This window comes from Lactivibrio alcoholicus, assembly GCF_055390895.1.
The window spans coordinates 3,161,036-3,216,908 of the sequence record NZ_AP042471.1 but is presented as its reverse complement, the minus strand read 5'-3'; the positions used below and the strand labels follow the sequence as shown (position 1 = coordinate 3,216,908).

Sequence of the window (55,873 nt, the reverse complement as noted above, 5' to 3'; positions counted from 1 at the left end):
TATGAATATTCGCATCGACAAGTTCATAATACAGAAAATCGTAAAGGCGCATCAGATTCTCGGCGACCTCTCCCCCGACATCGATATTCAAGGCAAACATGAGTTCCCGGATGACATCCTGGGCTTTCTGGATATGCCGGTTCGTTTCCTCTATGTTCTGTTGCGCGACCGCTGCCTCTGCAAGACGGCACGAACGGATGCCGATATCGTAGGTTATGAGGAGAAGCTGTTCCTTGGAGGCAGTTGCGATCTGATTGACCTGGTATGTGAATTGGGCATTCCTTGCTCGCTTTTCATCCATTGCAACGGCTCACACTCCTCTCTATCGAGTATCGGACGCCCCGGGCCGAATATTAAACCGCATGGTCGCTTCAGCAAAGCTTTTCTATTTCCACCTTTCGCATAATATCCGCGACGGCAGCGCGTCCGAAAATTCCCTTCTCAAAATGCGTCGTCGTCTCCCACGCGCATGCCATCGCGAATCTGATCGTGTCGAGAGACGACATCTTTTCTTCGCGGGCGGCGATCATTCCGGCAATCAGCGCATCGCTCGAGGCGAAGAGCGAAACCGCCGTCCTCCGGTCCGACATTGAGAGAAAAATTCCGTCCGGACAGGAAAACACATTCCCGAAGACATGGTACGACGCGATCACCCACTGGATTCCTCTCTCACGCAATCTGGAGACGACGTCGATGATGTTGTCAAGAGAATTGAGAGGAACGCCATGCATCCGCGACATGAACCGGTGGTCTATCTTCGCGATTGTCGGCTCCGCGTCGAGCGCTTCGAGAAGCGGCTCTCCCGCAGAATCGATGATGGTCGGGATACCAAGGCTCTGCGCCTTCCGTATCAGTTCGGCATAGATTCCCGTCTCCACTCCGGGAGGAAGAGAACCTCCGATGACAACCACTCTCGCTCTCTGGAGCATTCTCGTGTACATCCGCATAAACCGGACCTGAGCATCTTCGGAAACGTCGGGGCCGGGCTCGGACAATCCAGTGCCTACATTACCGTTCTCGTCGATAATATAGACGTTCGTCCGGGTTTCTCCGGGAACGTGAACGAAACTTGTCGTAATTTGTTCGCGTCGCAGGAAATCGAGAATATATGCGCCATTGAACCCCGCGAGGTACCCCATCGCAGTCGATTCATACCCAATCTGGTGAAGCATGATCGAAACGTTGATTCCCTTTCCTCCGGGTGTTCTGTCGGCCTGTTGTGACCGGAACCAGCCTCCGGGTCTGAAGTCCGAGACGACGAATTCTTCGTCCACGGCAGGATTGAGAGTAACGGTGACAATCATGGACGTCCCCCCATAATGATCGGACGCCGGAGGTCGTCCCGGCGTCCGATCATTGGAAAATATAGTGTTATTTCAGGAAAGAAAGAACCGTATCGAGCGAAGCGGGTATCTCCGTCCGAACGATGCCCCCCCTGCTCAGTTCGACGACCGCGGGCATTCCCTTCAGTTGCAGTTTCTCGACCATTTTCCCGTTGCGATACCCGTCGACCAGGGCAAGCTTCTTCCCCTGTTTTTCCGCTTCTTTTGCGGCTTTTTCACTCATCCGGACCTGGCCTTCGTCGATGCTCGAATAAAAAAGCGCAACGACATGTTCGGGTTCCATGAGAAGCGACCGGAGATGAACCTGTTCGTTGATGTACGAGACCGCCGACATAGCCGCGACGGCACCGTCACCGGCGGCCGTAACGACCTGGCGCAACCCTTTCTCGCGAACGTCTCCGGCGGCATAAATCCCTTCAACCGACGTTTCCATGTCCTCGTTCGTGATGATCCATCCGCCCTTTGCGGCCTTGACGAGTCCGCGGACCGATTCGTCATACGGAGCCTGGCCCACGAACATAAAGACACCGGCTACGGGGAGATTCGAAACCTCTCCCGTCTTCACGTTCTTCAATACGAGGTTTTCGACCATACCCTCCCCTTCGATCTTCTCGACGACCGTATTCCATATCGGTTCGATCTTCGGGTTCGAGAGAGCGTGCTCGATCGCCGCACGGTCCGCCCGAAACTCGTCACGACGGTGAATGATATAGACTTTCTTCGCGAACTTGGTCAGGTACGTTCCCTCTTCGACGGCCGTATTACCGCCGCCGATGACTGCGATGACTTCGTCCTCGAAAAAGGCTCCGTCGCACACCGCGCAATAGCTGACCCCCTGGCCGATATGCTCCGCTTCCCCTTCGCAGCCGAGGCGGCGGAAATACGCGCCGGTGCAGACGATGATCGCTTCCGCCTCGATCTCTTCCTTTTCAGTCACAACGATCTTCCTGCCGTCGCGGATTTCGACCTTGCGGACTTCCGCATCCCGGAATTCGGTGTCAAACTTTTCCGCATGCTCGCGGAACATGTTCCCGAGCTCCTGGCCGCTTGCGTGCTTGACGCCAGGCCAGTTTTCGATCTCGTCGGTAATGTTGATCTGTCCGCCGGGAGTTCCCTTTTCGAGCAGCAGGACATCCAGACCGGCGCGGCGGCCGTAAATCGCAGCCGTCAGTCCGGCAGGCCCGGCTCCGATGATGACAAGTTCCCTCTTTTCCATTGCTGACATCTCCTCTCGCGTACGCCACTATTCGGAAAGCGTTCACAGGACTATGTGGAAATTATACACGACCCCAAAGAACTATGCGACAAATATTATTAAAATCTCGTTTTATATCTACCAGGACCAATCCCGGCGTCGACTCCTTCGCCAAAATATTCGCCTGTTCGTCATCTCCGATTTCCATCAGGACATGCCCGCCCGAGCGGACCAGCGACGGAGCGGCTTTCAGGATACGGCGCACCACGTCGAGACCATCGACTCCTCCGTCAAGAGCGCTCCGCGGCTCCCGGAGAACATCTGTTTCGAGATCCTCGATCCTGCCTGTAGGAATATATGGAGGATTGCTCACGAGAAGATCGACGGGATAGACCGATGAAGGGAGCGTTTCGAAAGAGGATCCGTGCCAGAGAAGACACCGGTCCAGGACTCCGTATGATCGGAAATTCTCCCATGCCCGGCTGAGGGCGGAGGCACTCACTTCGATCGCCGCAGCTCCGGAAACCTCACTCTTCTCCGTCAGGAGACTGAGTGCGATACATCCGCTACCGGTTCCCCAGTCGACGAAAGTATGCCAGCCCGGCAAAGCCAATGCCTCGTCGACGAGGAGTTCGGTTTCCGGTCGTGGTATCAGGCATCCGCGATCGACGGAAAGGACGCAATTCCTGAACGGAGCCTCGCCGGTGATGTACGCGACCGGTTCGTGCCGCAATCTCCGCTCCAGAACACCTCCGAAAGAAGAGCACTGTTCCGCTGTCAGACGCTTTTCGGGGTGCGCGAGCAGAAAATTTCTGTCGGTTCTGAGAACCCATGAAAGCAGAATATCCGCATCGGAGCGGTTGTCCGGAAAACCACCGTTCAAAAGAAGCGACGATCCCTCTTTCCTCGCCTCAAGGATCGTCGCGAAGATTTCGTTATCCAACCGTTTCAAGGATGTGAAGGCGTTCTGTCTGGTCGGCGATCGTCAGGGCTTCGATCAGTTCGTAGATGTCTCCGTCCATTATCTGGTCGAGTTTGTACAGGGTCACTCCAATTCTGTGGTCGGTCAGGCGGTTCTGCGGAAAGTTGTACGTCCGGATACGTTCCGAGCGATCGCCGGTTCCGATCTGTCCCCTCCGCTCGGAGGCAACCGCATCGTTCTTCTTCTGCATTTCGAGATCGTAGAGTTTCGCGCGGAGATACCGCAGGGCCTTCGCGCGATTCTTGATCTGGGAACGCTCGTCCTGGCACGTAACGACGATTCCCGTCGGTATGTGCGTCATTCTCACGGCCGAATCCGTCCGGTTGACGTACTGTCCTCCTGCACCGCTCGCCCTGTACGTATCGACCTTCAGATCCTCCTGCCGGATCTCGACATCGACATCCTCGACTTCCGGAAGGACGGCGACAGTCGCGGTCGACGTGTGGATACGCCCGCTCGCCTCGGTCACGGGCACCCGCTGAACGCGATGGACACCGCTTTCGTACTTGAGCTTGCTGTATGCGCCACGTCCGTCGATGCGTACGATGACTTCCTTCATTCCTCCGATTCCAGTTTCGCTGCTGTCGATCATCTCGTACGTCCAGCCCTGGCGTTCCGAAAACCGCGCGTACATCCGAAAGAGATTCGCGGCGAACAGAGCAGCTTCCTCGCCGCCGGCGCCGGCGCGAATTTCCATCATGACGCTTTTTTCGTCGTTCGGATCCGAAGGAAGCAGCAGAATCTGGATCTCCTGCAAAAATGCCGTCGCCAGAGATTCCTTCGCGGCGAGTTCCTCTGCAGCGAGCTGCCGCATATCCTCGTCTTCGGAATGAAGGAGTTCCCGTGCCTGCTCTATCTCCTGCCTGGCCTTCCTGTACTCCTGGAATTTTATGACGATAGGTTCAAGCTGCGCATGTCGCTTCCCCGTTTCCTGCAATTCCTTGAGCTGGGAAACTATCGCGGGATCGGACATACGACGTTCGAGCTCGTAATAATCCTTCTCGATCTGTTCGAGCTTCAGATCCAGGTTCATCGGGACACCTCTCCGCCCTGCTCGTCCGTCGTCGCGGAGAACGACGTATCCAGCGCGACTTCAAGGGAACGAATCGCCACTTCGATCTGTTCGGTCGACGGATCCCGCGTCGTCAGATATTGCAGAAGCAACGCCGGTGCTATGAGAAAAGTCCCGGCCCTGCCACAGCGAGAGGCCGCCTTTATGATTTCGTACGACACGCCGATGACGACTGGAAGCAGAACCACACGAGATCCGATTCTCCAGAGAAGCCCTCCGTGGCCCGCGAAAGAAAAGACAATGATGCTGACGAAGATGGCGACAAGAAGAAACGACGTTCCGCATCGGGGATGAATCCGCGAGAACGACAGGACGGATTCAGACGTCATTGGGGCGTCGTTTTCGTACGCGTTGATCGTCTTGTGCTCTGCACCGTGATATCGGAACACTTCGCGGATATCCTTCCAGAGACCGATTGCCGCGATATACGCCACAAATACGACTCCGCGGACGCATCCTTCGACGATGTCCTTCATCATCGAACCAAGTCCCCAGAAACGGGCGCTCAAGTCCGCAACCCATAGCGGCAACGCGATAAAAAGGCCGACGACGGCAATGACCGCAATACCAACGGAAACGATTGTCTCGAACGGAGTGATCGATTCGTCATCGTCGAGCGCAAGCTGCGCAGACCGGTTCAGGGCTTTCATTCCGGTCCCGAGCATTTCGATCATCATCATGAACCCCCGGATTACCGGAAGCTTCCACGGGAAACGTCGAGTTCTCGTCCCGCTGGACCAGAACTCGCTCCACATCGACCGGTCCGGGCGCCGTACGCAGAGTCCCCATCGTTCGGGGCCCCGCATCAGGACTCCTTCGATGACCGCCTGTCCGCCGACCGGGATTCTTTCTGTCAGTAATGCGGTTAAAAAAAACACGAATCGAAGAATTCCTCTTCGGATCACGAACTTTCTGCCCCTTTCAGCACATCGTCGACGGAATCGAACGGAGAACCGCACGGATTCTTCTCGGGACATTCTCCATGAACACATCCCGGACCGACAATCCCGAACATGACGGGAGCGACTTTCCGCACTTCGACCGCCATCCCCCGTGCGACTTCGCGGATTTCCCACTGCGCCCTCCGGCAGAGCCTCAGGGCAAAGAAATGATGAAGCTCCCGTGCGTTCATGGTGATGACGATGCTCGTCTCCCATCCGTGCGGAAGAACGTACCTGGCATCCTCTTTCGGGATTCCCGCGTCGACGAGCGCCGAATAAGCCTCGTGACACGCTTTGACGGCATCGTCGAAGATCTTCCGAGCCGAAACGTCCTTCATCACCGAGGGCGGGACAATACAGGCCGCATCACACATTCGCACGTATCGCTGACTTCTCTGGGAATAGCTCGCGATCCTATGCCGGACGATCTGGTGCGTGGTAACGCGACTGATTCCGTCGACCGCGAACGTGAAGGAGGCGTGCTCGAGGGGGGAATGATGCCCGCTGCGGAGGAGGCCGGAGACAAACGAACGGACTTGATCCGGCGACAGACCGTCTTTCAGGACCGCCACCGGGTCGTTGCTGTAGCAGAGCCTGGCCGCAGCCGCAACGACGCTGTCCGCATCGGGAGTATATGCCAGCAAGGAAACACGACAGGTCATTTCAGGTCCCTTGTCACGAAAAAAGGGGAGCAAGGCTCCCCTATTCTTCGTCCTTGCGTTCCTTCTGTCCGTAATTGATTCCTTCGTACTTTTTCTGGAATTTCTCGAGGCGTCCCGCTTCGAGAACGACTTTCGATCCCTTTCTTCCAGTAAAGAAAGGATGACAGGCGGAACATACGCCGACCCGTATTTCCTTTTTGGTGGAACGGGTTTCAAAACTGTTGCCGCAGGCACAAAAAACCTTGCAGGCTACATAATCGGGATGGATATCCTTTTTCATACCTTTACACCTCCGCAGCGTTATAAAACATAATCGGACAAATTGGGAATCTACCACATTCCGTCATGGAAAACAATCCGTCAGATGTGCATAACTCCCAGCCCGCATCTTTCATGATGAGCCACAGCATGATACGCCGTATCGCCCATAACCGCAACCGCAATCCACCGCGAATTGCGGACAATCGCTATTTTAGCCCCCACACTCGCTTCGAGCATGCCGACGGCTAGAAAGCCGTCGAGAGCCTCGACGGCAGCATGCATGAGCGCATGCATTTCTCCGCGCTTCTTCTCGACGACGCCCGCATTCAGGGAGGCTCCGACCAGGGCTCTCGTTATCTTCTGGGGAAGATCTCCCGCGAGTCCGCCAACTTCGGTCGCGACCGATTTCCAGTTGCACTGCGCAAGATCCCGCCGAAAGCGGTTTTCGGATTCTTCCGTCGTCGTGGCCGCCAGCAGAAGAGCGGCGCGCCCAACCTGATTCTCATCGTCGAGGCGGACACGAACCGTCAGTTCAAGAACAGGCGAAGGCTTCCCCTCGTTTCGAAGTCTCTCCCGCTGCCCTTCCTCGCCGACGTTTTCTGTCTCGCCGGCATCGGTCATTTCGTCGCCCCCCTGTCGTTCTTCAACCGCCTGGGACGTAAAAATCCGTTTCCAGATCACGACGCGCCCACTCTCCCCTCTTGTGATATTATAACGCATTATCAATAAAAAGATGTTTATAAACCGAAAATGCAATATCGTTTGTGGAGACTCAGCAGTATCCTTTCAGCTTGAAGCACTCATCCTGAAGTCCTATACTCTTTTTCGTCATTCGGGACAATCCCGGCAGTTTTTTTCCGGAATCCCGGCAGAAAAAGTCAGACGACATGTGGGCAAGGAGGAATTTTCCATGAAGAAATACGCACCGGTACTCGCGATGCTTCTTTTTTTCGCCTTCTTCGCGAAGACATCGGAGGCCAAGACGTTCCTTTCGATCGCGACAGGCGGCACCGGTGGAACGTATTATCCTCTGGGTCGCGGAATTGCCGAGATTCTGAACCGCTACCTCGAAGATATTCAGGTTACAGTCGAAACGGGGAATGCCTCTGTCGCGAACATCAATCTGATCGGAGCGCACCAGGTCGAGATGGCGTTCGCACAAAACGATATCGCCTACTGGGGGGCGAAGGGGATGAAACCTTTCAGAGAAGCGCACGGCAATATCCGGGTTGTCGCTTCCCTCTATCCCGAGCATGTCCATTGCTTCACGCGCAAGAACAGCGGCGTGAGAGACATAGCGGATATCCGTGGAAAGCGAGTCTCGGTCGGCGCTCCCGGATCGGGCGTCCAGGGAGACGTGTCGGCGATTCTCGATATCGCGGGATTGAAGTTCGCCGATCTGAAAGCTGAATTTCTCGATTTCAACACAACGACACAGCGATTCAAGGATGCCCAGATTGATGTCGGATTCGTCGTCGCGGGCTATCCGACATCTTCGGTCCTTGATCTTGCCCAGATGACGGAAATCGACATGGTTTCCTTTAATGACGCATTCATGACCGCACTTACCGAAAAATACCCTTTTTTCGTAAAGAGCGTCATCCCGGCGGGAACGTACCGCGGAATGCTTCGGGATGTCGCCACTCCTGCGGTACTGGCCCTTCTCGTCTGTGACGCGAAACTGCCCGACTCGGTCGTCTACAGCGTCACAAAAACTCTCTGGACCCACGCAGACGAACTGTACAAAGTTCACGAAAAAGCGAAGCTGCTCTCTTTGAAGAACGCGCTCAGAGGAATCTCCGTCCCGGTTCATCCCGGAGCTGCCAGATTCTACATTGAGTCCGGGATGAAGCCTCCTGAGCTGATGAAAGATTAATGCGCGAAAGCGTGAACGGGAAAACCATTCACGCTTTCGCTGCGTATTCCCGATAGGTTCTCTCCCATACTCCGGGGTCGGCAACCGTCGCTATACCGCTGATCCAGTCCGGTTTGCCCCCACCGCGAACTCCGAGAGGTTGTGCGTTTCTGACGAAGTCCTGCAGATTGACGCGGGCGAGCGTCCCTCGCGCCAGAATGAAACCCGCCCGCCCGCCTTCGCCTTCCGGCAGCAGAGCGAGATAGATCCCTTCGGGATTTTCGCGGATTGCCCTCCGCACCGCCTGGGACACGACTTCACGGGGAATGCCGGGCGTCGCGATAAAATGAAATTTTGTGCTTCCTTCTTCCGCACGGTTCCATTCCAACCGGACGAGCGGGGTCATATGTCCGATCGTCTTCTGGAGTTCACGTTTTTCCTCCTGGGCGTGAAGGAATACGTTCTCGATTTCCTCGACCGAACATCCGACGCTCCGGAGAAGGGATCGCATGTGCCGGAGATAAGATTTCGAGCGTTCTCTTCCTTCGACGGTAAAGCGGAAGACCCACTCGGGCGCGCTTCCGTTGAACCCGGTGATAAAGATCTCTCCGATATCTCCGGTTTGTGCGACATGGCTCCCGGAGCACGCGATCGTATCGAAGTCGCCCATTCGGACAACACGTACGGTCCGTTCGCCGACCCGTTCCCAGTTGATCTTCAGATTGGGGAGACAACGCGCCGTTTCCGGCGTATGTTCTTCGACGCGAACCTGAAGATTCTGCGCAACGATGGCGTTCGCTTCCTCTTCTGCTCCGAAAAACACGTCCCAATCGAGGAGTCCGTCATATCGTATGTAGACGGAAGTCTCCTCCGTGCCGACATTCACCTTGTAGATGCCCAGTCCGGGATGCTTCTTCTCGAGAACACGGGAAAGCACGTGTTCTCCGCTGTGCATTCTCGAGAGAAGCCTGTGACGTTTCTCATCGATCTCGTACTTCAGCGATGTCCCTTCGATCTTGCCTCTCAGGTCCCCATCGACGACGAGCCAGATGCCGCTTTCGTCCTTGAGCGTGTCGATAACGGAGATCGTTTGGCCGTCGACGACAAGACTCCCGGTATCTCCGGGTTGGCCGCCTCCCGCCGGATGGAACAAACACGGATCGATGCGAAGGCGTGTAACGCCATTCTTATTGTCTTTTTTTTCGGCTATGCATTGCGCATCGCGAAGCATTCGCAGCACACTCCTTCCATCGTCAGAAAGCTTCGGCTCATGCATCTCTCTTCTCAAAAAAGAAAAGGTCGAGGACACCTTAGGCGTCTTCGACCTCAAAAAAACGAATGGCGCGCCTGTGGAGATTCGAACTCCAGACCCTTGGCTCCGGAGGCCAATACTCTATCCGCTGAGCTACAGGCGCATTCCGACGACTGTGATACATTACACGCCTTTGCTGTCGGTGTCAAGAATCGCAGGCGTTCCAGGAGAAGAAAAAACGTGTTCGGCATACGGGACACACCTTACGAAAAAGAGCCACGCTCGCTCTTCCCGCCGCACTCTTCCCTTTCGATGCGTCCGGCCTCCTCTTCCGAGACCTTCGCCTTCTGGAGCCATCCTTTTTTCCTGAGCCCGAGCATCGCGTCTTCCGCTTCGGCGACCCCATGGAGGGACGCCCTGAAATAGAGCCTATACGCTTTCGCGTAGTTCTGACGAACCGCGCGCCCGTTTTCATACATCCACCCGAGGTTGTACTGCGCGTTTGCCTGCCCTCGATCCACGGCCTTCCTGTACCACTCGAGCGCCAGTCTGTCGTCCTGAGGCACACCTCGCCCGTTGACATACATCCACCCGAGCACGAACTGGGCATCGGCATGCCCCTGATCCGCGGCTTTCCGGTACCATTCGACGGCCAACGCGTCGTTTCGTCCGGTATCGTCGGCATGCGCATACATCCAGCCGAGACGGAACTGCGCTTCCGCGTTTCCCCGCTCCGCCGCGTCGAGATATGATTCCGAAGATGAAGCGGCTTCATCTCTCGCACCGATGTTCCCGTCAACGCCAGCAACGGAAAGAGCCATGAGATGAGGAGCATCCGGCGGCTGGAGAACGTTTTCCGACGGACGATTCGCGTCGGCACTGCCATGCGGCGTCTCGCTATAAGGAAGGAGTTCCGGTTCATGAATATCGCGATCGATACCATCAGCCGGTTCCGTTTCCGGAACAACGGATTCGGTTCGTTCCCCGTCCGACGCTCCGGAAACCTCCAGCACGCGGTGACATTCGCCATCGGCCGCTTCTTTCAGATCCTGTTGGGTCGGAATTTTCCCCGCAAAAAGTTCTTCGAGCCTGCGTTGCGCATCGGAATCATCCGGGGCGACGAAAGAGGAGACGAACGACGAGCATTGCTCGGCCATACTCTTGCCTTTATTCTTTTCCATCACTGCGGAACGCCCGAAATCGCCGTTGAATTCGAGCCATTTCTGCACGAACCCTCCGCCGACGACGAACACCGCGTCGTTCCATGCGTCCGTTCCCTCGAGAAACGCGGCTCCGAGTTCTTCGGGCGTTCCGTATTCCTTTCCGCGGAAAAAGAACGGTTTCCCGGGAAACGACACGAGATCCTCCTTGAAATACATCTCTCCGAAACTCGGGGAAAGAAGAAGTCGTGAAACATTCTTCCCGCCCGGCCCGCGTTGCGATGGCTCCATCAGAATCGCCACCTAATTCCTGAAGAAAACGATGGTGACTCCATAGCCTCCTTCCGAGGCGTCGCCAAGTCGATACTCCTGAACGTATTTCAGTCGCGAGCAGAGTGCGTGGACTTCTCTGCGGAGAATACCTTCCCCTCGCCCATGGATGACCGTTACGGACGAATACCCGTACCGCATCGCCTGATCGAGATATCGTTCGACGAGCGGAAGCGCCTCCTGGACATTCATTCCGCGAACCATGACCGAACTCGAGACGTGTTCCGGCCGTTCGAGATGGACATCGCCGCGGGTATCCCGGGTTTTCGGTCCTTTTTTCGAAGGGACGAGAGAATCCAGCGGCACTTCGACGGTCATGGCACCAGCCTCGACAAACGCCTTTTTCCCGTCGATTCGCAGCAGGACTCCGACGATTCCGTTCCCGAGAATCTCGACTGCGGCTCCCGGAGCAAGCGGTTTTTCTTCGGGTTCCGCCTTCCTGCGGGAAAGAACGCGTTTTCTGTCACGGTCCTCGATGCTCCTGATCAGACGTCCGGTCTCTTCCTTCTGTTCGTGGAGCTTTCTGTGAGCCGCCGATTTCGCCGCTCCTTCGAGTTCCCGGATCATCGTCCGCGACGCCGACTCGGCGGATTCGATAATTCCCGCCGCATCCCTGTCGGCCTTTTCGAGAATCCTGTTTTTCTCGAACTCTATCGAAGCCATGCGATCGTTGTAGGTTTTCTTCAAATCGTCGAGACGCCTCTTCTCGCTCAGGAATTCCCTTTTTTCGCGGTCGAGAAGGACGCGACGCTCCTGCAACTCGGAAATAAGCTCTTCGACCGGTATCTCACGCTCGCGGAGCACGTGTCGCGCCCTTTCGATGACGTCGGAAGGAAGGCCGAGACGCTCCGCGATCAGAATCGCGTTGCTCTTCCCGGGAATTCCCATCAGAAGACGAAACGTCGGCGAAAGCGTCTCCGAATCGAATTCCATGCTCGCGGACTCCACGCCGGACGTCGTCAGCGCGTATTGCTTGATCGGATTATGATGCGTCGAGGCGAGAACGAGAGATCGCTTTTTCCGGAGCGCATCGAGGATTGCGACGCCGAGAGCCGCTCCTTCCTGCGGATCGGTTCCCGCTCCAAGTTCGTCGAGAAGCACCAGCGACGCGCCGTCCGCGTCGCGAAGAATGCGAACCACATGCGCGAGATGCGCGCTGAACGTCGACAGATTCTGTTCGATGCTCTGTTCGTCCCCGATATCCGCGAAAATCGACGATACGACGCCCACGACCGAATTTTCCGCCGCGGCGATCGGCATTCCGCACCAGGCGAGAAAAATGTTGACGCCCGCGTTCTTGAGGACGACTGTCTTCCCGCCCGTATTCGGACCGGTGATGACGAGAATGCGGAACCCCTCGCCGCAGATGATCGTCGAGGAGACGGCCCGTTCGCCGAGCAAGGGGTGTCGGGCCTCGTAAAGGCTGAAACGAGGGCGTTCATCGAGAATCGGAAGAATCCATCCTCCCCGGTCCATCCGGTTCGCCGCGGCATGAAGGATATCCACAGTTCCGAGGACTTCCTGGGAGTCGAGGAGCGCACGCTCTCGCGAAAGAATGTACCCTGTCAGCTTTCGAAGGATCCGCTGCTCTTCCTCCGTTTCGTCGCGCTGACGCATGACGAGGCGGTTGTTGAGCGCGTTCAGGGATCGCGGTTCCATGTACACCGAGTTTCCGGAGCTCGAACGGTCGAGGATTGTTCCGGGAAAGCGGCTGATGCAATCCTGACGCACAAGGACGACGAATCTCCCGAGGCGTACGGAAAGAACCCTGTCCTGCAACATCGAAGCGGTCTTCGGATCCGATATGAGATCCTGCCCTGCCCGGCGGATGCTCCTGCTGATCGAGTCAAGCTCCTCCCGGATCGAACGTAGCTCCGGGGAGGCGTGATCGTAGAGGGTTCCGTATTCGTCGAAAACGCCCAGCGCCTCGTACTCGGGCGAAAAATCCCGCAGACGCTTCGACAGGATTCCGAAGGATTCGCGCGTCGCGACCTCCGCCTGAAGTGCGTCCCGAAGCTGGTTCGCGAGGAGAATAAGAGTCCGGATACGGATGAGCTCCTCTCCTGTGAGAAACGACGTATGTTTCGCCGATTCGAGAAGCTCGTCGATGCGCTGGACTCCGTTCTTCCACGGCAGATCGCCTTTCGAGTCCCTGTACGACCTGTAGTCCCGAAGCAAATCCTGACGTCCCTTCAGTTCGGCGAACGTCTCGGCCGTTTTCAGCCGCGACAGGACAAAGGATCCGAGGGGGCTTCGCGTCTCTTTTTCGAAAATCCTGAGAATTTCATCGCATTGCAAGGTACGGCGTATCTCGTCAGAGAGATGCATTGTCGTCGCTCAGAACTCCTTTGTCCCGGCGCGGGAGCGAAGGTATCGGCAATTCGATGTTCCGGTCCCTGAGAATTCTTTCGATATGAGGCCACGCATCGAGACCGATGCGAACCGCAATGCTCGATCTCGCCCATTCAGCGGTCGTCAGAAGATCCGGCGCAAAGGATGCGGTGAGGACAAGAACGCCCGCAAGCAGCAGGAGAGCTTTCGCCGCTCCGACAATCAAACCGAGCATCCGATCGAAGAACGTCAGGGACGAAAAACGGAGAATCGCCCTGACGAGCCTGCAGACGCACGAAGCGACGGTAACGCCCGAGAGGAAGAGAACGGCCACGACGAGAATCTGAAGAACCGCCGGAGATACCGTCGGAAAATACGCCGCGAGAAAGCCGGCGCCGGTCGAGTAATATTTCCACGCAAGCGCGACTCCCCCGATCATTCCCAGAAGGGAGAATATCTCTCCCGTAAGCCCCCTGGTGACGCCTCTCGCGGCGAAAAAAAGGATGACGCACGCCGCAACTGCATCGGGAAGAAGAGACGGACTCATGCGACCGTGCCCGGTTCCTGATCGCGAAGGATCGCCTCGAGACGTTCGAGGGTGTGATCGACAAAATATGCAAGCTGCAGACAGGAAAGAACGAGGAGAAGCTCCTGATCAGGAGCACCCGGAATTTCTTCGGCCGCGCCCGCAATGATCGCGCGGACGCGATCCAGGCTCTCCTGATCAAGAGATGTCTGCAACGTGTACGATTTTTTCCCGATCTTGATACTTACATCCCGCATGGGATGTCACGCCTACGGCTTCTTCGTCTCGGCGGCGTTCGATTGCTGCGGCAGGAGTGCGCCAAGCTTTTCGCAAACCGCCTTGACCTGGGATTCAAGTTGCGTCCGCTCTTTCTGGAAAGCCATCTTCTCCCGCTCGAGAGCTTCGGAAATCCTCTCGCGTTCCTTGCTTTCACGGATACGTTCAAGGTCCTTTTCCGAAAGTTTCGTCCGGAGGTCGTTCAGTTCCGTACGAAGACGATCGCGTTCCTGCTGGAGCGAGCGGATGTATTCGGTAAGTCTGTCGGTGACGCTTTCGATCTGAGAGAAAGAAACCATTTCCCGTCATCTCCTTTTCGGATACTGGCCACGCTTATCGCAGAATATATCCTTTTTTCTCAAGATCCGCACGGACCCTGTCATTCACACAGTCGACTTCCCCTTCGGTCAGAGTCTTCGCCGCATCTCTGTAGGAAAGAGAGAACGCAAGGCTGCGAACGCCTTCGGGAATACCCTTTCCATGATAGACGTCGAAAAGCCTGAGATCCCGGAGCAACGCCCCCGCGCTTTCGCGGATCCCTTCGGTGACAGCCGCGACTGACTCCGTGCATGGAACGAGAACCGAGACGTCCCGGTACACCGAAGGGTATGCCGGTATCTCCGAATAGGAAATTCTGCGTTTTTCGACAAGAGGCGCACACTCGAACTCGAACGCGTACACCGGAGCTCCGAAATCCAGCTCCCGCTCTATGGCGGGCTTGAGACGCGCGAGATAGCCGATCCTCTCACCGTCCAGGATGATATCGGCCGTTTGTCCCGCGTGGCCGAAGGGTTCGCTCCCCTGACGGAACTCAGCTTCGCGTCCGCGGCTCGACAGAAGCGCCGCGACATCCCCCTTGACCGTGAAGAAATCTTCGTTTTCCCCCGACCCGTACGGGCTCCTGAAATCCCTTCCAGGGAAAACGAGTCCGGCGAAGCGCTCCCGTTCCTCCATGGCCGCACCCTCACCGAGAAAGACGCGCCCCTGTTCGAAGATCCGGACCGGGTCCCTCCAGCCGGACGAGATACTCTTCGAAAGAGCGTTCATAAGCCCCGGAAGAAGCGTCGTCCGCATGGCGGACTGGTCGGAGCTGATCGGGTTCGCGAGCTTCATCGGATTTCCGCGCGCATCCCCGGGAACGAATCGAAGCCTCGCCAAAGACTCCGGGGAGACGAACGCATAGGTCACGACCTCGACATACCCCCTGCCGATCGCGAACGAACGAAGGTCGAACCGCATCTTCGTGATGGCTCCGGTATCCCCGCGCTCGTGAAACGTCTGCGGCAGACGGGACGGCATATCGTTGTACCCGCGGATTCTGGCGACTTCCTCGACCAGGTCTTCCTGAATGGAGATGTCCGCCCTGTACGAGGGAATGTCATAGGTGTCGTTTTCTCCGCCCGACTCAAAGCGACGGATTCCGAGGCGGCCAAGAATCCTTGCGGTCTCCTCAAGATCGTTCCAGTGAAGAATCGTCCACATCTTTTCCTTCGTCAGCCGGACTTTTCGCGGGATACGTTTCCCCGAATCGGCTCTGACGATAACGGGGCACGCGTTCCCTGCATTCCACGATTCAACCAGCGACAACGTGAAGGAAATCGCCGGATCGGCCAACTCCGGATCGACGCCTCTGGCGTATCGATACGCGGCTTCACTCCTGATGCCAAGTCGACGCGATGTCGTGCTCACCCGCTGGGAGACGAAGCTCGCACACTCAAGCGCGACATTCTTCGTCCTGTCGCTGATCTCCGTGTCCCCGCCACCCATGACGCCGGCAACGCCGATGGCGACGCCGCCACTCGTGATCAGAAGATCCGATGGGGTCAACGTCCGCATCCTGCCGTCGAGCGTCATGATCCGCTCCGAATCCCGCGCCGCGCGAACCGTGATTTCACGGTCACGCAGCGTGTCGAGATCGAACGCGTGCTGCGGCTGGCCGAGAAGAAGCATGCAATAGTTCGTCGCGTCCACGATGTTCGAAATCGGACGCATTCCGAGGAGCGTGAGCGCAACGCGAATGTCGATCGGCGACGGTGCGATCCTGACATCCCGTATCAGGCCGAGCGAGTATCCGGGACATCCGTCATCCTCAATGGAAACGCCCTTGAAGGGGATGGGCCACTCCCCGCTTTTTTCCCTTTGCTCGATCCTCGGTGCCGTGAAGATTGCGTCATCGAAAAGGGCGTAAATCTCCCGCGCGACGCCGATATGGCTCAGAAGGTCTCCTCTGTTCGGCGTTATGGAAAGATCCAGAATCGCATCGTCGAGCCCGAGGTAGGATACAGCGTCTCCACCAACCGGAGCATCTCCGGGAAGCCGAAGGATTCCGAATTCGAGACCAACCTCGGGAATGCCGAGCTCTTCTGCGGAAAGCATCATTCCGCGGCTTTCCACACCGTCGAAATCCCGCACCCCCATGACAGTGCCATCGAATATCGACGCACCCGGGGCGGCATAGGCGATGACGTCACCGCGCGAGAGATTTGTCGCCGCGGTGACACATTGCGCTTCCGTTCCTCCGAGGTCGAGCGTCGCCACGAAAAGCGAGGATTTCGTCGGATGAACTTCGATCTCACGGATTCTTGCGACCCTGATGTTCGAGAGCTTTTCTCCAGGTCTGGAGACCGACTCTACTTCACTTCCGGTTTCTGTCAGGCGTTCGCACACGCTCGCGACATCCGAGCTGCATCGGACGAGTGTTTTCAGGATATTCCAGGATACTAGCATGTACGATTCCTCCCGGAAAGGAGATACGGCACATTTCCTTCGAAGAGAACCCTGAGGTCCGTAAGTCCGTATTTCAGCATCGCCATCCGATCGAGCCCCATACCCCACGCGAATCCCGTGTATCGTTCCGGGTCGACGCCGCCCGCCCTCAATACGTCGGGATGAGTCATGCCGAGCCCGGCCACTTCGAGCCATCCCGTTCCCTTGCAGATCCGGCAGGACGGGTTCCGTCCGGAACATTCGATACACTCGATATCGAGCTCCATCGAAGGTTCCGTGAATGGGAAATAACTGCCGCGGTAACGGGCGGCGAGCGGGCGGTCAAAGAAGGCATTCATCAGGGCACCAAGGCATCCCTTGAGATCCGCGATGGAAACGTCGGTATCGACCATCAGCCCCTCGAGCTGATGGAACATCGGCGAATGCGTGGGGTCGCTGTCTCTGCGGTACACCTTTCCAGGGACGACGATCCTGATCGGTGCGCCGTGCGCACGCATCGCGCGCACCTCGACGGGAGACGTGTGCGTCCGGAGGACTCTTCCGTCGGGGAAATAGAACGAATCCTGCATGTCTCTCGCCGGATGGGACGGGGGGATATTCAGGGCTTCGAAATTGTAGAAATCTTCCTCGACCTCCGGACCGAGAGCGACGGAGAAGCCGAGACCGGACATGATTTCGACGATCTGGCGCTCCGTTTCGACCACAGGATGGAATCTGCCGCAGTCGCGTCCTCTCGACGGAAACGTGACATCGACGCGATCTTCTCTCTCAACCCGGTCGAGCTCCCTTTCTTCAAGAACGTGCCGATGCGCCTGCAGACGCTCCTCGAGCTCGTCGCGAAGGACATTGACAAGCTGTCCCGCCTGCGGCCGGCTCTCCGACGGCAGAGTTCCGAGACTTTTCAGGAGCGCCGTAACCGCCCCTTTTTTTCCGAGAAAGCGGACTCTCAGGGAATCAAGATCTTCGAGTCCGGCAACCGAATCGATTTCTCCGGAAAAAGACGAACGAATACCCCGAATATGAATTTCCAGGTCCGTCATATACTTCTATCCCCCTCCCTGGCACTTTCGTGCTGAATACGAACGTAACTATTAGGCGTGCCCCTGACAGGGAAACGCCGCATACGAGGGTTAGAATACCAACTCTCACCCGGAACATCAATAAAACGACCGGAATCTTTCCTGTCGGCAAGACGGAAAAACAGTTCCGGAGCGACCTCCGTGCCATAAGAGAAGGGTTCCTATCAGGATACCCGACAGGAACCCGCAAAAAAACGTTCTCTCGATCTCGGGAGACGTCGTATTTTCCGTAACTTACTGCCCCGAAGACGCGCGCACTTTCGCGGCGAGATTTTCGAACGCTGCCATATCGTTGATGGCAAGTTCGGACAGCATCTTCCGGTTGATTTCGATACCGGCCTTCTTGAGCCCGTTCATGAAAAAGCTGTAGGACATCCCGTTCATACGCGCAGCCGCATTGATTCTCGTGATCCAGAGACGGCGAAAATCCCGCTTCTTCCGTTTGCGGTCGTTGTAGGCTCGGGAGAGAGATTTGAGGTATTGCTGACGGGCCATACGGTACGTGTGTTTCTTCAGCCCGAAATATCCCTTGGTTATCGCAAACAACTTTTTCCGCTTTTTATCGCTTACACTGCCGCCCTTGACGCGGGGCATGGCATGTCACCTCTCTGTCGTACTGGATTATTTCAACTTCTAAGCATATGGTAGAAGCTTCTTCATCGCGCCTTCGAGGCTATGCGAAACATATCCCGTCATACGAAGCTGCCGCCGCCTTCTGGTGCTCTTCGACGTCAAAAGGTGCCCGCGTCCGTTCTTGCGATAGGCCACTTTGCCGGTTCCCGTCATCGAAAACCGCTTTTTCGTGCCCGAGTGGGTTTTCATTTTGGGCATTTCCGTCTCCTCCTTCCTGCTATTGTACGCACAAGAGAAAGCCCGCCGCTAACGCGGCAGGCGTGTCACGACGTCGTTTCTTCGCGCCTAGTCACCGGTCGTCAATTCTGTGACAGCGGCGCTTGCCCCCGCCTCGGCCGCAGACGAAACGGTTTTGTCTTCCGGCGTCTTCGCCGATTCGGGAGTCCTGTCGTTCTTCAAGGTCTTCGGCTTTACCTGAGGAATCGGAGTCATCATGATCCGCATATACCGCCCCTCCATCCGGGGGTCGCCCTCGCTCTTGCCCAGCCCCTCGCAGGCGAGCATCACGCGGTTCAGGACCTCGCGCCCCTTATCCAGAAAGGCCATTTCCCGTCCCCGGAAGAAAACCGAAACTTTCACCCGATGCCCATCCTCAAGAAAACTCCTGATCGCCCTGACCTTGAAATCGTAGTCGTGATCATCGATCTTAGGACGCATCTTCATTTCCTTGAGGGTCTGCACCTTCTGCTTCTTCCGGGCGTCTTTTTCCTTCTTCTGCATCTGGTATTTGTATTTCCCGTAGTCGAGGATACGACATACCGGCGGCTTGGCGAGCGGGGCGACCTCGACAAGATCGAGGCTCCTCTGCTCCGCCAGAAGGATCGCTTCTTTCGTCGGAACAACACCGAGCTTCACACCCTTTTCGTCTATGAGCAGAACGTCGGGGCAGGTAATCTCCTCATTGATCCTCGGTTCATCGTCGGCCTTTTGCGCGACTATTGTGCCTCACCTCCACATAATATAAGGGCCGGAGTCATACGACCGCCGGCCCGTCAAGAATACTCGATTTCACTTGGCCTTGACCCGTTCGACACGAAAGCCGACAGGTGAGAGGGCGGTCCCCCTACTTGCTAAAAGACTATATCATACTTGCGCACTCCGCGCAACGGAGTTCCCGAGATTCGGCGCCACATGCTTCTCCCGGGTCATGCGACACCGCACCGTCGCCGGTATCACACTCTCCTGATTTCCGGCCTGTATTCGCTGTCCAGAAGGGAGATCAAGTCGTCGATCGACATGCTCCCCAAATCTCCCTTCGTCCTGCATCGCGGAGCGACCGCCCCGTTCGCGACCTCTTTCTCTCCGATGACGACCATATAGGGCATCTTCAGAACCTGGGCGTCCCGTATTTTCTTGCCGAGCTTCTCGTCACGAACGTCGACTTCGGTTCGGATGTCGTGCTCCAGAAGGAGCTCCTGGACTTTCTTCGCGTACGGGAAGAAGTTGGAAGCGATCGGAAGGAGCTTGACCTGCGTCGGAGCGAGCCAGAACGGGAACGCGCCCGCGAAGTTTTCGATGAGAATCCCCATGAAACGTTCGAGGCTCCCGTATATGGTCCTGTGCAGCATGACCGGACGATGCTGCGCCCCATCCGACCCGATATAGTTCAGGTCGAATTTCTCGGGCATCTGGAAATCGAGCTGAATCGTTCCGCACTGCCATGTCCGTCCGATGCAGTCTTCGAGGTGGAAGTCGATCTTCGGACCGTAGAACGCCCCGTCGCCCGGATTGACCGTGAACGGCGTCCCGGATTCCTCGAGTGCCTCCCTGAGCGCGCTTTCGGCGACGTTCCACTGCTCTTCCGATCCCATGGAATTTTCAGGACGAGTGGACAATTCCACATGGTACGGGAATCCGAAGACGTCGGTGTAGATATAGCGGCACAGGTTCATGATGCCCTTGATCTCTCCCTTCACCGTCTCCGGCGTGCAGTACAGATGCGCGTCGTCCTGGGTGAAGCAGCGGACCCTCATCAACCCGTGGAGCACTCCCGAGCGTTCGTGACGATGGACGATACCGAGTTCGGCCATCCGGAGCGGCAGATCCCGGTAGCTTCTGATCTGCGTCTTGTAGACCAGGATTCCCCCGGGACAATTCATCGGCTTCACCGCGAACGGACGTTCGTCGATCTCGGTGAAATACATGTTCTCCCGATAGTGGTCCCAGTGCCCCGACTGAATCCAGAGGCTCCTGTCGAGAATCAGCGGAGTCCGGATCTCGGCGTAGCCGTTTTTCAGATGCATCTTCCGCCAGAAATCGATGATCGAATTCATGATGACCATTCCCTTGGGGTGAAAGAACGGGAATCCGGGGCCTTCGCTCTGAAGGCTGAACAGATCCAGTTCGACGCCCAGCTTGCGATGGTCACGGTTTCTGGCCTCCTCGAGGCGCTTCAGGTGCGCGTCGAGTTCCTTTCTGTCGGCAAAAGCCGTTCCGTAGACACGGGTGAGCATAGGGTTCTTCTCGTTTCCGCGCCAGTAGGCCCCCGCGACCGAGAGGAGCTTGAAGAAGGGAATGTACGACGTGTCCGGGACGTGAGGTCCCCGGCAGAGATCGACGTAATCCCCCTGGCGGTAGAGCGAGACGGCTTCATCTTCGAGATCCGAGAGAAGCTCGACCTTGTATGGATCGCTCCGTTTCCTGAAAAATTCGATCGCCTCGCTCCGGGGCATCTCGACGCGATCGATCGGAAGACGTTCCTTCACGATCCTCCGCATCTCCTCTTCGATCGCCGGGAACGCTTCCTCCGATATCGGCGCCGGCAGATCCATATCGTAGTAGAATCCATCCCTGATGCTCGGCCCGACTCCGAAATGCGTTCCGGGATACAGGTTCTGGACCGCCTGCGCCATCAGATGCGCCGTCGAATGACGGATGATATCGAGCCCCTCTTCGCTGTCGGCGAATATCGGGGAGAGAACACCCTCGCGTTCGATAACGGTTTCGAGGTCGACGGCGGCTCCGTCGAACTTCGCCGCAACGGGTTTTCCAGAGACTCCGAGAGCCCTGAGAAGTTCCCCGGCTTTTTTCCCCGCTTCCGCAGCCTGCCCCTTTTCGTTCCGTACCAGTGCCATGTGCGAGACCCCCCTGAAAATAAGATACGGCCCACATCGCTCCATGGAGACGACGTGGGCCGTATCGCGGTTCCACTCCATTTCCGGTTCGTCACCGGCACTTGCTCCGCTGTAAGGGGCGGACCCCGGCGCCTTGGCGAAAGTCGTCCGTTTCGGCGCCGGCTCCGGGGTGGTCTTCCGGCGGGATCGCGTGGAACGCCTTTCAGCCTCTGGGCATTCCTCTCTGTCCGGTCACTTTCGCCGTACTTTCCCCTTCATCGCCACTGGTTCCCGATTATTGCGCGTTATTATGCCCCGATACGAACGTTCTGTCAACGTCCCTATTTTACGCCGGAGCTCCCGAAGCCCCCTTCTCCCCTCTGGGTCGGGGAAACTTCGTTTTCCTCGACCCAGAGGACACTCTCGGTCCGGGCAAGTATCATCTGTGCGATCCGGTCTCCGCGCGCTATCGCGAAGGGTTCGCGACCATGATTGATGAGAATGACGCGGATTTCCCCGCGATAATCGCTGTCGATGGTTCCGGGCGCGTTCAGGACGGTGACGCCATGGCGCAACGCCAATCCGCTCCTCGGCCGCACCTGAAACTCGTACCCTTCGGGGATCTCGACGAGAAGTCCCGTTCCTATCGTCACCCGTTCCCCGGGCAACAGAACGTGATCCTCGGCGGAACGCAGATCCATCCCCGAAGAGAACGGCGTTTCGTAAGCCGGAAGAGGAATATCCGCCGCGTTCTCCCTCCGCACAACCTTCACGGAGACGTGGTTCATCTCTGGCGATCTCTCCCGCCGTCGCCGGAGCGTCTCCGCGGACCATCGGAACCGGGACGTCTGTCGCCGCCCCTGCGCTCTCCTCCGCGTTCTCCGCCGCTCCGGTCGCCGGGTGCGGGCGAGGGAATCCTGGAGATCTCCTCCTCGCGGACCTTTTCGGCTTCGAACGCGTCGCCGAAACCCGCGTCCCGGACCTTCTGCTCCTGATCGAGAAGCCGTTTGCGCGTCAGGTTCACGCGGCCCATATCGTCGATCTCCTTGACCATGACGAGGACGCGGTCGCCGATCTTGAAAACGTCGTCCGGCTTGGGGATGCGATGCGTGCTCACCTCGCTGACGTGAAGGAGCCCCTCCTTGCCGGAAACGCACTCCACGAAGGCACCGAAAGCGAGCATTCGCGTAACGGTCCCGTAGTACATTTCTCCGGCTTCGAGTTCCTTGGTGAGCCCTCGGATGATCGACGCGGCCTCGTCGACCTGCTCCTGGCTCGGTCCGCAGATGTACACCTCGCCATTATCCTCGACGTTGATCTTGACGCCCGTCTTCTGCGTGATTCCCCTGATAACCTTTCCTCCCGGGCCGATGACATCCCTGATCTTTTCAGGATCGATCGTCGTCGTGAATATCCTCGGCGCGTTCGGAGAGAGTCGCGCGGGAGTCGAAATGGTTTCTTCCATCCGGTCGAGAATCTGCATCCGTGCTTCTTTCGCCTGCGACAGCGCCTGCTCGAGAATAGAACGCGTTATTCCTCCGGCCTTGTTGTCCATCTGAAGGGCCGTCACGCCCACTCTGGTCCCGGCGACCTTGAAATCCATATCGCCGTAGTGATCTTCGAGCCCCTGAATGTCCGTCAGAACCTGAACCTTGTCGCCTTCCTTGATGAGCCCCATCGCGATCCCGGCGACGTGTCGCCTGATCGGGACTCCGGCACTCATCAGGGACAGGCTGCCGGAACAGATCGAGGCCTGCGAACTGGAGCCGTTCGACTCGAGGATGTCCGAGACGACGCGCATGACATACGGGAACTCCGTTTCGTCGGGAATCACCTGCCGGAGCGCGCGTTCGGCGAGGGCGCCGTGACCTATTTCACGGCGGCCGGGACCTCGCATCGGCCTGACTTCGCCAACGGAGAACGGCGGAAAGTTGTAATGGAGGATAAACCTCTTCGCCGGCTCGTCGGCCTTGAGTCCGTCGAGGATCTGGTCGTCCATTCCGATCATGCCGAGCGTCGTGACACCGAGGGATTGCGTCTCTCCGCGCGTGAACAGAGCGGAGCCGTGTACTCTCGGAAGGACACCGACCTCGCACGATATCGGACGAACCTCGTCCATCCTGCGTCCGTCGGCGCGAATCCCCTCGTCGAGAATCACCGAACGCATCGACGTCTTCACCATCGATTCGATCGCGTTCGCGATATATTCGTCGCTCTCCGCGAACCGGTCCTCGAAATACTCGAGCGCTTTCGTCTTCGCATCTCGGATCGCGTCGTTCCTCGGTTTCTTTTCATGAATCTTCACGGCTTCGTAGACCGTTTTCCCGAGTTCCCGCCGCATCCATTCGTCGATTTCGGGAATGCGCTCCGGTTTCGGCAGCACAGCTTTTTCCCTGCCGATTTCCTCGCGCATCCGAAGCTGCAGGTCGACGATCTTCCGGATCTCGCGATGCGCCATTTCGAGGGCGTCGATCAGGACTTCCTCGGACAATTCCCTCGATCCGGACTCGACCATCGTAATTCCGTCCGCGTGCCCCGCAACGAGAAGGTCGAGGTCGGACGTCTCCATCTGCTGTTCCGTCGGGTTCACGACGAGAAGGCCGTCGATGCGCCCCATCCGGACGGCTCCGACGGGACCGTTCCACGGAATATCGGAAATCGTCAGGGCAACGGAGGCCGCGTTGATCGCCAGTACGTTCGGAAGATAGACCTGGTCGACTGCAAGAACCGTCGTCACGACATGGACGTCGTGGCGCATATCGTCGTCGAAAAGCGAGCGAATCGAACGATCCACGACCCGTGCGCTCAGGACAGCGGTTTCCGAGGGACGACCTTCTCTTTTGATGAACCCTCCGGGAATTTTCCCCGCCGAGTAGAATCGTTCCTCGAAATCGACAAGCAGCGGGAAAAAGTCGATCCCCTTCCGCGCCGTTTCCGCGATACATGCGGTCGTCAGAACGATCGTCTCGCCGTATTGCGCCATGACCGCGCCATTCGCCTGTCTGGCGACGTTGCCGGTCTCGAAGACGAGCGTCTCGGCTCCGATATCCAGCGTATACCTCTTATGCATGTTTCAGCCTCCTCCAGAATCCATTCATCCGATTTTATGCAGTGTCAAGGATACCACAACACGACGAAAAAAAAGTGCGGGGGCGTTCGCCCCCGCACGGAACATTCTTGCGCCTTCTCAGTGTCTCAGTTCGAGGCGTTCGATGAGCTTCTTGTAACGACTGAAATCCTTATCCTTCAGGTAGCGAAGAAGTTTCCGGCGCGTTCCGACCATCTTGAGCAGGCCGCGCTGGGAATGGAAGTCCTTCGTGTGCTGCTTCAGGTGCTCCGTGAGGTCACGGATCCGTCTCGTCAGCATCGCGACCTGAACCTCGGGCGATCCCGTATCGGAACCGTGCGTCTGGTATTCCTGGATAATCGACTGCTTCACATCTTTTTCAAGCATCAAACTCACCTCATAAACAGAATCCCGAAGACCCAGAACGCTCAAACGGGCGTTCCGAGTGATGGGTCAGGAAAGATAGTAGCATTCCGATCCGCGTTTTGCAAATGCGGTCATCCGGAGCGGACGAAGATGGAGAATAAAAAAATGTAGCAAGAATCTAATGTTGCACTCGACATTGGATTTTGAATGTGCTTTAATGATCCGAGGATCTAAGAATCGATTCACGCGTTGCCCGAGGAGGATTCACGATGTCACTGCTTATTGTCGAGGACAACAAGGATCTCGTCCAGGTACTTGCGGAGGGATTTGCGGAAAACGGGTTTTCCGTGGAGAGTGCGTACTCCGGAGAAGAAGGACTGGAGAAAACACGCGAATCGGATGTTGAATGCATCGTCCTCGATCTCATGCTTCCGCAAATGAGCGGACTCGAGATGTTGCGGAAAATGCGGGAAGAGGGCAACGCGACGCCCGTCATCATCCTCACTGCCCTCGACAGCGTGGAAGACAAGGTCGAGGGACTGAACAGCGGAGCCGACGACTACCTCGTCAAACCGTTCGATTTCAGGGAATTGCTTGCCCGGGTACGGACACTCGTACGACGGAGTTCGGACCAGCAACGCCCGATCCTGAAATGCGGCGGCCTCGTTCTCGACCCCGTCGCGCGCGAGTGCCGCGTGGACAATGTGGTCGTTCCGCTGAGACGACGCGAGTTCGATATTCTGGAACTCCTCATGCGATACGAAAACCAGGTCTTCTCCAGAGAGCGCATCATCACTCACGTGTGGCAGAAAGAATATGACGGAACGAGCAACGTCGTCGACGTCCATGTGAAGTACCTCAGGGACAAACTCAGAAAGGTCGGATACGATACGCTGATCGTCACGGTCCGGGGCGTGGGGTATAAGGTCAACTGTCCCGCCTACAATTAAGCGAAGCGGGGGAGGTTCGGAACGTCCCGACTCGCTCCGAACCGGAAGAGAGGAAGGCTGTGTTCGGGAACTTTTCGTTCGCAGAGACACTTGTTCTTTCTGTTTCCATCACGACAGCCATCCTGGCGGCGGCTTTCTGGACTTTGTCTCCTTTTATCGCGACTCTCCTGGGATGCGTCTCTCTTTCGGGACCTACGTCGCTCTTTGCGTATCGCGCAGGCCGCAGGACCGTTGTACGTTCGTTGTTCGCGCTCTTTGAAACGATGCGTATTCCCGTTGCGGAACGCCCTCCTTTGAACGAAGACACTATCCCGGCCGATCTGCGATCCTTCTCAAGCGAACTTCATTCGCTCGTCACCCGTTTCGAAAGCCGCGAAGCGCAACTGAAGCAGCTCTCCGCCGATACAAGTCACGAACTCCGCACACCTCTCGCCGTTATCAAGGGCAAAGTGGAAATCATGCTCTCCAGGGAGCGGGATCCTTCCTACTACAATGCCCGCCTCGAGGAAATTCTCTTCCACCTCGAATCCATGCAACAGATTGTCGATTCGATTCTGGAGCTCTCCCGTCTTTCTTTCATGGGGTCATCCGAATGGAAGGAACAGGTCGATCTTCTGCTCGCCGCCGACGAGGCATGTCAGTTCGTCTCGTATCTCATATCGGGCATACGAAAGCAATCGCTTTCCAGGAGTCTCGATTTCGCGCCGACGTTCGGCAATCATCCCCTTTTGATCCGGATGATCGTCAACCTCATCGAAAACGCGAGCAAGTTCACTCCCGAAGGAGGAGAACTCGGTGTCGACTCGGGGCATGACCTTTCGAAGAGCGTCTCTTTCGTGCGGATCTGGGATCACGGCAAAGGAATGGACGAGTTCGCCATACGAAGATGCCGTGACCTGTTCTGGCGAGGGGACGCGTCGCGTTCATCATCCGGGTACGGTCTCGGACTTTCTCTCGTGCAAAGGGTCGTCGAGATCCACGGGGGAGAGATGGAGATCGAATCGGCACTCGGGAAAGGCAGCTCCTTCACGGTACTCTTCCCGCTGGATACGGTTTCTCTTTCCGATTACGACGCATGACCCCCGAGACGCGAAGGGTCCGGCTTTTTCTGCCGGGCCCTTCGCGTCTCGGTTGAGATTGTCTTCCCGCCCGTTCGGATCGGATCGCTTACTTTTCGAGTTTGAGGGACAGGAAAAACGTTCGACCGTCACGCAACAGAAGCAGAACCACCGAATCTTTCTTCGTCGAAATGTTTCCTATCTGCGACGGGTCGGAAACCTTCACTCCGTTGATTTCGAGAACGACGTCTCCTTCGCGGATTCCCGCCCGCGCCGCAGCGGACCCCTCCTCGACGGACGTGACGACAACTCCGTCACGCCCCCTGATCCCATAGTTCTTCCGATGCTCCTGAGTGATCCTGCTGACTTCGACGCCGATCTTCTTGAGCACTTCGGTTCCGCCGCTTTTCTCGTCTTCACTGGATCCGGAAACCTCAGAGAGAGTCACGGAAACCGACATCTGTTTTCCCTGCCGGATCAGAGTGAGCGAAACAGTCTCGCCGGAATTGAAGTTCCGAATCTTCGTCACGAGTTCCTGGGAACCCTCGATTTTGTCCTTGTTGACCGCGATGATGACGTCGCCCCGACGAAGTCCCGCCTTGTCCGCAGGGGAATCCGGCATTACGTCGCTCACAACGGCTCCCTTTTCCTCCGAGACGCCATACGCCTGCGCGAATTCCTTCGTCAGCGGCTGGATGTAAACTCCGAGCCACCCTCGACGGACCTTGCCGTACTGAACGAGGTCGTTCATGACCTGTTTGGCCATGTTGACCGGAACCGCAAACCCGATTCCCTGAGCGTACGGCACGATCGCCGTGTTGATCCCGATGACCTTTCCGTCGAGCCCGATCAGCGGACCTCCGCTGTTTCCGGGGTTGATGGCCGCGTCAGTCTGGAGAAACCCGTCGAAGTTGACGTTCTCGGCGTGAATGCTCCGGTTTTTCGCCGAAATGACGCCCACCGTCACGGTATGTTCGAGGCCGAACGGATTTCCGATCGCGACGACCCATTCTCCGACCTCCGACTTGTCGGAGTCACCCATTTCCAAAACCGGAAGGTTCGTTCCGTCGACCTTGATGATCGCGAGATCGAAGGTCGGATCGCGTCCGAGAATCTTCGCATCGAGGGTCCTTCCGTCGGACATCGTAACAGTGATCTTGTCGGCGCCCTCAACGACATGATTGTTCGTGAGGATCTTCCCGTCCGCCGAAACAATGAATCCCGACCCGCGGCCCTTCATCGGAACCGTCCGGGAAAAACGCCGGAACTCCTCTCCGAAGAAACGGCGGAAGATCGGATCGTCGGGGAACGGTGAATAATTTCGCGTCACCATCGCCTCGACGTCGATATTGACGACCGACGGAGAGGCTTCTTTCGCTATCCTGGCTATAGGATTGCCCGTTAAAGCATCCTGCGCGGCGGCGGCGCCCGCAAACGCGAACAAGGCCGCAGCCGCAACCGCAAAGAGCGCAGATCTGTACCTCAATGACCGTTTCATTGGTATCACCTCCGTGAAAGTGCCCCTATTCTATCGCGCGACACGCAGGATACATCGTATGATTCACCGACCGAAGCCTCAGCGAAGGTTGGTATTCGTCAAAAAAAAGACGTCCGGAACTCCGGACGTCCTCATCGAACCGATCGAATTCAAATCGCGTCTCTCATCTCAGTCCTGATCGTCGAACCGTCGCGTCCTGCGTGCGTTCACCGGCCAGACGACGACCTTCCTCGCCGGAGCCTCGCCGACGGATCTCGTCTCGACTGAAGCATCGTCCTTGAGTGCGATGTGGATGATCCGGCGTTCCCAGCTCGTCATCGGTTCGAGATACGTGGGCTTTCCACGACGGACAGCCTTTCTGGCCGCAGATTGAGCCAGTCGCTGAAGACTCTGCTCGCGGCGCACACGATATCCGTCGCTATCCAGCCGGATTCTGGGACTTTCCTCATCACTCCGCTCGGTCAGATTGACAAGGTACTCCATCGCCTTCAGTGTTTCACCGTACTTCCCTATAACGACCCCGGCATCCGGTCCGCTCAGGTTGATGCGTTCCTCCGGCGTCACGGTGACATCCACGTCGAGCTGCATTCGCGACAGGATCTCGGAAATGCTCCGCTTCCCGCGAAGGATGACCAGCGGAATTCGCGGACGCACTTCGACGCGAAGCTTCCTGCCGAGAAGGCCGAAAAAGCTTTTTTCCTCCTCCAGAACCTTGACGACCACGTCTTCCTGAGACACGGACCATTCGGAAGCCGCACTTTTCGCGGCATCGTCGACGGAACCGACCTCAAGGACGAGGAGTTCCTGATCGTTCACGGAATCATCCCTTTCTCAAACCGTCTCGCAGCGAAGCGCCGGCCTACCGGGTTATACGGGTTTATCCTTGTACAGAACGGGTTTTTCCTGCATTTCGCGGGCAGTCTGGCGCGTCACTCGAACCTGATGCACGACCCCCATGACGGATGACACTCCCCAATACAGGAGAACGCCACCGGGAAGAGAAATGCAAATGAACGTGAGAAACAACGGCATGAACCAGTTCATCATAGCCATCTGCGGGTTGCCGGAAGCGCTCAGCTGCTGCTGGTACCACGTCACGAAACCGATGCCTATCAGGAGAAGCAGGTTGGGAAGATACAGGGCGACATTCGCAAGTCCCGCCGGATTCGCGACAATCGCGTTCACGATCGACATGACGCCTATCTCTGCCGTGGGGATTGCAAGACCGAGGGCTTTTCCCATCGTCGACAGCACCGTTCCGTCGAGACTGACCCCGAGGAACGACACTCCCGTAAAATCATAGGAAGTCAACACACGGAAAAGCAGGATGAACACCGGAAGCTGCACGAGAAGCGGAACACACCCCGCGGCCGGATTCACCTTGTTTTCCTTGTAGAGAGCCATAACCTCTCTGTTGAGCGTCTGCTTGTCGTCCTTGTACTTCTCCTGAAGGACCTTCAGACGCGGCTGAAGCTTCTGCATCTTCTGCATGCTGACCATCTGCTTCTGCGTCAGGGGATGCAGAAGCGCACGCACGATCAGGGTCAGAAGAATGATCGCGACGCCCCACGATCCCGTCAGGGAGTGAAGCATTTCCATTGTTTTCATCATGAGGTCTCCGGCACTGTTCCAGAGAGAACCCATATCACTCACCATCCTCGCTCTTGTCTCGAATTTCGGGAACAGGATCATACCCTCCCGGATGCCACGGCCCGCACTTCGCGAGCCTCAGGAATCCGAGCCATATTCCTTTGAAGCAACCGAAACGCTCTATAGCCTCGAGGGTGTATTGGGAACAGGAGGGAAAAAACCTGCAGTTATTTCCCAGAAACGGTGACACCCATCGTTGATATCCGCGAATCAACAGCATACACACGCGCGTCGCAACCGTCACGAAACCATCTTTTCCTCCGGATCGAACAGCGGCGGATACCCCGGAATCAGCGTGTCGACGCAATCCGCCCTTTTGAGAATCTCCTTCAGATCGTCGAACACATCCCTCGCACTGGCCCTCAGTCCGTCGTGCCGGAGAGACGCGACAATCAGCACCCCCGGCCGGATCCATGGAAGCAGGCGACGGAACGCCTCACGGAGAATCCTGCGTCCGCGGCTCCGGACGACCGCGTTTCCCTGTCTTCGTCCGACCGCGAAGCCGATCTTCGTTTGCGGCGACTGTTCGCGAAGAAACAACAACCGCACCAGCTCGCCGCGAATGCGAATGCCGGTGCGGAAGACACGGTCAAATTCCCATGTTTTTTGCAGTCTCGCCGAACGGGGGAAGCAACGCGACAAAGGGATTACACCGTAAGCCGTTTTCTGCCCTTTGCCCTCCTCCTCCGAAGGACATTCCTTCCACCCGCAGACGCTGAGCGGGCGAGGAACCCCATTTTGCGCTTCCTCGGTCTGTTGTGAGGCTGAAATGTCTGTTTCACGAGCACACCTCCCGGATGTGAAAAAAGGACACAAAAGAAGCTGGCCCTCGGGGTCAGCCACGATACTATATCACAGGGATCCGGACGCGGCAACGTTCTTCGGAGAAATGCGCACTCTGAGGCGTCGGCATCTGACCTGAGGCAACGAAGCGAGAATTCCCCAGTCGGGTCTGTCGAGAAGCCGCGAATCCATAATGACGACTCTTCCCCTGTCGGACGCGCTTCTTATGAGTCGCCCGACGGCCTGTCGCAGAAGGAGCGTCGCCATCGGAAGCGTGAAGGCCATAAACGACCGTCCCGATTCGAGATCGTTGCGGGCACGGACAACCGGATCGGAAGGGTGCGGGAAGGGGATCCGGTCGATAATGACCTGCGTCAGACTGTCACCCGGAACGTCGATCCCCTCCCGGAAAGAGACGCTTCCGATGAGAACCGACGTCTTGTTCTCCCGGAATTTTTCGAGAAGTTCCTTTCGCGGCAGAGTTCCCTGAACGAGGACGTCATATTCGCGCCGTTTCGTCGTCATCCGTGCTGCGACGGCTCCGAGAAGACGGAAAGAGCTGAGGAGGATGAGCGTCCGTCCTCCGTTTTCGTCGCACAGATGTTCGATGATCCGGCTCGTCGCGGCGTCGTATCCTTTGTCCCTGACCTCGTACCCCGAGTCGACGATGAGAAGCTCCATCTGGTTGGGCAGATCGAAAGGGCTCCCGACGCGGAGAAGCTTCGAAGGTTCGATTCCCGTCTCTCGACACCAGAATGAAGGCTGATTCCCGTGAAAAAGCGTCGCGGAGACGCAGACGACGCTCTCCGGCTCGCTGCGTCCGATAGCCTCGGATACGAGCTTGTCGCATCGTATCGGCGCACAGGCGCATCCTCGCCCTTCGCGCCAGAAGGTCCATTCCGGATACCGTTCGAGAGAAAGGCACCAGAGCAACGAGTCGCGAATTTCCCGGATTTCCTCGAACCACGCGGATACCGACGCCGCGTTCGCGTTATCCGCAGTCCCCTCGAACGTACCGTTCCTGTAATCCTCGTCGCATGTCCGCAACCTGCCGCACAGCGACTCGAGGCGTTCGGCGAGCAATTTCCCGCGTGCGGACCAGTCCGCGTCGCTTTTCGGGAGACACTCTCCGTCGGGACACAACAGCTCGGTCCTGTCGCCGAAGGCTCGCGCCTCGTTTCTCGCTTCGTCCGCGTCCGCCTGCAATGCATCCGTATCGATCCCGTTCCCCCGCAGGAATTGATTCAGCGGTCCGGGTTTCCCGCGAAGAATCCGGACCAGATCCTCCGGCGAGTACGAAACGGTCGCGACGGACCGCGCGGAATCAGCCATCCTGTGCGCCTCGTCGCACAGCAGGACGTTGAATGGAATCGGAAACGGCTTTCCCGCCTCGAGGATATACGAGAAAAACAAATGATAGTTCGCGACCACAACCTGCCACTCCTGGGCTCTTCTGAGCTGCGCGAGGACGAAACATCTGTCGCGTTCCGGACAGGCCGAACCGATGCACCCGCGCCCCGACGACGCGATCGCGGACAGTACCTGATTATGCTGATCGAACGAAAGTTCCGAGAGATCTCCGGTCTTCGTGGAATCGATCCAGGAGAGAACCGTCCGGGACGCCTCGCCCTCGTCGCCGAACGAGAGGAATCCATCTCCGCCGAGTTCCCTGCACCGACGGAGACAGGCATAGTTTCCCCTCCCCTTGAGAAGTCCGTACGTCACCTGACGTCCGAGGATCGTTTCGATCGACGGGATGTCCTTCGATACCAGCTGTTCCTGAAGCGGGATACTCCCCGTGAGAACGAGGATCCTCTCGTCCTTCGGGATACAGTGAAGCAACGCGGGGACAAGCAGTGCGAACGTCTTCCCGACTCCGGGCGGCGCCTCGGCAACGAGGACCTCGCCTCCTTCCGCTTCGATCGTCTCCCATACGGCCGTCGCGAGCTCGCACTGTTCCTTTCTGTTCTCGTACCCCGGAAAACGGGATGCGACCACCCCGCCCGAACCGAAGATCTCATTCATATCCATTCGTGCGTTCACCAGAGGCCTTTCTGCTTAATCCCGGTGGATTCTCTTGCGGACGGAACTCCGGGCATGCTAGAATGTTATGCGTTTTGCAGGGAGGAGGTGACGTTCGTGCCGAACAAGAAGTCAGCGGAAAAGCGGATGCGCCAGAGCGAAAAGAACCGGCTCTATAACCGTTACTGGACGACAAGATGCAAAACCGCCGTCAAGAAAGTCCTTGAAGCCGTCGAGAGCAAAGACACCGAACTCGCTGCAAAGCGATTCGATGTTGCGCAGGGTGTTATCGACAAGGCTGTCGTCAAAGGGGTCATGCATCACAACACCGGGGACCGCAGAAAGTCGATGCTCGCGAATCGTTTGAAGCAGCTTGGCGCACAGCCCGCAACGACACGGAACTAGTTTCCCCCGGAGAACTCCGATTGCGCAAAGGATCGCAGCCATGAACCCGATCACCTGGCTGCGGTTCTTTTCTTTTTCGTCGCCAGAGCGCGGAGCACGGCCGACTCGAAGCCCGCAATTCCCGTTCCCCTGCCGGTTTTCTCTCCATACGACGTCGCGATAAGCGACGTCGAAAGAAGCAGAAGGTCGGAGTGCTCGTACCGTTTCAGACACTCCGACGCCATCTTCATCTGGTACGGCTTCGCTCCGAGCGCTTCGGAGAGCTTTCCGGCCCCGCCGGGAAACTGCGCCTGATAGAGGGCGAGCCGCACCCGGTTATGAAGCGCCGTAAGCGCGGGCAAAAAGCTGTCTTCCCTCCGTATGGCCGGAAGCGACTCCAAGACGTCTCTCCACTCCGCCCGGCAGAACGCGTCCACGAAACGAAGCATATTGGCCCGTCCCTCATCGAACGAGAATTGCCTCACATGGTCCGCCGTAATGTTCTTATCCCCGAGGTACGCCCCGATCTTCGATATCTCCGAAAGAAGCTCCTCCGGATCTTCGACGAATTCGACGAGGAGGTGGGCTGCATCCTCATCCAGCCGGATTCCGAGGTCTTTGGCCTTCGAACGGAGCCAGGTGACCTTCGCATCGGTCCAGAACGGGGGGGGCGTCTCGGAGATCGCCGTGAGCCGTTTCGAAAGGTCCGGAGAAAACGTCCCCTTTGCGATCTTTTCATAGACGAGAACAAAGGCCGTCGCGCTGTCTCCGGATTCGACGGCGTGAACGTACTCCAAAGGGAAGGGGCCGAGATTCTCGGCCTCTTCCACGACGAAATATTCCTTTTCGGCGAAAAGCCCGGACGTTTCCGACAGGGAGAACAGGTCTCCCCATGTTCCGCCCTGAATCTTCCGGCCAAGGGAGTACCCGGATGCCGCAAGAGCCTTCCCCTGCTCCGAAAGAAGCCGCCGCTGCGCCGCCCCCGAGGCGGCGATCACGATCAGGAGCGGCACGTCTCCTTCACCACGATGTTTACGAGACGATCCGGCACCGTGACGACACGGACAATCGTATTTCCTTCGAGACGCTTTCTGACCGATTCCATATTCAGAACGGTCTTCTCGAGCTGATCCTCCGGAAGTCCGGCCCGGATCTCGATCCGTTCCCGGATCTTCCCGTTGAACTGAATGACGACCGTCACCTCGTCGGCCGCGAGCGATGCAGCGTCCGCTTCCGGCCACGGGGTTCCCGCGATCGTCGACGAGTGCCCCATCATCTCCCAGAGTTCTTCGGTGATGTGCGGACAGAACGGATTCAGGCACTGGAGCAGTGCCGACACGGCCTCGCGGAAGAGCCTCCGTTCGACGGACGTCTCGCGTTTGGCCGACGAAATCGCGTTCAGAAGCTCCATGAGGCGCGCCACGGCCGTGTTGAACTGCCGTTCTTCGTGGATGTCCCGCGTGACGCTCTGGATCGTCGTGTGGATCTTCCGCTTGAGGTCGCGATGCGCCGTATCGGAAAGCGCATTCATCGGAACGGATTCGTCCGGCGTATTCCGAAGGACGTCGGCGGATTCGCTCACGATCCTGAAGATGCGGTTCAGGAACCGGTGCGCCCCCTCGACTCCCTGGTCCGACCAGTCGAGGTCGTTCTCGGGCGGAGCGGCGAAAAGGATGAAGAGTCTCGCCGTATCGGCGCCGAACTTCTTTATGATCTCGTCGGGATCGACGACGTTGCCGAGGGATTTCGACATCTTCGCTCCGTCCTTGATGACCATGCCCTGCGTCAGTAGATTCGCGAACGGTTCGCGGACCGCGCAGAGCCCGAGGTCCGCGAAGAACTTCGTGAAGAATCGCGCGTAAATGAGGTGGAGGCATGCGTGTTCGATTCCACCGATATACTGGTCGACGTTCATCCAGTATTTCGCTTCGTCCGCGTTGAACGCCTCCGCGTCGTCGAGCGGCGAGCAATACCGCAGGAAATACCACGACGAACAGATGAACGTGTCCATCGTGTCGACCTCACGCCGGGCCGGGCCGCCGCATTTCGGACACGGCGTCCTGAGCCAGCTCTCATCCTCGGCGAGCGGAGACTTTCCGTTTTCCTTGATTTTGACTTCCGTCGGCAGAAGGACGGGGAGATCCTCTTCGGGAACGGGGACGATACCGCAATGGTCGCAATAGACGACGGGAATCGGAGCACCCCAGTAGCGCTGCCGGGATATCAGCCAGTCCCGGAGACGGAAATTGACTTCCCTCGCGCAAAATCCCTTTCGTTCGCCCCATTCGATCATCTTCACGATGGCCTCGCGCGTCGGCAGGCCATCGAACTCGCCCGAATTGCACGAAAAACCGTCTTCTTCGAAGGCCGCGTCCATCGTCGCGCCGTCAAGCGTGCCGTCCTTCGGACGGATGACGACATCGACGGGAATCCCGTACTTCCGAGCGAACTCGAAGTCCCTCTGGTCGTGGGCGGGAACCCCCATGATCGCGCCCGTCCCGTAATCCATGAGGATGTAATTCGCGATCCAGATCGGAACCTTCCGGCCGTTGACCGGATTGACGCCGACGACGCCCGTGTCGATGCCGAGCTTTTCGCCTCCGACGGCCGTCCGCTCGATTTCGCTCTGCTGCGCGCATTCCTTAACGAATTTCTCGATCTCCGCGCGTTTCGGCGATCGTTCCAGAATCTCGCGCACCATCGGATGTTCCGCCGAAAGCGCGATGAACGTCACGCCGTAAATCGTGTCGAACCGGGTCGTGAAGGTCTCGAGCTTTCTCCCGACATCCGGAACGTCGAACGAAAGGCGCGCGCCTTCGGATCGTCCGATCCAGTTCCGCTGCATCAGAAGGACTCTCTCGGGCCACCCTCCCTTGAGCTCTTCGAGACAGTCGACAAGCTCCTGGGCGTAATCCGTGATCCTCAGGAACCACTGTTCGAGGTTCTTCTTCGTGACCTGCGTCCCGCAACGCCAGCAGACCCCGTTGTTGATGACCTGTTCGTTCGCGAGAACGGTATTGCAGCTCTCGCACCAGTTCACGGGAGCGTGCTTCCTGTAGGCGAGCCCCTTTTTGAACATCTGGAGGAAGATCCACTGCGTCCACTTGTAATAGCGCGGATGGCACGTCTCTACGCGGCGGCGCCAGTCGTAGCTGCACCCCATGTTCTTGAGCTGCTCCGTCATGTGTTCGATGTTTTTCCACGTCCACGCGTGCGGATGACTGTTGTACTTGATCGCCGCGTTCTCCGCGGGAAGGCCGAAGGCATCGAATCCCATGGGATGCAGGACATTGAACCCCTTTTTCCAGAGGAAGCGCGCCATCATATCCCCGATGGAATAGTTCCTGAGATGCCCCATATGGAGCGCGCCGCTCGGATACGGGAACATTTCGAGGCAATAGAACTTCTTCCTCGCGGGGTCCGCCTCCACATTGAAGGTCTTGTTCTCATCCCAGTAGTGCTGCCATTTTGCCTCTATCGTCCGGAAGTCGTATGCCATTTGGTGCCCTCCTTGCGCGTTGTTTGGAACAGCGTATCGTGATCGATCGGTATCAGGCCATTATAGTCCGAGCATCCGTTCCTGCAAAGGCGCGTTACTCCTTCGCGCGATCTCCCTCCGCGAGATTCCTGATGAACGGGCGGATCAGGTCGATCGGAATCGGGAAGATCGTCGTCGAGTTCTTCTCGTTGGATATCTCGCGAAGCGTCTGGAGATATCGCAACTGCAGCGTGACCGGCGATACCTCCATCTGTCGCGCCGCCTCGCTGAGTTTTTCCGCAGCCTGATACTCGCCTTCGGCAGCGATGATCTTCGCGCGCCGCTCTCGCTCGGCCTCGGCCTGCTTCGCCATCGCGCGCTTCATCCCTTCCGGGAGTTCGAGTTCCTTGACCTCGACGGCACTTACCTTGATGCCCCACGGATCCGTCCTCTCGTCGATGATCTTCTGAAGCTCGCTGTTGATCTTCTCACGCGACGAGAGGACATCGTCGAGATCGACGGAACCGATGACCGAACGAAGCGTCGTCTGCGAGAGCTGGCTCGTCGCCATGATGTGATTCTCGACTTCGACGACGGAGCGCGACGAATCCATGACCCGGAAATAGACGACCGCGTTCACCTTGATCGGGACGTTGTCCTTCGTGATGACTTCCTGTACCGGGACATCGAGAACCACCGTCCGGAGATCCACCCGGACGACACGGTCCACGAACGGAATGACGATGACGAGTCCCGGTCCTTTCGTTCCGATCAGCCGCCCGAGGCGAAACACGACGAGTCGCTGGTATTCCGAAACGATCCTCACCGCCGACATCAGCACGAAAACGACGATGACAATGAACCCGAGCGAGCTTCCTATGCTCCAGAGCGCGTCAAACAAGAGATCGAAGACATTCATTCCTTTCCGCCTCCTTTGTTTTCTTCCGGTATGACGAGCAACGTCATCCCCCGGAATCTTTCGATCCGCACCATCCGCCCGGCCTCGACGCGGATGCCCTCCCCGACTTCCGCCACCCATAACTCGCCGCGGCACTTCACGAGTCCCGAAGGGTCGAGAGGTTCGACGACGACCGCCGTCTCCCCCGTCATTCCCTCCATCCCGGATTCGGGCTTGCGTTTGAGGCTTCGGACAACGAGAAAGACGACGAGAAGGAAAAACACCCCCATCCCGACGCTCATGCCGACGATCAGGTCAAGAGGAACACGCAGCAGCTCCCCGCCAGGCGCCCGAAAGACCACAAGCCCCCCCGTCACGATCGCCGCAAGACCGAAGAGGCTCAAAACGCCGACTCCACCTACGAGAATATCGAGAAGCATCACGCCGACCCCCACAAGCAACAGAAGAATCCCCGCCCAGTTGAACGGAAGCACGCGGAGCCCGAACGCGCCGAGAAGCACGAGCACCGCTCCGGACGTTCCGAGAACGAATCCGCCAGGAGACATGATCTCCAGAAAGATCGCGAGAACGCCCGCCATCAGGAAGAGGTATGCGATATCGGGGCTCGAAAGGAACTGCAAAAGGCGTTCGCGGAAGGTCATCCCGCGTTCGACGATCTCGGGCGAGGAGATGTCGAGAACCTGTTCCTTTCCCCTGACGGACACCGTTCGTCCTCTCAGCGCCGAAAGAAGATCCTGCCTGTCGGACGCAACGACGTCGAGAAGTCCTTCCCTCATGGCCTCCTCGGTCGTCAGCGAACGACTTTCGGTGACCATGCGCTCGGCGGCGGCGGGGTTCCGCCCGCGCATCTGCGCGAGGGATCGCATATACGCGGACAGGTCGTTCAGAACCTTCCGGTTCATCTCCTTGTCCGGAACGTCCTTTCCTCCCGCGGTCACAGGATGCGCCGCACCGACATTCGTACCGGGGGCCATCGCGGCCACGTGCGCCGCCTGAAGAAGAAACGCACCCGCCGAAGCGGCCCTCGCCCCTTCGGGAGCGACCCAGACGACGACGGGCACCGGAGACTCGAGTATCGCCGACACGATCGCCCGGAGCGACGACACAAGCCCTCCTGGCGTATCGAGTTCGAGGACGACGAGAGAAGCTCCGCTGTCGGCCGCTTCCTTCAGTCGTGAAACGACGTGGTTTTCCATCGAGACTCCGATAGTTCCTTCGACGTGCAGAAAATAGACCGTCCGCTCACCGGCGAAGAGCGGAGCCGCAAACGCGAGAAGCACAAGAACGCCTGACGACAGACAGAACAGAACGGCGCGTCGTACAGTTCTCATTTCCCGATCACCTCCCCAATGACATCGAATACGCGCGATCTCGGAACGATGTCGATCGATCCGAGATCGTCCCGGATCGTCGGATCCGATGCGCGGAATTCCTGCAACGCACTCGAATACACCTTCGTGAACCCGTTTCGGGCCGCTTCCCGAAGCCTCAGACCGAAACGCGTCACGGGCCGGATCTCGCCGGCAAGACCGACCTCTCCGATGAAACAGCATCCCGGCGCGACCGGGACATCGCGGACGGCGGACGCGATCGCCGCGCAGAGCGCGAGATCCGCCGCGGGCTCCTGGAGGGAGAGTCCGCCAGTAACGTTCACATACATATCCCACGAACTTCCCGGAATGCGGCAGCGCTTTTCGACCACCGCGGCGAAGAGGTGCAGCCTGTTGATATCCACTCCCCGGGCAGTCCTGCGCGGATAGGGAAAAGCCGTCGGGACCGCGAGCGTCTGTATTTCGGCCACAAGAGGCGTATTCCCCTCGACCGACACGGTCAGAGCGACACCGGGAACCGAAAGTTCCTCCTTGTTCCAGAAGAGGCCGCTCATGTCCCGGACGGGGGAAAGGCCGCGCTCGGTCATCTCGAAGACCGCCATCTCGTCGGTGCTTCCGAAACGGTTCTTCGACGCGCGCAACGTCCTGTTCGGCGAATATTCTTCCCCGGAGAACGACAGCACGACGTCCACCATATGCTCCAGAAGCATGGGACCGGCGATTCGCCCCTCCTTCGTGATGTGTCCGACGAGGACGACCGGAATTCCGAGCCTCTTCGCGTCTTCGAGAACGCGCGAGGCCACGGCGCGAACCTGGTTCGGCGTTCCCGGCCACCCCGGCTCGTCGGCCCGCATCGCCTGCACGCTGTCGACCACGGCGAAGGCGTGGCCCGGCAAGGCGTCGAGAGCCGGAGACAACTCCGTATCGCCGATGACCTCGAGGCCGTTCTCGACCGCTCCCAGTCGTTTCGCCCGAAGCGCGATCTGCGACGTCGATTCCTCGCCCGAGATATAGAGGACCTTCTTTCCAGAGCGGGCCAGAGTCCCGCTGATCTGAAGCAGAAGCGTCGACTTTCCTATTCCGGGCTGCCCGCCGAGCAACGTGACGCTTCCCGGAACCCATCCGCCGCCGAGAACGCGATCGACTTCCGCGATTCCGGAAGAGAGGCGTTCGGGAAAATCGACGGATACGACATTCTCGGGGACGACTCCGGAAGCGCCGCCCTTCGAGGATTCCTTTCCAGCCTCCCCGGCGACGAGCGTCCCCCACGCTCCGCAGGAGGGACACTTCCCCGCCCAGAGCGACGTCGTCGCGCTGCATTCGGAACAGACATACACCTTCGATGCCTTCGAAGCCATATCGCCCCTCCTCCGGGAGTACCCGCAAAAAAATTGTATCTTCCGGACGGGATAGTGTCGAGACGCTTTACAGAAACGGCTGACGGATGTTATCATGCTTTGCATGTGAAATCAGCGTAGTAGCATAATAAAGTGATAAAGGATGTGACCCGATGTTCTCCCGCATCCCGCGTGGTTGCGTCAATTACGGTTCGGATCTCGGGAACGCGCTCGAACGATGCCGGTCTTCCTTCATGGAGAGATTCGGAGCATACGGGTACGTGCCGTTCTTTTCCTCGGGACTCCAGCTCCTCGAATCATCCTGGGAGATGCTGCCATCGTCGTTCCGGCGACGCCTGATCCTCGTATCCTCCCCTTTCGGGGAGCCGTGCTGTCTCAGACCGGACATCACCCTCGCCGTCGTCTCGTCCCTTGCGCACGGAATGAAGCTCTCCGGCGGACCCCGAAGGATCTGCTACGCCGATCGCGTCTACAAAAAACCGGAAGGTGACGACTCCCCCGTCGAGACGTATCAGCTCGGAGCGGAACTCCTCGGATGGGATGGAGAGGGCGCCGACATGGAGATGATCGTGCTGCTGACAGGCGCGCTCGAGAAGATGGGGCTCGCGGATTTCACGATCGCCCTGGGAGACGCTTCGATCATGAAGATCGCGATGAATCGCACCGGAGCGGCCTCGTCCGGACTCTCGGAAGCGCTGCAGTCTGGGTATCTGAGTGATTTTCTGAGACTCGTCGACGATGCGGACATCCCCGACTATTCGCGCCGGATCCTCCGGGAATTGCCCTTTCTGAAGGGAAACGGCGACATTTTCGAGGCTGGTGCCGATCTCTTCGGCGATCCCTCCCCGTTCTCCGCTCTCCGGAATTTATACGAAGGGCTCGAGGCGCTCGGATACTCGGACAGAATCGTCCTCGATCTCGGCCTCGCACGGGAACTCGGGTACTACAGCGGTCCCGTGTTCGAAGTCTACACCGCCGATTCGGGGGTTCCGATCGGCGGCGGCGGACGCTACGACGCTCTTCTCCAGCGATTCGGGATCGACGCTCAGGCCGTAGGCTGCGCCGTCAATCTCGAACGGACGCTCATCGACGCCATATCGGCCCCCGCTTCCGAGACACTCGTCGCATGGGCGGGGGGCATCCGGCGCGATCGGGCGTTCCGCGCGGCCGAAGTCCTGCGGAATTCCGGCATTCCCTTCGAGCTGAGCTGGTACAACGAGGCGGCAACATCCAAAGGCGAGGCCCGTTCCGCTGGATTCCGCTGGTGGACCGACCTCGCGGGAGAAGAGATCCTCGATCTCCGGCGCGGAGGAGCCGTCAACCTCGAATCATGGTCCCGGGGGCGACGAAGATGCTGACGTTCGTTCTTCCGACTGGACGCGTTCTTCAGGACGCGATCGCGCTGATCGGAGCGGCCGGACTCCCGGCGAACGGGCTTTCCTCGATCGGACGGCGACTCGTCGTCGTCGAAGGAGAATTCCGCTACATTCTGGCGAAGCCGACGGACGTCCCGGTGTATATCGTCGCGGGAACGGCCGATCTCGGCCTTGCGGGAAGCGATGTCCTGATGGAAATGTCCGCTCCCGTCGTCGAGCTCGCGGACACGCGGACCGGGATCTGCCGGATGGTGCTCGCGGCGCCGAAGGATCGCCCGTTACAGGGGGACTTCTCCGACGGTGCCGCCAAACCGGCCGCAGGCATTCCATGGATCCGCGTCGCGACGAAATATCCGTCGATCGCGGACCGGTACTTTTCCTCGCGCGGCATTCAGGCCGAGATCATACGGCTGAACGGTTCCGTGGAGCTCGCCCCGAGTCTCGGAATGAGCGACTGCATCGTTGACATCGTCCAGACGGGCAATACGCTCGCCGCAAACGGGCTCGTCGAACTCGCGACGATATGCCCCGTCTCCCTCAGGCTCGTTGCGAGCAGGAAGAGCATCGTCCGGAGGCAGCGGGAAATACGCGGAATCCTTTCCGCGATGACGAACCGAAGGAGGAGGAACGACGACGCATGAGTTCGACCATCGAACGGACGACAAGCGAAACGAGCGTCAGCGTCTCTCTCGACGTTACCGCCGGAGGCGGCGCGGAGACCGATATCCGGATTCCGTGCGGATTTCTCGGACACATGCTCGAGCTCTTCGCCTTTCACGGGGACCTGCATCTTTCCGTCCAAGCGAAAGGGGATACGAACGTCGACGCGCATCACGTCACCGAGGATATCGCAATTTGTCTCGGAAGGGCGTTCTTCGAGGAGTGGTCCTCCACGGCGAGAGCACGATACGGCTGGTGCGCGCTTCCGATGGACGGGAGCTGCGCCCTCGTTTCGGTCGATCTCAGCGGCCGGGGCGGATTCCATTTCGACGACACCTTTCCCTCGCCCCGGTGCGGAGATTTCGACATGGAACTGATTCCGGAATTTTGGCATGCCTTCGCCCGCGAGGCCCGCGCGACGATTCACGCCTCCTTCGTCGCGAAAGACAATTCGCATCACATGGCGGAAGCCCTTTTCAAGGCGATGGCGCACGCCCTGCGCCAGGCGCTCGTCCCATCGGAAACGACTTCGACCACGAAAGGAGTACTCTTATGATCGGCGTTATCGAATACGGCACGGGCAATACCGGGAACGTTCTGCGCGCGTTCACGCGCATCGGCATCGGAGCGAAAATTCTCGCATCGCCCGAAGATCGCCACACCATGTCGCTGTTGCTGCTCCCGGGCGTCGGAGCCTTCGGCCCCGCGATGGACCGCCTCCGGGAGACCGGATGGGCCGATGCGATCCGGAACTGGAACGACCTCGGCAGACCGATTATCGGGATCTGTCTCGGCATGCAGCTGCTCTGCGAATCGAGCGAAGAAAACGGCTATCATAAGGGACTCGGGCTCCTTCACGGGCGAGTCGAAGCGCTCCAAACGCACAAGAGGCTGCACATGGGATGGAACGGAATCCGCGTCGCGGTCCCAGGACACGAGTCGTACATTCCGGACGGAGCGTTCATGTACTTCGTACATGGCTACTGCGTCACATCGAGCCTCGATACGGCGACGATCACGCGGTTCGAGGACAAGACGTTCGCTTCGACACTCAGAAGGGGAAACTGCATCGGATTCCAGTTCCACCCGGAACGCAGCGGTCCGGTGGGACTCAAGCTCCTCGCTTCGGTCACGGCAGAGTTGTCTCCGTCGAAAGGCGTTTGCGGGGAGAGCGTCGTCGCATGATTCTGCTGCCCGCGATCGATCTCTACGGGGGACACGTCGTCCGGCTGCGAAAAGGGACCTTTTCGGACAGCACGACCTTTCCGGACACCCCGGAAGAGACCGCGCTCCGGTTTCGCGACGCAGGGGCGACGGATCTTCACGTCATCGACCTCGAGGGGGCCGAATGCGGCGCGCCCGTTCACCTCGCCATCCTCGCGCGTCTGAAGGATCTCGGCTTCGGAATCAGATTCGGCGGAGGTCTCCGAACTGCGGAGGCGATATCCCGCGCGTTAGGCGCCGGCGCGGATTTCGTCTACGCGGGAAGCGCGCTCTCGCACAACGAAACAGCCTCTCCCCTGAGGGAACGTTTCTCGGACCGCATCGTTCCGGCCGTCGACGTCCGTGCCGGCAGAACGGCCGTCGACGGCTGGAAAACCACGACCCGGGAGTCTCCGGAAGAATCGCTCGAACGACTTCGCGATCTGGGATGGAACGCGTTCCTCGTCACGTCGGTCGAGCGCGACGGATGCGGACTCGGCCCGGACCTTCCGCTCTACTCGCGGATCCTGTCGCGTTTTCCGGGGATCTCGGTCATGGCTGCGGGAGGAGTGGCGACCATCGGGGATATCCGGCTCCTGAAAGAGACCGGACTCTCCGGCGCGATTCTAGGCCGCGCCCTGTACGACGGCGCTCTCGATCTCTCTCGTGCGTTCGCGGAGGTTCGCGAATGCTGACGCGACGGATTATCCCCTGCCTCGACGTGAAGGACGGGCGCGTCGTCAAGGGTATCCGCTTCGCGAATCTCGCCGATTCGGGGGATCCCGCGGAGCTCGCGCGCCGCTATATGGACGAAGGGGCCGACGAACTCGTCTTTCTCGACATCAGCGCCTCGCATGAAGGTCGCGGGACCATGAGGACATGGGTTCGTTCCGTCGCGGACGAACTCTCGATTCCCTTCACCGTCGGAGGGGGGATTTCGTCCCTCTCTCAGGCGCGCGGGATCATCGCGCTCGGCGCGGACAAGATCTCGGTCAATACGGCGGCAGTCCGCAACCCGCGGCTCATCGCCGAGTGCGCCGGGCTGCTCGGGAACCAGGCCGTCGTCCTCGCGGTCGACGCGAAACGGAACGACTCGGGCGGCTACGAGGTCTTCACGGAGGGCGGACGAACGCCGAGCGGACGCGACGCGATCGAATGGATCCGCGAAGGCGTCCGACTCGGATGCGGCGAAATCCTGCTCACGTCGATGGATCGGGACGGAACGAAGTCGGGATATGACCTCGAATGCCTCTCGCTCGTCTCGCGAAGCGTCGACATCCCGATCATCGCTTCGGGCGGGGCCGGATCGGTACGGGATTTATTCGCGGCATTCGAGGCCGGGGCGGACGCGGTCCTCGCGGCATCGATCTTTCACACGGGAACCCATACGGTCGGCGATGTCAAGGAAGCCCTCGCGGCGCTCGGCATCCCGGTACGGAAAACGAGGTGACAGCCATGAAACCATTCTCTCCCGATGCGCTTGTGTTCGACGCGCACGGCCTCATACCGGTGATCGTCCAGGACGCGGATACCGCTGAAGTCCTCATGATGGGATATTCGAACAGGGAAGCTCTCGGGATCACGCTGAGGACGGGGAAGGTGACCTTCTTCAGCCGAAAGCGACAGACGCTCTGGACGAAGGGCGAAGAGAGCGGAAGCTTCCTGATTCTCACGGAAATGTTCCTGGATTGCGACGGGGATACGGTCCTCGTGCGCGCGCGCCCCCTCGGGCCGACCTGCCACACCGGCGAACGAACCTGCTTTCACAGGCGGTTCGGTTCCTCGTCTTCCGCCGATCCGACATTCGTCGGGCGACTCTACGGCTATCTCACGTCACGGAAGGACGCCCCCGTATCGGAGAGTTACACCGCGCGTCTGATCGCGGAAGGCCTTTCCCGCGTCGCGCAGAAGGTCGGCGAGGAGGGAGTCGAAACCGCTCTCGCCGTCGTTTCAGGCGACAGGGAGCGGATCGTATCGGAGGCGGCCGATCTCGTCTATCACACGTTCGTCGCCCTTATAGCATCGGGGGTCACCTTCACCGACGTCATCGGCGAGCTCGAGTCGCGTCATCGCGCCTCGTCGCCGAAGGGCCAGAGGACGGCTCTTCCCTCCGATCCGGAAAGAGCGAGCCGGAGTTCCTGAAAGCACGCTGAGCGAAGCACGAGCGTGGTTCCGTACGAGAACGATATGTCACCGAGACGATGCGCATCGGACGAACGTAGAATCGTCCGATGCGGATATTCTCCGCGAAGCCGCGTCGCATCGTCCGCGCCGAGACAGCGCGAGAATTCGACCGCATCCGACGGGAACTCCGCGGGGAGTGGGCCGAGAACCGCCGGATATGCGAACGACGGGCGATCGACATGAGCGAGGAAGGCGATTCCTCCGATACGATGCGCGAGATCCGCGACCTCGTCGACCGAATACCCGACACCCTGAACGAGAAGAATCTCCTCTTCGCGAACGATGTTGTTTTCCGCGTCGACGACGATCTGTTCCCCGAAAACCGACGGACGATTCCGGACTCCGGGCATCCGGAGCCAAAGCGTTCGTTGCATATCGAACGCCCGTTCGCAGGTTTCGAACAGACAGACGATGTGAATATCTTCCGCGGTCTGGACTTCCATTCCAGGAAGAACGACGAGCGGCGTTCCACTCGCCGCGCCGATGACGGCCGGACAATTGTCCGCCGCGTTGTGATCCGTGATCGCGATCACATCGAGCCGCTCTTCGAGCGCCCGCGCGACGATGTCCGGCGCCCCCATCTCGAGTTCCCCGCAGGGCGACAGAACCGTATGAATATGAAGATCGGCCCGGAAAGGACGGACCACGTTTCCGTTCATGCGTCTCCGCGAACTCCCAACGCGTGAAGGGCGACGCACGCATCGAACGCCTTCCGTGAACAGACGCCGAGAAAGAGAGATTCCTCCCTGCACTTTTCGACGAGATCGGGATTCGGCTTCCGCCCGGACGCGAGAACGATCCCGGACACATCCCTGAGAACCGCGACGGCCGCGACGTTGACGTGGACCTGGATCGTAACCCAGATCATTCCCGGCTCCGCCTCAGCCATGACGCAGCTCAGAAGATCCCCGGCGACCCCGCCCGTAATTTCCCGATCGGGATTTCCAGGGACGATGACCTCGAGATCCTGGAGCTCAGATAAATCGCTGATCTTCATGATCGTGAATCACCTGCGACCTGAACGTATGCGGAATCTTACCCGAAAGGGAATGGATTTCGGCGCTCAGGCTGAAGATCCGCTCCCGAAGCTTGAAGATACAGTCGGTGGTCTCGCCGTGCCCGCGGACGATATCCTCGGCCATCGCCCTGCACGATGGTCTGCCGCACGAGCCGCAATCGATATGCGGCAACTCGGAAAAAATCGCGTTCATTGTCCTGAGTCGATCCATCGCTTCCTTGAGGTTTTCCGCCAGAGGAAGACGCTGCTTCGGCCTGACCGGTTTCTCGAGTTTCCAGATATCCGAGGCGAACCCGTCCGCGGCGACGCGACGCTCATCCTCGGTCGGGTTCCAGTCGATTTTGATGCTGTCGAGACGAAGCTGCGACAGAAACCGCGACTCGGACGTCCCGACACCGCCGATACACCCGAGGTCGCATGCCCGGCACTCGATATAATCGACGCCGGAAAGTCGCCCGAGTTCGAGTTCCGTCAGGAGATCCTTCGTGTTCCGGAGTCCCGAGACGGATATCGTCGTCAACTGCCGTTCGGAGAACGATTCGACGTGACGGCACTCCCCGCCCGAAACCGACCACAGGAGCCATCTCCGATTCAGCTGCGTCGGGAGCGCTCCCGCGACCTTCGGACTCCCGGCGAGAATGTCGCGAACGAGCCTGCGAACCGATATCGAATACGTCATCGTGCTTCTCTCGCGCCCCTCGGGCGCGTGGACAAGCGTCGTCTTCGCGGGGCACGGAACCGCCATCGTGACGGGATCGTCTCGGCCGGTTCGGTTCTTCCAGAGCGCCACGCCAATCTCGAGCGGAGACTCGACGGGAACGATGCGGCCGACGAGTTCCGGAAAGTTGATCTGGATCAGGCGGAGAACCGCGGGGCAATAGGTCGATATGAACGGAAGCCGGTCACGGCTCTCCGTATCGAGAAGCTTCGCGATCGAACAGGCGGCGATATCGTACGCTTCGGACTCGTATTCGGTCAGATCCTCGATCCCCGAACTCTGGAGCGCTTCCTTCATGAGCGCGGGACGAGCATACGCGCCGACCTGGACATAGAACGTGGGATCGGCCATAAGGACGAGATTCTTCTGCGCGCGAAGCACGTTCCACTCGTCCTCGTAGAGTTGGATCGCCTTTTCCCGGCAAACCCGGACGCACTCGCCGCAATCGATGCACAGCTCCGGAATGATGCGGACAAGACCTTCGATAACGCGTAACGCTTCGGTCGGACAGGACTTGATGCAATTGGCGCACCCACGGCACCGCGCATCCTGAACGCGGACTCCTCCGGACACGTCTATCCCTCCTTCACGCTTTCCCGATTCATGTCGCCAGGAAACCGGATGATCGCAAAAACCGAGGTCCCCTTGCCGACTTCCGACGTCACCTCGAGGACATCCGCGTTGCGTTTCATGTTCGGGAGCCCCATTCCGGCACCGAAACCCATCTCGCGGATTTCGTCCGTAGCGGTGGAATAGCCTTCCGTCATCGCGAGCCCGATATCCGGAATTCCCGGCCCCCGGTCCCGCGCGAGAATCTCGAGCCGATCAGGGTAAACGGACGCGATCACTTCGCCTCCGCCGGCATGAATGACCAGATTCATCTCCGCCTCGTATGCAACCACCGTTGCCCTCCGGGTAATGTCCGAAGGAATCCCGAGCATTTTCAGGACCGATTTGAGCTGTGTCGAGGCTTCCCCTATCGCGTCGAATACCCCGCCCTGCACCTCGTACCGTTCAACGTAGGGTTGGGGACCCACGCACTACACCTCGCGATCAGGAATGCTACAGGGAAGCAGTCCCTCGCGGTACAGAATCCCGCAGTTTTCGAACATGCTCAGACGGCTCAGAATCACGGGGATCTTCACCTGATACGCGAGACTGATCGCCGCGTCCTGGGGGCGCTTTCCGCGTACGAACACGACCGCCGGAATATCGAGCATCTGGGCGGTCCGCATGATCTGCACGTTCGTCAACCCCGTCAGAAGGAGAGACCCGGGGCGGGCAAACGCGAGGACATCGCTCATCAGATCAGATCCGTACGCATACTCCACATCGATCGAATCGAGAAGCTCCTCGCCGCTCAGAACTTCGGCATTGGTGAAGCGGATCACGTCTCTCAGTCTCATGTCACAATCCTCCCTGATTTGATGGCGCCGGCACGTAGGCAGACCGCCGGACAACGCGTCAGTACGCCGCACCCCGTGCGGCCACATCGAACTCCGCCTCCTGCCGCCACCTGTGTGACGACACGCGGTAGATCCGGACACTCCGCGACTGCGGTCTGTGCGTTATGGGATTGATGGAGAGCATTTCCTTTCCGAACGGAATTCCGCTCATCGTCGACAGAGCGACATCGAGCGACGCCCCGGAAGCATTCACGCGGGAGAGAGCCGCGATGATCCATCTCGCGCATGCATACACTCGTGCGGCCGAAAGAAGATCCTCCGGCCGCACGGAGAATTCAAGGCGCAAACGCCGCGAGAGACCGAGAAACGGGAATCCGTCCGTCGCGTTCTGGCTCACGGCAAGAAGTCCCTGAAACGGGACGAGCATCTCGTCGCGATCCCCGGCATTCCAGATTTCGACGGAGATCCCGAACTTGGCCGCCACGCGCCACATATCCATCGCCGACATGGCACCGAGCCAGACGATGACGGCCTTCGAACCGCTGTCGCGGATTTCCTGCATGACGAACTCGAAGGCGTTCTCTCCCTCCCCGGGGAAAAAGAGGGGAAAGACGTCGAACCCCTTCTCTTCGAGAAAAACGCGTGTCAGCGAAGCGCCGCGCCTGGAGTCCTCGCCGAGATTGTCGGAAACGAGCGCGATACGACTCTTCGCGGGCAGATGCGCCGCCGCGAAACGAGACAGCGCATCTGCACGGAAGTCCTGAAACAAATCGAGGGCATACAGGTAGGGCGCGTTCCCCGGAGAGAACTCTATCCGCTCGCCACCTGCAACGACAATCGGGGGCCCCGTCCACCCATTCGCAAGGTTTCTCACAAACGTCTCGGGGAGATCGGGCCCCGCAGCCAGAACAGCACGGACCTCCAGCTTTCTCAGGTCATCGGCACGGCTCGTCGCTTCGATCCGGACGAAACGGACATCGCGCCCGCCGGCACCTTCGGCGGAATCGTTCACCTCGTTTTCCGCCAGACGAAGGGCGAGATCCGCAGACCGCCCCTGTTCGCTCTCCCATCCTGCGGACGGAGGCAGAACCGCGATGGTCTGTACCCAGTCTCTGTTCGCCGCCTCCGCCGGAAAGAAAGCGAGCGTCAGAAGAACGGCGGCGAAAAACGAGCGGAAGGGGCTCATGCGCCTTACCGCTTGTAACCGATAATGTCCCGAAGGAGTTTTTTCCTCCAGCTCACGTGTTCCTCTCCCTCGACGCCTTTCGGGAAGAATCCGTCAACGACGCCGGCGACACCTCGCCCTTGCTCCGTCTCGCAGACGATCACCTGAAGCGGATTTGCGGTCGCCGCGAACACGCGGCAGACCTCCTGACAGTCCTTGATGCGGCCAAGCACGTTGATGGGATAGCCCTTTCTCATGAGCACGACGAACGTGTGCCCCGCCGAAAGACGCTTCGCGTTTTCGATCGCGGCGTCCTGAAGGTCTTTCGAATTGCCGTCGTACCGGATCAGGCAATCTCCCGACGCTTCGCAGAACGCGATACCGAACTCCAGCCCCGGAACGGCGGTCACCATGGCCTCGTACAGGTCCTCGACCGTCTTGATGAAGTGGCTCTGACCGACGATGATATTGCACTCTTCCGGAATGAGCATCTCCTCAACGCACATTTTTTTGATGTCAGCCATGAATGTCCCTCCCCGAAGAAGTACCCTGAAAACGGAATTTACTTCGTGTTTTCGATATCATACTACAGTCCGGGCATTCCGGCCACCGGACAGATGGGCAACTCCCGGTCCGTCGCGCGGACATGAAAAAGGGGCCCCGCCGAAACGCAGGACCCCGGATATTCCAGTTCAGTTAATGAAGAAAACTACTTTCCACCCTTTGCGGCGTTCTTTTTCAGCTCCTGAATGACATCGTCGGTGATATCGATGCCGCCGAAATACACGGCGCCCTTTTCGATGACCACGGTGATATTCTTCAGCTTCGCCACGGTCCGAACCGCCATCTGGGCCTCCTGAAACAGCGGCTGCATGAGACGCTGTTCTTCCTGGGCCAGTTCGCGGCGCTTCGCCTGATAGATCTCGGCCTTCTTGTCCTGGTCCTTCTCGCTGTCGACGGCCGCCTTCATTTCAGTTTCCTTGGTCTTGCTGATCTGCTGCATCTGCTTCGTGATGCCCTCGAACTTGGGGTGCTGAAAGACGATCTTCTGCGAATCGATGACACCGATCTTTTCGTCCGCGGACGCCATCGCCCCGAACACAAGCACACCGAGAACCGCCATTGCAACGACAACGCCACGAGACACACGAAACATCAACAAATACCTCCCCGACATTATGCTTTCTTTCGACCCGCTGATTGTATCCTTGGTTCCCTGCAACGTCTAGGGAGAACTACCGAAATCGGAATCGAAAGAAAAAAGAACCGGTCCTATGCCCCGACCAGCAGCAGTACCTCGTGTATGACCCTCGAAACATCCGCGTCATCGAGATCGGGATACATCGGAAGGGAAATTTCCCCCGAATAAATCTTTTCGGCGTTCGGAAAACCTCCCGGCTTATATCCGAAAACGCGGCGGTAATACGGATGCAGCGGAACCGGAAGGTAATGGACCTGCACGCCGATGCCCGCATCCCTGAGCCCCTCGAAAATACGTTTCCTCAGTTCGGGAGAGATCCAAACCGGGTAGAGGTGATACGCATGCCCCGGATGTCCCGGCGGGATCGCGATAGCGTCATTGCCGCGGAAAGCGTTGTCATAGCGGGCTGCGATTTCCCGCCGTCTCGCGATCGATGCGTCGAGCCGTTTCATCTGGCTGATGCCGAGCGCGCACTGAATGTCCGAAAGTCGGTAATTGTAGCCGAGTTCCAGCATTTCCGTATACCATGGCCCCTCCGGATTCCGCGCCATCATCGCGGGGTCTTTCGTAATCCCGTGACTCCGGAAGAGGCGCAATTTCTCCGCGAATTCCATCGACTTCGTCAGAACCATGCCGCCCTCTCCGGTCGTGACGTGCTTGACCGGGTGAAAGCTCAGCACCGTCATGTCGGCTTCGAGCCCCACTTTCACGCCGTTCCGCTCCGCTCCGAGAGCATGGCAGGCATCCTCGACGAGAACTGCGCCGCAAGAATCGGCGAGACTCCGAAAGGCCTTCATATCCACAGGGTACCCGGCGTAGCTGACGGGAGCGATCGCCTTCGGATTCTTTCCGCGGCAGAATTGCGCAACCCGCTCCGGGTCGAGACAGTAGGTTTTCGGATCGATATCGAGAAAGACGGGGACGCCTTTCACATACAAAACGGAATTCGCCGTCGCGGCGAACGTGAGCGGCGACGTGAGAACCACGTCGCCGGATTCCACTCCAGCGGCGTACATGGCTCCGTGCAACGCGGCGGTTCCGCTCGAAAACGCGACCGCGTACGGGACGCCGACATACCCCGCGACACGTTCTTCGAATTCGTCGACGAGCGGCCCCTGGGTCAGCCACTCTCCCTTCAACGCAGCGACGACTGCGGCGATATCGTTCTCGTCGATGGATTGATGTCCGTAATGAAGGCCCTTCATGAGACTCACCTCTTCAACCATTTATAGAGAGTATCGGCGGCTCGCCGCGCCCCCCTGAGATTGACGCAATCTGCAGGAGGAAGAATCGGATGTGTCAGGGCATGGAGAACATCGGAAGGTACGAAGCTTCCCCAGGAACCGAGGTTGATCCCATACCGTTTTTTTCCAATGACATCGCCGATGCGTATCTGATTCTCGGCAACCTGAAATACCACGACTGGCTTCCCAATCGCGAGTGCTTCGTAGCATGTCACGCTCGAAGTACAAAGGACGATGGAAGCGCCGGATATCACTTCAGCAAACTCTTGAGGATTCCGGAGGACGCTGACGTTCTCCTTTCGATCCGCGCTCCTTGACGCAGAATCTGCGACGCTTCCGGCGCACAATGGACCGAGTACGGCAATCAGGGGAGGAAGACCGTCGTTCCACATATCGATGATCGCCGGCGTTACTCCCCGAACATCGGCTCCCCCGACCGCAAGGAAAACATACCCGCCGTCGTGCGGTTTCGAATCCCGGATTTCAGGTCTGATCAGGGCGAACTGAGGTCCGAGAAGAGAAATATCCGGAACGGCTTCATACCCGATTTCCCCGGCGCCGAAGTTATAGTTCACAAGGATCGTCGCAAGCCGCTCGACCGGCTCTCTGCGGAAATCGTCGACAATACACACGGGAGCGATCGTCGCCAGTCGCGAGAGGTCGTCGAATGTCGGCAGATAGCTGTCCACAACGAGGAGCGGCGTACGCCCCAAAATCTCGGGAGAAACGGAACGGAGGGATGCAACGCGGTGAACGCTATCTCCCGGAATCGCTTCCCGAGAAGTCGCTTCGTCGACAATCCACCGTACGGGGACGCCGAGTCCCTCAAGCTCAAGCGAAAGCGAACGACATCGCGAAACGTGTCCGCCGCCAACTCCGGGGCCGGAATGCGTCAGAAAGGTCACAACACCGCCGAAGTGATCCGTTTCCGCGTTCAGGAAAGAACCTGAGTCGTGCATTTCTCTGAACATGATCGCATCATCCGCCAGTCCGGACGAAACAACGCAACCCATAAAAGGTCGACTTTCTCTCCATTGCCGCGAACGATATGTTTCTCGAACCGTCCTTCAAAATGAAATCCCGCCCGGAGGTACATGCCGATGGCAGGCATGTTATCCGCCGTCACTGAGGTAAACAACCGGCAAAGCCCTTCCTCTTCAAACCCCCACGAAAGCAGATCATCGAGCATTTCCCCGCCGAATCCGCGCCCTTCATACCCAGCTTCACCGATGTAGATCCCCCAGTCGCTTCTCTCCGAAGTTCTGTCGATATCCTTCAGGGTAATGATCCCTATCGGGACGCCGTCGCAAAAAGCCACGCGAACGATCTGCGATCTGTCCTTTTTCGACAGCCGACTGAGCCACGCCCTGTGTTCCTCGACAGAGATTTCGTTTTGCGAAAGCATAAACTGTCGGATGCGCGGCGAATTTCGCCAGACACGGACTCGTTCCTGAACCTCTTCGCCGACTTCGAGGATATTGCAATAATGGAGAGTCATGAAATCGCCCTCGCCCCGAAGACCATTACACCATGTCCCACGTGATCCACTGGTCCGCGTCGACGTGCCGGCGAGCCTTTCTTCCGAAAAGCACAGGGAGATGTTTCGGTCGCACGCCGTACCCCGGACGTTTCACGCACAGCATCTCTTCGCGGATCACGGTTCCCTCCGGAATATCGACGGCGGCATGAACGCTCCGGCGGGCCTTTTCGTAGAACTCCATCTCCTCCGGCGCGGGCCCGAGCTTCCGACCGTCTCCCATCGCACTCTCGACATCCCTGATCTGCGCGACAAGTTCGCGAAGCTCGTCGGGTTCGATCGCAAAAGGATGATCCGGCCCCTCCATTTTTCGGTCCAGAGTGACGTGCTTTTCGATAATCTTAGCCCCCATCGCAACAGCCGCGACGCTTATGTGGATTCCTGGCGTGTGATCGGAAAGTCCGACTGGAACGCCGAAGGCCCTGCGAATCGTCTCCATCGACCGCAGGTTCATGACCGACGCCGGAGCGGGATAAAGCGACGCGCACTGAAGGAAGGCCACCTGTTCGTTTCCGGACTTCCGGCAGGTCAAATAAGCGTCCTCGATCTCCTCCAGATTCGCCAGCCCCGTGGAAATGATCATCGGCTTCTTCTTCGACGCGCAGTACTCAAGCAACGGCAGGTCGACGATTTCGAAAGAGGCGATCTTGAACAGGTCGCTGACTTCGTCGAGTTCGTCGACGGCCCGGGCATCGAACGGAGTGGCGAAAAAGACGATACCCTTTCGTTCGCAATAGGATGAAAGCTCCGGCAGCCACTCCCGGGGCGTCTCGATCTCCTTGATCAGGGAAAAGAGAGCCTTGTCGTACCCCGAATGACGCGGGGTTTTCTTCGAATAGAGCGTCTCCGCGCTGTATATCTGGAACTTGACCGCGTCCGCACGGGCCTCGACCGCCGCGTCGACAAGCTCTTTCGCGAGCGGGAGGGAACGGTTATGGTTCGCTCCGATTTCGGCGATGATGAAACACTTCTCCCGACCGAAATAAACGTCTTTTCCGCTTTCCATGCGACGCCTCCCCGTGCTATCGTGCCGGCCAACTGCGGGGATCAACAAGCGATCCCGCGACAATGGACGCCAACATGGCGCATCCGGCAAACGGCAGAATCTGATCCTGCGGCATATCCGCAGTCTTCTTCCAAATATTCGCGATTTCCCGAACCTGCCACGAAGTTTCAGCCCCTGTGACAAGGACGTCGAGATCGCACGCTTCCCTCAGGACGCTCAGGGAGAACTCAAGGGCCGTCTTGTGCGTTCCATCTCGCAGCGCTGAGAGAGCTCGCGGCACACCGTTAAGGATTCCGTCCATCTGCCCCGTGACATTCCAGACCGACACGTCGTCAGCGAGAAGAAGTCCCTGGAGAAAGACGCTTCTTCCCCATATTTCCGGAATCGCGTCTTTAGCAAACATATCGCGCAACAAATCCTTCCGCGAAAATCTCCAGTCGAGAGCATTGACGGGAGCCTGTATCACATCCGGCATGGGCGAAGAAGAAATCACTCTCGAAAATTCGTCGAGATCATAGAGGGACACTCCCAGCTTCCGAACAAGCCCGGAACGTTTGATTTCCGGAAGTCCTTCGAGAAATTCCATACTCCAGGCATCCGATCTGTGGAGAAG

60 protein-coding genes and 1 tRNA gene (2 of these 61 cut by a window edge) are annotated in these 55,873 nt (G+C 58.4%); 11 read left to right on the top strand and 50 right to left on the bottom strand.

Annotated features, from left to right (window positions below):
* The 9 genes from fliS to ACZ5IU_RS14850 all read right to left on the bottom strand — a co-directional run.
* A protein-coding gene (fliS, locus tag ACZ5IU_RS14890; RefSeq protein ID WP_464418705.1) for a flagellar export chaperone FliS crosses the window boundary here: on the bottom strand, window positions 1-301 show its 5' portion. Its footprint begins 164 nt before the window's first position; 301 of the gene's 465 nt are visible here — the first part of the coding sequence; its start codon is at window positions 299-301; the stop codon falls past the left edge of the window.
* Window positions 302-371: 70 nt separating this feature from the next.
* Entirely contained in the window at window positions 372-1,304 is a 933-nt protein-coding gene (locus ACZ5IU_RS14885) for a 1-phosphofructokinase family hexose kinase (RefSeq protein ID WP_464418703.1), read from the bottom strand.
* Window positions 1,305-1,371: 67 nt separating this feature from the next.
* Window positions 1,372-2,559, bottom strand: a complete 1,188-nt coding sequence (trxB, locus tag ACZ5IU_RS14880) for a thioredoxin-disulfide reductase (RefSeq protein WP_464418701.1) — start codon at window positions 2,557-2,559, stop codon at window positions 1,372-1,374.
* 61 nt (window positions 2,560-2,620) lie between these two features.
* On the bottom strand, window positions 2,621-3,490 hold the full coding sequence (gene prmC, locus ACZ5IU_RS14875) for a peptide chain release factor N(5)-glutamine methyltransferase (RefSeq protein WP_464418699.1): 870 nt from the start codon (window positions 3,488-3,490) through the stop codon (window positions 2,621-2,623).
* Window positions 3,474-4,553, bottom strand: a complete 1,080-nt coding sequence (prfA, locus tag ACZ5IU_RS14870; protein ID WP_464418697.1) for a peptide chain release factor 1 — start codon at window positions 4,551-4,553, stop codon at window positions 3,474-3,476. The genes prmC and prfA overlap by 17 nt, the downstream gene beginning before the upstream one ends.
* Window positions 4,550-5,470: a DUF1385 domain-containing protein gene (locus ACZ5IU_RS14865; protein WP_464418695.1), complete on the bottom strand. Its 921-nt coding sequence runs from the start codon at window positions 5,468-5,470 to the stop codon at window positions 4,550-4,552. The genes prfA and ACZ5IU_RS14865 overlap by 4 nt, the downstream gene beginning before the upstream one ends.
* Before the next feature lie 23 nt (window positions 5,471-5,493).
* Entirely contained in the window at window positions 5,494-6,195 is a 702-nt protein-coding gene (gene thyX / locus ACZ5IU_RS14860) for an FAD-dependent thymidylate synthase (protein WP_464418693.1), read from the bottom strand.
* Between the two features lie 40 nt (window positions 6,196-6,235).
* The gene (gene rpmE, locus ACZ5IU_RS14855; protein ID WP_464418691.1) at window positions 6,236-6,475 is read right to left on the bottom strand and encodes a 50S ribosomal protein L31; all 240 of its coding nucleotides are present in this window, start codon (window positions 6,473-6,475) and stop codon (window positions 6,236-6,238) included.
* An 80-nt stretch (window positions 6,476-6,555) separates the two neighbouring features.
* A complete protein-coding gene (locus tag ACZ5IU_RS14850) occupies window positions 6,556-7,137 on the bottom strand; it encodes a HutP family protein (protein ID WP_464418689.1) in 582 nt (193 codons plus the stop codon).
* Between the two features lie 229 nt (window positions 7,138-7,366).
* Between ACZ5IU_RS14850 and ACZ5IU_RS14845 the strand changes: the two genes are divergently transcribed.
* Entirely contained in the window at window positions 7,367-8,332 is a 966-nt protein-coding gene (locus ACZ5IU_RS14845) for a TAXI family TRAP transporter solute-binding subunit (RefSeq protein WP_464418687.1), read from the top strand.
* A 28-nt stretch (window positions 8,333-8,360) separates the two neighbouring features.
* Here ACZ5IU_RS14845 and ACZ5IU_RS14840 read toward each other — a convergent pair whose 3' ends face one another.
* From ACZ5IU_RS14840 to rpsO, 16 genes are all read right to left on the bottom strand, one after another.
* Window positions 8,361-9,542, bottom strand: a complete 1,182-nt coding sequence (locus ACZ5IU_RS14840) for an alanyl-tRNA editing protein (RefSeq protein ID WP_464418685.1) — start codon at window positions 9,540-9,542, stop codon at window positions 8,361-8,363.
* Between the two features lie 108 nt (window positions 9,543-9,650).
* Window positions 9,651-9,726, bottom strand: a tRNA-Arg gene (locus tag ACZ5IU_RS14835).
* A gap of 100 nt (window positions 9,727-9,826) precedes the next feature.
* The gene (locus tag ACZ5IU_RS14830; protein WP_464418683.1) at window positions 9,827-11,014 is read right to left on the bottom strand and encodes a tetratricopeptide repeat protein; all 1,188 of its coding nucleotides are present in this window, start codon (window positions 11,012-11,014) and stop codon (window positions 9,827-9,829) included.
* A 12-nt stretch (window positions 11,015-11,026) separates the two neighbouring features.
* Window positions 11,027-13,351 carry an endonuclease MutS2 gene (locus tag ACZ5IU_RS14825; protein WP_464418681.1) on the bottom strand — a complete coding sequence of 775 codons (2,325 nt, stop codon included), beginning with the start codon at window positions 13,349-13,351 and terminating at the stop codon, window positions 11,027-11,029.
* A 16-nt stretch (window positions 13,352-13,367) separates the two neighbouring features.
* Window positions 13,368-13,931 carry a CvpA family protein gene (locus tag ACZ5IU_RS14820; protein WP_464418679.1) on the bottom strand — a complete coding sequence of 188 codons (564 nt, stop codon included), beginning with the start codon at window positions 13,929-13,931 and terminating at the stop codon, window positions 13,368-13,370.
* Window positions 13,928-14,167, bottom strand: coding sequence for a hypothetical protein (locus tag ACZ5IU_RS14815; protein ID WP_464418677.1), 240 nt, complete (start codon window positions 14,165-14,167; stop codon window positions 13,928-13,930). Before ACZ5IU_RS14815 ends, ACZ5IU_RS14820 begins: the two co-directional genes overlap by 4 nt.
* Before the next feature lie 12 nt (window positions 14,168-14,179).
* Complete coding sequence (locus ACZ5IU_RS14810) at window positions 14,180-14,485, bottom strand: hypothetical protein (RefSeq protein WP_464418675.1); 306 nt, start codon at window positions 14,483-14,485, stop codon at window positions 14,180-14,182.
* 34 nt (window positions 14,486-14,519) lie between these two features.
* A complete protein-coding gene (pheT, locus tag ACZ5IU_RS14805) occupies window positions 14,520-16,913 on the bottom strand; it encodes a phenylalanine--tRNA ligase subunit beta (protein WP_464418673.1) in 2,394 nt (797 codons plus the stop codon).
* Window positions 16,907-17,953, bottom strand: coding sequence for a phenylalanine--tRNA ligase subunit alpha (gene pheS, locus ACZ5IU_RS14800; RefSeq protein WP_464418671.1), 1,047 nt, complete (start codon window positions 17,951-17,953; stop codon window positions 16,907-16,909). Before pheS ends, pheT begins: the two co-directional genes overlap by 7 nt.
* 273 nt (window positions 17,954-18,226) lie before the next feature.
* Window positions 18,227-18,586: a 50S ribosomal protein L20 gene (rplT, locus tag ACZ5IU_RS14795; protein WP_464418669.1), complete on the bottom strand. Its 360-nt coding sequence runs from the start codon at window positions 18,584-18,586 to the stop codon at window positions 18,227-18,229.
* Window positions 18,587-18,625: 39 nt separating this feature from the next.
* On the bottom strand, window positions 18,626-18,778 hold the full coding sequence (locus ACZ5IU_RS14790) for a large ribosomal subunit protein bL35 (protein ID WP_464421950.1): 153 nt from the start codon (window positions 18,776-18,778) through the stop codon (window positions 18,626-18,628).
* Window positions 18,779-18,910: 132 nt separating this feature from the next.
* Window positions 18,911-19,501 carry a translation initiation factor IF-3 gene (infC, locus tag ACZ5IU_RS14785; RefSeq protein WP_464421947.1) on the bottom strand — a complete coding sequence of 197 codons (591 nt, stop codon included), beginning with the start codon at window positions 19,499-19,501 and terminating at the stop codon, window positions 18,911-18,913.
* 296 nt (window positions 19,502-19,797) lie between these two features.
* Window positions 19,798-21,699 carry a threonine--tRNA ligase gene (gene thrS, locus ACZ5IU_RS14780; protein WP_464418667.1) on the bottom strand — a complete coding sequence of 634 codons (1,902 nt, stop codon included), beginning with the start codon at window positions 21,697-21,699 and terminating at the stop codon, window positions 19,798-19,800.
* A gap of 320 nt (window positions 21,700-22,019) precedes the next feature.
* Window positions 22,020-22,466, bottom strand: a complete 447-nt coding sequence (gene dut, locus ACZ5IU_RS14775; protein ID WP_464418665.1) for a dUTP diphosphatase — start codon at window positions 22,464-22,466, stop codon at window positions 22,020-22,022.
* Window positions 22,463-24,748: a polyribonucleotide nucleotidyltransferase gene (locus ACZ5IU_RS14770; RefSeq protein WP_464418663.1), complete on the bottom strand. Its 2,286-nt coding sequence runs from the start codon at window positions 24,746-24,748 to the stop codon at window positions 22,463-22,465. Before ACZ5IU_RS14770 ends, dut begins: the two co-directional genes overlap by 4 nt.
* A gap of 117 nt (window positions 24,749-24,865) precedes the next feature.
* A complete protein-coding gene (gene rpsO / locus ACZ5IU_RS14765) occupies window positions 24,866-25,132 on the bottom strand; it encodes a 30S ribosomal protein S15 (protein WP_464418661.1) in 267 nt (88 codons plus the stop codon).
* 248 nt (window positions 25,133-25,380) lie between these two features.
* Between rpsO and ACZ5IU_RS14760 the strand changes: the two genes are divergently transcribed.
* Together ACZ5IU_RS14760 and ACZ5IU_RS14755 are read left to right on the top strand one after the other, a co-directional pair.
* Window positions 25,381-26,061 carry a response regulator transcription factor gene (locus ACZ5IU_RS14760; RefSeq protein ID WP_464418659.1) on the top strand — a complete coding sequence of 227 codons (681 nt, stop codon included), beginning with the start codon at window positions 25,381-25,383 and terminating at the stop codon, window positions 26,059-26,061.
* Window positions 26,062-26,354: 293 nt separating this feature from the next.
* On the top strand, window positions 26,355-27,140 hold the full coding sequence (locus ACZ5IU_RS14755; RefSeq protein ID WP_464418657.1) for a sensor histidine kinase: 786 nt from the start codon (window positions 26,355-26,357) through the stop codon (window positions 27,138-27,140).
* Window positions 27,141-27,228: 88 nt separating this feature from the next.
* Here ACZ5IU_RS14755 and ACZ5IU_RS14750 read toward each other — a convergent pair whose 3' ends face one another.
* The 7 genes from ACZ5IU_RS14750 to ACZ5IU_RS14720 form a co-directional block, all read right to left on the bottom strand.
* Window positions 27,229-28,617, bottom strand: a complete 1,389-nt coding sequence (locus ACZ5IU_RS14750; protein WP_464418655.1) for a Do family serine endopeptidase — start codon at window positions 28,615-28,617, stop codon at window positions 27,229-27,231.
* A gap of 168 nt (window positions 28,618-28,785) precedes the next feature.
* Window positions 28,786-29,433, bottom strand: coding sequence for an RNA-binding cell elongation regulator Jag/EloR (gene jag / locus ACZ5IU_RS14745; protein WP_464418653.1), 648 nt, complete (start codon window positions 29,431-29,433; stop codon window positions 28,786-28,788).
* A gap of 51 nt (window positions 29,434-29,484) precedes the next feature.
* A complete protein-coding gene (locus ACZ5IU_RS14740; RefSeq protein ID WP_464418651.1) occupies window positions 29,485-30,261 on the bottom strand; it encodes a YidC/Oxa1 family membrane protein insertase in 777 nt (258 codons plus the stop codon).
* A gap of 1 nt (window position 30,262) precedes the next feature.
* Entirely contained in the window at window positions 30,263-30,487 is a 225-nt protein-coding gene (gene yidD / locus ACZ5IU_RS14735) for a membrane protein insertion efficiency factor YidD (RefSeq protein ID WP_464421944.1), read from the bottom strand.
* A 20-nt stretch (window positions 30,488-30,507) separates the two neighbouring features.
* A complete protein-coding gene (rnpA, locus tag ACZ5IU_RS14730; protein WP_464418649.1) occupies window positions 30,508-30,909 on the bottom strand; it encodes a ribonuclease P protein component in 402 nt (133 codons plus the stop codon).
* 5 nt (window positions 30,910-30,914) lie between these two features.
* Entirely contained in the window at window positions 30,915-31,004 is a 90-nt protein-coding gene (rpmH, locus tag ACZ5IU_RS14725) for a 50S ribosomal protein L34 (RefSeq protein WP_464421941.1), read from the bottom strand.
* Window positions 31,005-31,119: 115 nt separating this feature from the next.
* Window positions 31,120-33,081 (bottom strand): ATP-dependent DNA helicase, encoded by a 1,962-nt coding sequence (locus tag ACZ5IU_RS14720; RefSeq protein WP_464418647.1) that lies wholly within the window; start codon window positions 33,079-33,081, stop codon window positions 31,120-31,122.
* A 108-nt stretch (window positions 33,082-33,189) separates the two neighbouring features.
* Between ACZ5IU_RS14720 and rpsT the strand changes: the two genes are divergently transcribed.
* Window positions 33,190-33,477, top strand: coding sequence for a 30S ribosomal protein S20 (rpsT, locus tag ACZ5IU_RS14715; protein WP_464418645.1), 288 nt, complete (start codon window positions 33,190-33,192; stop codon window positions 33,475-33,477).
* 50 nt (window positions 33,478-33,527) lie between these two features.
* Here the strand turns inward: rpsT and holA are convergent, their stop codons facing one another.
* The 5 genes from holA to radA form a co-directional block, all read right to left on the bottom strand.
* Complete coding sequence (gene holA, locus ACZ5IU_RS14710) at window positions 33,528-34,469, bottom strand: DNA polymerase III subunit delta (RefSeq protein ID WP_464418643.1); 942 nt, start codon at window positions 34,467-34,469, stop codon at window positions 33,528-33,530.
* Complete coding sequence (gene leuS / locus ACZ5IU_RS14705) at window positions 34,457-36,955, bottom strand: leucine--tRNA ligase (protein WP_464418641.1); 2,499 nt, start codon at window positions 36,953-36,955, stop codon at window positions 34,457-34,459. The genes holA and leuS overlap by 13 nt, the downstream gene beginning before the upstream one ends.
* 94 nt (window positions 36,956-37,049) lie before the next feature.
* Window positions 37,050-37,853 carry a slipin family protein gene (locus ACZ5IU_RS14700; protein WP_464418639.1) on the bottom strand — a complete coding sequence of 268 codons (804 nt, stop codon included), beginning with the start codon at window positions 37,851-37,853 and terminating at the stop codon, window positions 37,050-37,052.
* Window positions 37,850-39,184 (bottom strand): NfeD family protein, encoded by a 1,335-nt coding sequence (locus ACZ5IU_RS14695; protein ID WP_464418637.1) that lies wholly within the window; start codon window positions 39,182-39,184, stop codon window positions 37,850-37,852. Before ACZ5IU_RS14695 ends, ACZ5IU_RS14700 begins: the two co-directional genes overlap by 4 nt.
* Window positions 39,181-40,542, bottom strand: coding sequence for a DNA repair protein RadA (gene radA, locus ACZ5IU_RS14690; RefSeq protein ID WP_464418635.1), 1,362 nt, complete (start codon window positions 40,540-40,542; stop codon window positions 39,181-39,183). Before radA ends, ACZ5IU_RS14695 begins: the two co-directional genes overlap by 4 nt.
* Window positions 40,543-40,694: 152 nt before the next feature.
* On the opposite strand from radA, the gene ACZ5IU_RS14685 reads away from it, so the two are divergent.
* From ACZ5IU_RS14685 to hisIE, 7 genes are read left to right on the top strand one after another with little or no spacing between them, the layout of a single operon-like run.
* On the top strand, window positions 40,695-41,900 hold the full coding sequence (locus ACZ5IU_RS14685) for an ATP phosphoribosyltransferase regulatory subunit (protein WP_464418633.1): 1,206 nt from the start codon (window positions 40,695-40,697) through the stop codon (window positions 41,898-41,900).
* Window positions 41,894-42,559 carry an ATP phosphoribosyltransferase gene (hisG, locus tag ACZ5IU_RS14680; RefSeq protein ID WP_464418631.1) on the top strand — a complete coding sequence of 222 codons (666 nt, stop codon included), beginning with the start codon at window positions 41,894-41,896 and terminating at the stop codon, window positions 42,557-42,559. The genes ACZ5IU_RS14685 and hisG overlap by 7 nt, the downstream gene beginning before the upstream one ends.
* Window positions 42,556-43,134: an imidazoleglycerol-phosphate dehydratase gene (locus ACZ5IU_RS14675; protein ID WP_464418629.1), complete on the top strand. Its 579-nt coding sequence runs from the start codon at window positions 42,556-42,558 to the stop codon at window positions 43,132-43,134. Before hisG ends, ACZ5IU_RS14675 begins: the two co-directional genes overlap by 4 nt.
* Window positions 43,131-43,763 carry an imidazole glycerol phosphate synthase subunit HisH gene (gene hisH, locus ACZ5IU_RS14670; RefSeq protein WP_464418627.1) on the top strand — a complete coding sequence of 211 codons (633 nt, stop codon included), beginning with the start codon at window positions 43,131-43,133 and terminating at the stop codon, window positions 43,761-43,763. Before ACZ5IU_RS14675 ends, hisH begins: the two co-directional genes overlap by 4 nt.
* Window positions 43,760-44,476, top strand: coding sequence for a 1-(5-phosphoribosyl)-5-[(5-phosphoribosylamino)methylideneamino]imidazole-4-carboxamide isomerase (locus tag ACZ5IU_RS14665; protein ID WP_464418625.1), 717 nt, complete (start codon window positions 43,760-43,762; stop codon window positions 44,474-44,476). Before hisH ends, ACZ5IU_RS14665 begins: the two co-directional genes overlap by 4 nt.
* Window positions 44,470-45,231: an imidazole glycerol phosphate synthase subunit HisF gene (hisF, locus tag ACZ5IU_RS14660; RefSeq protein ID WP_464418623.1), complete on the top strand. Its 762-nt coding sequence runs from the start codon at window positions 44,470-44,472 to the stop codon at window positions 45,229-45,231. Before ACZ5IU_RS14665 ends, hisF begins: the two co-directional genes overlap by 7 nt.
* A gap of 5 nt (window positions 45,232-45,236) precedes the next feature.
* Window positions 45,237-45,923 carry a bifunctional phosphoribosyl-AMP cyclohydrolase/phosphoribosyl-ATP diphosphatase HisIE gene (gene hisIE, locus ACZ5IU_RS14655; RefSeq protein ID WP_464418621.1) on the top strand — a complete coding sequence of 229 codons (687 nt, stop codon included), beginning with the start codon at window positions 45,237-45,239 and terminating at the stop codon, window positions 45,921-45,923.
* Here the strand turns inward: hisIE and ACZ5IU_RS14650 are convergent.
* The 13 genes from ACZ5IU_RS14650 to ACZ5IU_RS14590 all read right to left on the bottom strand — a co-directional run.
* A complete protein-coding gene (locus ACZ5IU_RS14650; RefSeq protein WP_464418619.1) occupies window positions 45,848-46,624 on the bottom strand; it encodes a PHP domain-containing protein in 777 nt (258 codons plus the stop codon). The genes hisIE and ACZ5IU_RS14650 overlap by 76 nt on opposite strands.
* Window positions 46,621-46,962, bottom strand: a complete 342-nt coding sequence (locus ACZ5IU_RS14645; RefSeq protein ID WP_464418617.1) for a serine kinase — start codon at window positions 46,960-46,962, stop codon at window positions 46,621-46,623. The genes ACZ5IU_RS14650 and ACZ5IU_RS14645 overlap by 4 nt, the downstream gene beginning before the upstream one ends.
* Window positions 46,940-48,274: a [Fe-Fe] hydrogenase large subunit C-terminal domain-containing protein gene (locus ACZ5IU_RS14640; RefSeq protein WP_464418615.1), complete on the bottom strand. Its 1,335-nt coding sequence runs from the start codon at window positions 48,272-48,274 to the stop codon at window positions 46,940-46,942. Before ACZ5IU_RS14640 ends, ACZ5IU_RS14645 begins: the two co-directional genes overlap by 23 nt.
* A 2-nt stretch (window positions 48,275-48,276) precedes the next feature.
* Window positions 48,277-48,642 carry an ATP-binding protein gene (locus tag ACZ5IU_RS14635; protein WP_464421938.1) on the bottom strand — a complete coding sequence of 122 codons (366 nt, stop codon included), beginning with the start codon at window positions 48,640-48,642 and terminating at the stop codon, window positions 48,277-48,279.
* A 99-nt stretch (window positions 48,643-48,741) separates the two neighbouring features.
* Window positions 48,742-49,107: a transcriptional regulator gene (locus ACZ5IU_RS14630; protein ID WP_464418613.1), complete on the bottom strand. Its 366-nt coding sequence runs from the start codon at window positions 49,105-49,107 to the stop codon at window positions 48,742-48,744.
* Window positions 49,108-49,165: 58 nt separating this feature from the next.
* The gene (locus tag ACZ5IU_RS14625) at window positions 49,166-50,293 is read right to left on the bottom strand and encodes an ABC transporter substrate-binding protein (protein WP_464418611.1); all 1,128 of its coding nucleotides are present in this window, start codon (window positions 50,291-50,293) and stop codon (window positions 49,166-49,168) included.
* 5 nt (window positions 50,294-50,298) lie between these two features.
* Complete coding sequence (locus ACZ5IU_RS14620; RefSeq protein ID WP_464418609.1) at window positions 50,299-50,796, bottom strand: adenosine-specific kinase; 498 nt, start codon at window positions 50,794-50,796, stop codon at window positions 50,299-50,301.
* A 185-nt stretch (window positions 50,797-50,981) separates the two neighbouring features.
* Window positions 50,982-51,428, bottom strand: a complete 447-nt coding sequence (locus ACZ5IU_RS14615) for an OmpH/Skp family outer membrane protein (protein ID WP_464418607.1) — start codon at window positions 51,426-51,428, stop codon at window positions 50,982-50,984.
* A gap of 116 nt (window positions 51,429-51,544) precedes the next feature.
* Complete coding sequence (pseC, locus tag ACZ5IU_RS14610; RefSeq protein WP_464418605.1) at window positions 51,545-52,678, bottom strand: UDP-4-amino-4,6-dideoxy-N-acetyl-beta-L-altrosamine transaminase; 1,134 nt, start codon at window positions 52,676-52,678, stop codon at window positions 51,545-51,547.
* 5 nt (window positions 52,679-52,683) lie between these two features.
* Window positions 52,684-53,688 (bottom strand): hypothetical protein, encoded by a 1,005-nt coding sequence (locus ACZ5IU_RS14605; RefSeq protein WP_464418603.1) that lies wholly within the window; start codon window positions 53,686-53,688, stop codon window positions 52,684-52,686.
* Window positions 53,652-54,215 carry a UDP-4-amino-4,6-dideoxy-N-acetyl-beta-L-altrosamine N-acetyltransferase gene (gene pseH / locus ACZ5IU_RS14600; protein WP_464418601.1) on the bottom strand — a complete coding sequence of 188 codons (564 nt, stop codon included), beginning with the start codon at window positions 54,213-54,215 and terminating at the stop codon, window positions 53,652-53,654. Before pseH ends, ACZ5IU_RS14605 begins: the two co-directional genes overlap by 37 nt.
* Window positions 54,216-54,240: 25 nt before the next feature.
* A complete protein-coding gene (locus ACZ5IU_RS14595) occupies window positions 54,241-55,260 on the bottom strand; it encodes an N-acetylneuraminate synthase family protein (RefSeq protein ID WP_464418599.1) in 1,020 nt (339 codons plus the stop codon).
* 16 nt (window positions 55,261-55,276) lie between these two features.
* Window positions 55,277-55,873: the 3' portion of an aldo/keto reductase gene (locus ACZ5IU_RS14590; RefSeq protein WP_464418597.1), read on the bottom strand. Its footprint extends 324 nt past the window's final position; the window shows 597 of its 921 coding nt (coding positions 325-921); its start codon lies beyond the right edge, outside the window; its stop codon occupies window positions 55,277-55,279.

What these genes read in the sequence shown, in the direction of transcription:
- ACZ5IU_RS14885 (WP_464418703.1), bottom strand. Translation starts at nt 1,304, where the DNA reads ATGATTGTCACCGTTACTCTCAATCCTGCCGTGGACGAAGAATTCGTC.
- trxB (WP_464418701.1), bottom strand. Translation starts at nt 2,559, where the DNA reads ATGGAAAAGAGGGAACTTGTCATCATCGGAGCCGGGCCTGCCGGACTG.
- yidD (WP_464421944.1), bottom strand. Translation starts at nt 30,487, where the DNA reads ATGCTGTTGATTCGCGGATATCAACGATGGGTGTCACCGTTTCTGGGA.
- ACZ5IU_RS14815 (WP_464418677.1), bottom strand. Translation starts at nt 14,167, where the DNA reads ATGCGGGATGTAAGTATCAAGATCGGGAAAAAATCGTACACGTTGCAG.
- ACZ5IU_RS14750 (WP_464418655.1), bottom strand. Translation starts at nt 28,617, where the DNA reads ATGAAACGGTCATTGAGGTACAGATCTGCGCTCTTTGCGGTTGCGGCT.
- thyX (WP_464418693.1), bottom strand. Translation starts at nt 6,195, where the DNA reads ATGACCTGTCGTGTTTCCTTGCTGGCATATACTCCCGATGCGGACAGC.
- ACZ5IU_RS14620 (WP_464418609.1), bottom strand. Translation starts at nt 50,796, where the DNA reads ATGGCTGACATCAAAAAAATGTGCGTTGAGGAGATGCTCATTCCGGAA.
- ACZ5IU_RS14840 (WP_464418685.1), bottom strand. Translation starts at nt 9,542, where the DNA reads ATGCTTCGCGATGCGCAATGCATAGCCGAAAAAAAAGACAATAAGAAT.
- ACZ5IU_RS14845 (WP_464418687.1), top strand. Translation starts at nt 7,367, where the DNA reads ATGAAGAAATACGCACCGGTACTCGCGATGCTTCTTTTTTTCGCCTTC.
- ACZ5IU_RS14790 (WP_464421950.1), bottom strand. Translation starts at nt 18,778, where the DNA reads ATGACGGGAACCGGCAAAGTGGCCTATCGCAAGAACGGACGCGGGCAC.
- prfA (WP_464418697.1), bottom strand. Translation starts at nt 4,553, where the DNA reads ATGAACCTGGATCTGAAGCTCGAACAGATCGAGAAGGATTATTACGAG.
- ACZ5IU_RS14615 (WP_464418607.1), bottom strand. Translation starts at nt 51,428, where the DNA reads ATGTTTCGTGTGTCTCGTGGCGTTGTCGTTGCAATGGCGGTTCTCGGT.
- pseC (WP_464418605.1), bottom strand. Translation starts at nt 52,678, where the DNA reads ATGAAGGGCCTTCATTACGGACATCAATCCATCGACGAGAACGATATC.
- ACZ5IU_RS14760 (WP_464418659.1), top strand. Translation starts at nt 25,381, where the DNA reads ATGTCACTGCTTATTGTCGAGGACAACAAGGATCTCGTCCAGGTACTT.
- ACZ5IU_RS14675 (WP_464418629.1), top strand. Translation starts at nt 42,556, where the DNA reads ATGAGTTCGACCATCGAACGGACGACAAGCGAAACGAGCGTCAGCGTC.
- pheS (WP_464418671.1), bottom strand. Translation starts at nt 17,953, where the DNA reads ATGACGGACCTGGAAATTCATATTCGGGGTATTCGTTCGTCTTTTTCC.
- rplT (WP_464418669.1), bottom strand. Translation starts at nt 18,586, where the DNA reads ATGCCCCGCGTCAAGGGCGGCAGTGTAAGCGATAAAAAGCGGAAAAAG.
- dut (WP_464418665.1), bottom strand. Translation starts at nt 22,466, where the DNA reads ATGAACCACGTCTCCGTGAAGGTTGTGCGGAGGGAGAACGCGGCGGAT.
- ACZ5IU_RS14595 (WP_464418599.1), bottom strand. Translation starts at nt 55,260, where the DNA reads ATGGAAAGCGGAAAAGACGTTTATTTCGGTCGGGAGAAGTGTTTCATC.
- rpsO (WP_464418661.1), bottom strand. Translation starts at nt 25,132, where the DNA reads ATGCTTGAAAAAGATGTGAAGCAGTCGATTATCCAGGAATACCAGACG.
- ACZ5IU_RS14650 (WP_464418619.1), bottom strand. Translation starts at nt 46,624, where the DNA reads ATGAACGGAAACGTGGTCCGTCCTTTCCGGGCCGATCTTCATATTCAT.
- ACZ5IU_RS14625 (WP_464418611.1), bottom strand. Translation starts at nt 50,293, where the DNA reads ATGAGCCCCTTCCGCTCGTTTTTCGCCGCCGTTCTTCTGACGCTCGCT.
- ACZ5IU_RS14685 (WP_464418633.1), top strand. Translation starts at nt 40,695, where the DNA reads ATGTTCTCCCGCATCCCGCGTGGTTGCGTCAATTACGGTTCGGATCTC.
- ACZ5IU_RS14665 (WP_464418625.1), top strand. Translation starts at nt 43,760, where the DNA reads ATGATTCTGCTGCCCGCGATCGATCTCTACGGGGGACACGTCGTCCGG.
- thrS (WP_464418667.1), bottom strand. Translation starts at nt 21,699, where the DNA reads ATGGCACTGGTACGGAACGAAAAGGGGCAGGCTGCGGAAGCGGGGAAA.
- pheT (WP_464418673.1), bottom strand. Translation starts at nt 16,913, where the DNA reads ATGCTAGTATCCTGGAATATCCTGAAAACACTCGTCCGATGCAGCTCG.
- radA (WP_464418635.1), bottom strand. Translation starts at nt 40,542, where the DNA reads ATGGCTTCGAAGGCATCGAAGGTGTATGTCTGTTCCGAATGCAGCGCG.
- ACZ5IU_RS14810 (WP_464418675.1), bottom strand. Translation starts at nt 14,485, where the DNA reads ATGGTTTCTTTCTCTCAGATCGAAAGCGTCACCGACAGACTTACCGAA.
- hisIE (WP_464418621.1), top strand. Translation starts at nt 45,237, where the DNA reads ATGAAACCATTCTCTCCCGATGCGCTTGTGTTCGACGCGCACGGCCTC.
- ACZ5IU_RS14720 (WP_464418647.1), bottom strand. Translation starts at nt 33,081, where the DNA reads ATGGATATGAATGAGATCTTCGGTTCGGGCGGGGTGGTCGCATCCCGT.
- ACZ5IU_RS14740 (WP_464418651.1), bottom strand. Translation starts at nt 30,261, where the DNA reads ATGGGTTCTCTCTGGAACAGTGCCGGAGACCTCATGATGAAAACAATG.
- ACZ5IU_RS14820 (WP_464418679.1), bottom strand. Translation starts at nt 13,931, where the DNA reads ATGAGTCCGTCTCTTCTTCCCGATGCAGTTGCGGCGTGCGTCATCCTT.
- ACZ5IU_RS14605 (WP_464418603.1), bottom strand. Translation starts at nt 53,688, where the DNA reads ATGTTCAGAGAAATGCACGACTCAGGTTCTTTCCTGAACGCGGAAACG.
- hisG (WP_464418631.1), top strand. Translation starts at nt 41,894, where the DNA reads ATGCTGACGTTCGTTCTTCCGACTGGACGCGTTCTTCAGGACGCGATC.
- rpmE (WP_464418691.1), bottom strand. Translation starts at nt 6,475, where the DNA reads ATGAAAAAGGATATCCATCCCGATTATGTAGCCTGCAAGGTTTTTTGT.
- hisF (WP_464418623.1), top strand. Translation starts at nt 44,470, where the DNA reads ATGCTGACGCGACGGATTATCCCCTGCCTCGACGTGAAGGACGGGCGC.
- ACZ5IU_RS14635 (WP_464421938.1), bottom strand. Translation starts at nt 48,642, where the DNA reads ATGCTCGGGATTCCTTCGGACATTACCCGGAGGGCAACGGTGGTTGCA.
- hisH (WP_464418627.1), top strand. Translation starts at nt 43,131, where the DNA reads ATGATCGGCGTTATCGAATACGGCACGGGCAATACCGGGAACGTTCTG.
- ACZ5IU_RS14630 (WP_464418613.1), bottom strand. Translation starts at nt 49,107, where the DNA reads ATGAGACTGAGAGACGTGATCCGCTTCACCAATGCCGAAGTTCTGAGC.
- ACZ5IU_RS14830 (WP_464418683.1), bottom strand. Translation starts at nt 11,014, where the DNA reads ATGGAGCCATCGCAACGCGGGCCGGGCGGGAAGAATGTTTCACGACTT.
- rpmH (WP_464421941.1), bottom strand. Translation starts at nt 31,004, where the DNA reads ATGGGGTTCCTCGCCCGCTCAGCGTCTGCGGGTGGAAGGAATGTCCTT.
- ACZ5IU_RS14770 (WP_464418663.1), bottom strand. Translation starts at nt 24,748, where the DNA reads ATGCATAAGAGGTATACGCTGGATATCGGAGCCGAGACGCTCGTCTTC.
- ACZ5IU_RS14700 (WP_464418639.1), bottom strand. Translation starts at nt 37,853, where the DNA reads ATGAATGTCTTCGATCTCTTGTTTGACGCGCTCTGGAGCATAGGAAGC.
- pseH (WP_464418601.1), bottom strand. Translation starts at nt 54,215, where the DNA reads ATGACTCTCCATTATTGCAATATCCTCGAAGTCGGCGAAGAGGTTCAG.
- leuS (WP_464418641.1), bottom strand. Translation starts at nt 36,955, where the DNA reads ATGGCATACGACTTCCGGACGATAGAGGCAAAATGGCAGCACTACTGG.
- ACZ5IU_RS14695 (WP_464418637.1), bottom strand. Translation starts at nt 39,184, where the DNA reads ATGAGAACTGTACGACGCGCCGTTCTGTTCTGTCTGTCGTCAGGCGTT.
- ACZ5IU_RS14645 (WP_464418617.1), bottom strand. Translation starts at nt 46,962, where the DNA reads ATGAAGATCAGCGATTTATCTGAGCTCCAGGATCTCGAGGTCATCGTC.